Annotated in this window: 48 protein-coding genes and 1 pseudogene (1 of these 49 running past the window's edge); 28 read left to right on the top strand and 21 right to left on the bottom strand. The window is 56.0% G+C overall.

What is annotated here, in order from left to right; all coding sequences use genetic code 11:
• The 3 genes in view from AC2FJC_RS19495 to nqrF are tightly spaced (at most 10 nt apart) and all read left to right on the top strand, a layout consistent with a single transcriptional unit that may run on beyond the window.
• A protein-coding gene (locus tag AC2FJC_RS19495) for an NADH:ubiquinone reductase (Na(+)-transporting) subunit D (protein ID WP_058277140.1) crosses the window boundary here: on the top strand, positions 1-84 show its final stretch. It extends 570 nt beyond the left edge of the window; only the last 84 of its 654 coding nucleotides appear in the window; the start codon falls outside the window, past its left edge; the stop codon is at positions 82-84.
• On the top strand, positions 84-692 hold the full coding sequence (gene nqrE, locus AC2FJC_RS19490; protein WP_058272100.1) for an NADH:ubiquinone reductase (Na(+)-transporting) subunit E: 609 nt from the start codon (positions 84-86) through the stop codon (positions 690-692). Before AC2FJC_RS19495 ends, nqrE begins: the two co-directional genes overlap by 1 nt.
• A gap of 10 nt (positions 693-702) precedes the next feature.
• A complete protein-coding gene (gene nqrF, locus AC2FJC_RS19485; protein WP_058277141.1) occupies positions 703-1,926 on the top strand; it encodes an NADH:ubiquinone reductase (Na(+)-transporting) subunit F in 1,224 nt (407 codons plus the stop codon).
• Positions 1,927-1,969: 43 nt separating this feature from the next.
• Here nqrF and tviB read toward each other — a convergent pair whose 3' ends face one another.
• The 3 genes from tviB to AC2FJC_RS19470 all read right to left on the bottom strand — a co-directional run bounded on the left by tviB (position 1,970) and on the right by AC2FJC_RS19470 (position 4,889).
• Positions 1,970-3,253, bottom strand: a complete 1,284-nt coding sequence (gene tviB, locus AC2FJC_RS19480) for a Vi polysaccharide biosynthesis UDP-N-acetylglucosamine C-6 dehydrogenase TviB (protein WP_496740926.1) — start codon at positions 3,251-3,253, stop codon at positions 1,970-1,972.
• Between the two features lie 12 nt (positions 3,254-3,265).
• Positions 3,266-4,279 carry an NAD-dependent epimerase/dehydratase family protein gene (locus AC2FJC_RS19475; RefSeq protein WP_496740924.1) on the bottom strand — a complete coding sequence of 338 codons (1,014 nt, stop codon included), beginning with the start codon at positions 4,277-4,279 and terminating at the stop codon, positions 3,266-3,268.
• Positions 4,280-4,364: 85 nt separating this feature from the next.
• Positions 4,365-4,889, bottom strand: a complete 525-nt coding sequence (locus tag AC2FJC_RS19470; RefSeq protein WP_496740922.1) for a CBS domain-containing protein — start codon at positions 4,887-4,889, stop codon at positions 4,365-4,367.
• A gap of 121 nt (positions 4,890-5,010) precedes the next feature.
• Between AC2FJC_RS19470 and AC2FJC_RS19465 the strand changes: the two genes are divergently transcribed.
• The 7 genes and pseudogenes from AC2FJC_RS19465 (at position 5,011) to AC2FJC_RS19435 (ending at position 12,384) form a co-directional block, all read left to right on the top strand.
• Positions 5,011-5,196 carry a hypothetical protein gene (locus tag AC2FJC_RS19465; protein ID WP_108859706.1) on the top strand — a complete coding sequence of 62 codons (186 nt, stop codon included), beginning with the start codon at positions 5,011-5,013 and terminating at the stop codon, positions 5,194-5,196.
• Positions 5,197-5,263: 67 nt separating this feature from the next.
• On the top strand, positions 5,264-6,289 hold the full coding sequence (locus AC2FJC_RS19460) for an FAD:protein FMN transferase (protein WP_496740920.1): 1,026 nt from the start codon (positions 5,264-5,266) through the stop codon (positions 6,287-6,289).
• A 15-nt stretch (positions 6,290-6,304) separates the two neighbouring features.
• On the top strand, positions 6,305-6,541 hold the full coding sequence (gene nqrM / locus AC2FJC_RS19455; RefSeq protein WP_058277146.1) for a (Na+)-NQR maturation NqrM: 237 nt from the start codon (positions 6,305-6,307) through the stop codon (positions 6,539-6,541).
• A gap of 75 nt (positions 6,542-6,616) precedes the next feature.
• Positions 6,617-8,298, top strand: a pseudogene (locus tag AC2FJC_RS19450) (sulfatase-like hydrolase/transferase).
• A gap of 94 nt (positions 8,299-8,392) precedes the next feature.
• On the top strand, positions 8,393-9,910 hold the full coding sequence (gene gpmI / locus AC2FJC_RS19445; protein WP_496740918.1) for a 2,3-bisphosphoglycerate-independent phosphoglycerate mutase: 1,518 nt from the start codon (positions 8,393-8,395) through the stop codon (positions 9,908-9,910).
• Positions 9,907-11,037 (top strand): murein hydrolase activator EnvC family protein, encoded by a 1,131-nt coding sequence (locus tag AC2FJC_RS19440; RefSeq protein ID WP_496726920.1) that lies wholly within the window; start codon positions 9,907-9,909, stop codon positions 11,035-11,037. Before gpmI ends, AC2FJC_RS19440 begins: the two co-directional genes overlap by 4 nt.
• A 6-nt stretch (positions 11,038-11,043) precedes the next feature.
• Complete coding sequence (locus AC2FJC_RS19435) at positions 11,044-12,384, top strand: S41 family peptidase (protein ID WP_496740916.1); 1,341 nt, start codon at positions 11,044-11,046, stop codon at positions 12,382-12,384.
• Positions 12,385-12,432: 48 nt separating this feature from the next.
• Here the strand turns inward: AC2FJC_RS19435 and AC2FJC_RS19430 are convergent, their stop codons facing one another.
• The 3 genes from AC2FJC_RS19430 to AC2FJC_RS19420 form a co-directional block, all read right to left on the bottom strand.
• Positions 12,433-13,959 (bottom strand): MFS transporter, encoded by a 1,527-nt coding sequence (locus AC2FJC_RS19430; protein WP_496740914.1) that lies wholly within the window; start codon positions 13,957-13,959, stop codon positions 12,433-12,435.
• A gap of 90 nt (positions 13,960-14,049) precedes the next feature.
• On the bottom strand, positions 14,050-14,409 hold the full coding sequence (locus tag AC2FJC_RS19425; protein ID WP_496740912.1) for a hypothetical protein: 360 nt from the start codon (positions 14,407-14,409) through the stop codon (positions 14,050-14,052).
• An 11-nt stretch (positions 14,410-14,420) separates the two neighbouring features.
• Positions 14,421-15,182, bottom strand: coding sequence for a DUF6478 family protein (locus AC2FJC_RS19420; RefSeq protein ID WP_496740910.1), 762 nt, complete (start codon positions 15,180-15,182; stop codon positions 14,421-14,423).
• A 245-nt stretch (positions 15,183-15,427) separates the two neighbouring features.
• On the opposite strand from AC2FJC_RS19420, the gene AC2FJC_RS19415 reads away from it, so the two are divergent.
• Genes AC2FJC_RS19415 through AC2FJC_RS19400 form a run of 4 tightly spaced genes read left to right on the top strand, consistent with a single transcriptional unit; the run spans position 15,428 to position 21,679 of the window.
• Positions 15,428-18,526, top strand: coding sequence for an ABC transporter transmembrane domain-containing protein (locus tag AC2FJC_RS19415; protein WP_496740908.1), 3,099 nt, complete (start codon positions 15,428-15,430; stop codon positions 18,524-18,526).
• A complete protein-coding gene (locus AC2FJC_RS19410) occupies positions 18,519-19,415 on the top strand; it encodes a CPBP family intramembrane glutamic endopeptidase (protein WP_496740906.1) in 897 nt (298 codons plus the stop codon). Before AC2FJC_RS19415 ends, AC2FJC_RS19410 begins: the two co-directional genes overlap by 8 nt.
• 60 nt (positions 19,416-19,475) lie before the next feature.
• Positions 19,476-20,408, top strand: coding sequence for an acetyl-CoA carboxylase, carboxyltransferase subunit beta (gene accD / locus AC2FJC_RS19405; RefSeq protein ID WP_058272084.1), 933 nt, complete (start codon positions 19,476-19,478; stop codon positions 20,406-20,408).
• Positions 20,405-21,679: a bifunctional folylpolyglutamate synthase/dihydrofolate synthase gene (locus AC2FJC_RS19400; protein WP_496740904.1), complete on the top strand. Its 1,275-nt coding sequence runs from the start codon at positions 20,405-20,407 to the stop codon at positions 21,677-21,679. Before accD ends, AC2FJC_RS19400 begins: the two co-directional genes overlap by 4 nt.
• 78 nt (positions 21,680-21,757) lie before the next feature.
• Here the strand turns inward: AC2FJC_RS19400 and zapE are convergent, their stop codons facing one another.
• A complete protein-coding gene (zapE, locus tag AC2FJC_RS19395) occupies positions 21,758-22,816 on the bottom strand; it encodes a cell division protein ZapE (RefSeq protein ID WP_109311192.1) in 1,059 nt (352 codons plus the stop codon).
• A 146-nt stretch (positions 22,817-22,962) separates the two neighbouring features.
• Here zapE and AC2FJC_RS19390 point away from each other — a divergent pair, with 146 nt between their 5' ends.
• Positions 22,963-24,201 carry an MFS transporter gene (locus tag AC2FJC_RS19390; protein ID WP_496740901.1) on the top strand — a complete coding sequence of 413 codons (1,239 nt, stop codon included), beginning with the start codon at positions 22,963-22,965 and terminating at the stop codon, positions 24,199-24,201.
• A gap of 1 nt (position 24,202) precedes the next feature.
• Here AC2FJC_RS19390 and AC2FJC_RS19385 read toward each other — a convergent pair whose 3' ends face one another.
• The 5 genes from AC2FJC_RS19385 to AC2FJC_RS19365 form a co-directional block, all read right to left on the bottom strand.
• Complete coding sequence (locus tag AC2FJC_RS19385; protein ID WP_108859718.1) at positions 24,203-24,823, bottom strand: HAD family hydrolase; 621 nt, start codon at positions 24,821-24,823, stop codon at positions 24,203-24,205.
• A gap of 143 nt (positions 24,824-24,966) precedes the next feature.
• On the bottom strand, positions 24,967-25,422 hold the full coding sequence (locus AC2FJC_RS19380) for a YaiI/YqxD family protein (protein ID WP_058272080.1): 456 nt from the start codon (positions 25,420-25,422) through the stop codon (positions 24,967-24,969).
• Positions 25,419-26,876, bottom strand: a complete 1,458-nt coding sequence (gene sthA, locus AC2FJC_RS19375; RefSeq protein ID WP_496740899.1) for a Si-specific NAD(P)(+) transhydrogenase — start codon at positions 26,874-26,876, stop codon at positions 25,419-25,421. Before sthA ends, AC2FJC_RS19380 begins: the two co-directional genes overlap by 4 nt.
• 3 nt (positions 26,877-26,879) lie before the next feature.
• Entirely contained in the window at positions 26,880-27,713 is an 834-nt protein-coding gene (gene fghA / locus AC2FJC_RS19370) for an S-formylglutathione hydrolase (RefSeq protein ID WP_496726933.1), read from the bottom strand.
• A 101-nt stretch (positions 27,714-27,814) separates the two neighbouring features.
• Positions 27,815-28,744 carry an AEC family transporter gene (locus tag AC2FJC_RS19365; protein WP_496740897.1) on the bottom strand — a complete coding sequence of 310 codons (930 nt, stop codon included), beginning with the start codon at positions 28,742-28,744 and terminating at the stop codon, positions 27,815-27,817.
• A 207-nt stretch (positions 28,745-28,951) separates the two neighbouring features.
• Between AC2FJC_RS19365 and AC2FJC_RS19360 the strand changes: the two genes are divergently transcribed.
• Positions 28,952-29,569 carry a TetR/AcrR family transcriptional regulator gene (locus AC2FJC_RS19360; protein ID WP_496697795.1) on the top strand — a complete coding sequence of 206 codons (618 nt, stop codon included), beginning with the start codon at positions 28,952-28,954 and terminating at the stop codon, positions 29,567-29,569.
• Positions 29,570-29,639: 70 nt separating this feature from the next.
• Here AC2FJC_RS19360 and AC2FJC_RS19355 read toward each other — a convergent pair whose 3' ends face one another.
• Genes AC2FJC_RS19355 through AC2FJC_RS19345 form a run of 3 tightly spaced genes read right to left on the bottom strand, consistent with a single transcriptional unit; the run spans position 29,640 to position 37,071 of the window.
• Complete coding sequence (locus AC2FJC_RS19355; protein WP_496740895.1) at positions 29,640-31,010, bottom strand: HlyD family type I secretion periplasmic adaptor subunit; 1,371 nt, start codon at positions 31,008-31,010, stop codon at positions 29,640-29,642.
• Positions 31,007-32,764: a type I secretion system permease/ATPase gene (locus AC2FJC_RS19350; protein WP_496740893.1), complete on the bottom strand. Its 1,758-nt coding sequence runs from the start codon at positions 32,762-32,764 to the stop codon at positions 31,007-31,009. Before AC2FJC_RS19350 ends, AC2FJC_RS19355 begins: the two co-directional genes overlap by 4 nt.
• Positions 32,765-32,823: 59 nt before the next feature.
• Positions 32,824-37,071: a beta strand repeat-containing protein gene (locus tag AC2FJC_RS19345; RefSeq protein ID WP_496740891.1), complete on the bottom strand. Its 4,248-nt coding sequence runs from the start codon at positions 37,069-37,071 to the stop codon at positions 32,824-32,826.
• Positions 37,072-37,416: 345 nt separating this feature from the next.
• On the opposite strand from AC2FJC_RS19345, the gene AC2FJC_RS19340 reads away from it, so the two are divergent.
• The 7 genes from AC2FJC_RS19340 to AC2FJC_RS19310 all read left to right on the top strand — a co-directional run bounded on the left by AC2FJC_RS19340 (position 37,417) and on the right by AC2FJC_RS19310 (position 45,155).
• Positions 37,417-38,337, top strand: a complete 921-nt coding sequence (locus AC2FJC_RS19340; protein ID WP_496740889.1) for a LysR family transcriptional regulator — start codon at positions 37,417-37,419, stop codon at positions 38,335-38,337.
• A 227-nt stretch (positions 38,338-38,564) separates the two neighbouring features.
• On the top strand, positions 38,565-40,148 hold the full coding sequence (locus AC2FJC_RS19335; protein ID WP_496740887.1) for an ABC transporter substrate-binding protein: 1,584 nt from the start codon (positions 38,565-38,567) through the stop codon (positions 40,146-40,148).
• A 68-nt stretch (positions 40,149-40,216) separates the two neighbouring features.
• Positions 40,217-41,311, top strand: a complete 1,095-nt coding sequence (locus AC2FJC_RS19330; protein WP_496740885.1) for a M24 family metallopeptidase — start codon at positions 40,217-40,219, stop codon at positions 41,309-41,311.
• Complete coding sequence (locus AC2FJC_RS19325; protein ID WP_472725036.1) at positions 41,311-42,318, top strand: ABC transporter permease subunit; 1,008 nt, start codon at positions 41,311-41,313, stop codon at positions 42,316-42,318. The genes AC2FJC_RS19330 and AC2FJC_RS19325 overlap by 1 nt, the downstream gene beginning before the upstream one ends.
• Positions 42,315-43,220 (top strand): ABC transporter permease subunit, encoded by a 906-nt coding sequence (locus AC2FJC_RS19320; RefSeq protein ID WP_082637042.1) that lies wholly within the window; start codon positions 42,315-42,317, stop codon positions 43,218-43,220. The genes AC2FJC_RS19325 and AC2FJC_RS19320 overlap by 4 nt, the downstream gene beginning before the upstream one ends.
• Before the next feature lie 4 nt (positions 43,221-43,224).
• Complete coding sequence (locus AC2FJC_RS19315; RefSeq protein WP_058277169.1) at positions 43,225-44,202, top strand: ABC transporter ATP-binding protein; 978 nt, start codon at positions 43,225-43,227, stop codon at positions 44,200-44,202.
• Entirely contained in the window at positions 44,199-45,155 is a 957-nt protein-coding gene (locus AC2FJC_RS19310; protein WP_496740882.1) for an ABC transporter ATP-binding protein, read from the top strand. The genes AC2FJC_RS19315 and AC2FJC_RS19310 overlap by 4 nt, the downstream gene beginning before the upstream one ends.
• Positions 45,156-45,167: 12 nt before the next feature.
• On the opposite strand, the gene AC2FJC_RS19305 is transcribed toward AC2FJC_RS19310, so the two are convergent.
• Positions 45,168-45,848, bottom strand: coding sequence for a GntR family transcriptional regulator (locus tag AC2FJC_RS19305; RefSeq protein WP_496740881.1), 681 nt, complete (start codon positions 45,846-45,848; stop codon positions 45,168-45,170).
• A 150-nt stretch (positions 45,849-45,998) separates the two neighbouring features.
• Between AC2FJC_RS19305 and AC2FJC_RS19300 the strand changes: the two genes are divergently transcribed.
• The 3 genes from AC2FJC_RS19300 to phnY all read left to right on the top strand — a co-directional run bounded on the left by AC2FJC_RS19300 (position 45,999) and on the right by phnY (position 48,868).
• Positions 45,999-47,018 carry a GlxA family transcriptional regulator gene (locus AC2FJC_RS19300; RefSeq protein ID WP_496740880.1) on the top strand — a complete coding sequence of 340 codons (1,020 nt, stop codon included), beginning with the start codon at positions 45,999-46,001 and terminating at the stop codon, positions 47,016-47,018.
• Between the two features lie 156 nt (positions 47,019-47,174).
• Entirely contained in the window at positions 47,175-47,405 is a 231-nt protein-coding gene (locus tag AC2FJC_RS19295; protein ID WP_496740879.1) for a hypothetical protein, read from the top strand.
• 14 nt (positions 47,406-47,419) lie between these two features.
• Positions 47,420-48,868, top strand: a complete 1,449-nt coding sequence (gene phnY, locus AC2FJC_RS19290; RefSeq protein ID WP_496740877.1) for a phosphonoacetaldehyde dehydrogenase — start codon at positions 47,420-47,422, stop codon at positions 48,866-48,868.
• Positions 48,869-48,924: 56 nt separating this feature from the next.
• On the opposite strand, the gene AC2FJC_RS19285 is transcribed toward phnY, so the two are convergent.
• On the bottom strand, positions 48,925-49,767 hold the full coding sequence (locus tag AC2FJC_RS19285) for a fumarylacetoacetate hydrolase family protein (RefSeq protein WP_496740875.1): 843 nt from the start codon (positions 49,765-49,767) through the stop codon (positions 48,925-48,927).
• Between the two features lie 278 nt (positions 49,768-50,045).
• Between AC2FJC_RS19285 and AC2FJC_RS19280 the strand changes: the two genes are divergently transcribed.
• Together AC2FJC_RS19280 and AC2FJC_RS19275 are read left to right on the top strand one after the other, a co-directional pair.
• Positions 50,046-50,648: a GNAT family N-acetyltransferase gene (locus AC2FJC_RS19280; protein ID WP_496740873.1), complete on the top strand. Its 603-nt coding sequence runs from the start codon at positions 50,046-50,048 to the stop codon at positions 50,646-50,648.
• 94 nt (positions 50,649-50,742) lie between these two features.
• A complete protein-coding gene (locus tag AC2FJC_RS19275; protein ID WP_496740871.1) occupies positions 50,743-52,512 on the top strand; it encodes an adenylate/guanylate cyclase domain-containing protein in 1,770 nt (589 codons plus the stop codon).
• Positions 52,513-52,567: 55 nt separating this feature from the next.
• Here the strand turns inward: AC2FJC_RS19275 and AC2FJC_RS19270 are convergent, their stop codons facing one another.
• From AC2FJC_RS19270 to AC2FJC_RS19255, 4 genes are all read right to left on the bottom strand, one after another.
• Positions 52,568-53,413: a hypothetical protein gene (locus AC2FJC_RS19270; RefSeq protein ID WP_496740869.1), complete on the bottom strand. Its 846-nt coding sequence runs from the start codon at positions 53,411-53,413 to the stop codon at positions 52,568-52,570.
• Positions 53,414-53,562: 149 nt separating this feature from the next.
• On the bottom strand, positions 53,563-54,858 hold the full coding sequence (locus AC2FJC_RS19265; RefSeq protein WP_496740867.1) for a gluzincin family metallopeptidase: 1,296 nt from the start codon (positions 54,856-54,858) through the stop codon (positions 53,563-53,565).
• Complete coding sequence (locus tag AC2FJC_RS19260; RefSeq protein WP_496740865.1) at positions 54,845-56,203, bottom strand: TfuA-like protein; 1,359 nt, start codon at positions 56,201-56,203, stop codon at positions 54,845-54,847. Before AC2FJC_RS19260 ends, AC2FJC_RS19265 begins: the two co-directional genes overlap by 14 nt.
• Positions 56,200-57,405 carry a YcaO-like family protein gene (locus AC2FJC_RS19255; protein WP_496740863.1) on the bottom strand — a complete coding sequence of 402 codons (1,206 nt, stop codon included), beginning with the start codon at positions 57,403-57,405 and terminating at the stop codon, positions 56,200-56,202. Before AC2FJC_RS19255 ends, AC2FJC_RS19260 begins: the two co-directional genes overlap by 4 nt.
• Between the last annotated feature and the right edge of the window lie 266 nt (positions 57,406-57,671).

The following is a 57,671-nucleotide window of genomic DNA, read 5'->3' as shown; positions in this document are numbered from 1 at the left end:
CTGATCATCTGGGCCTTCCGCACATGGAAGCCGAACCAGGTCGAAGAACGTGAATACAAAATTCAGCAGGTAGAGGCCCACTGATGGAAGGTCTGATTTCACTGGCCGTGAAGGCCATCTTTGTTGAAAACCTCGCGCTCAGCTTCTTCCTCGGGATGTGTACATTCATCGCCGTATCCAAGAAGATCTCGACCGCGCTGGGTCTGGGCATCTCGGTCATGGTCGTTCAGGCGATCACCGTTCCCACGAACAACCTGCTGCTCAGTTATCTGCTGAAGCCCGGTGCGTTGGCCTGGGCGGGTTTCCCTGATGTGGACCTGACCTTCCTTGGTCTGATCTCCTACATTGGCGTGATCGCGGCGATGGTGCAGATCCTTGAGATGGTTCTGGATAAGTACTTCCCGCCGCTTTACAACGCGCTGGGGATCTTCCTGCCGCTTATCACAGTGAACTGCGCCATTCTGGGGGGATCGCTGTTTATGGTCGAGCGTGACTATAACTTTGCCGAAGCAGCCACTTATGGTGTGTCTTCGGGCTTTGGCTGGGCACTGGCGATCACCGCTATGGCGGGTGTTCGTGAAAAGCTGAAGTACTCGGATATTCCGGATGGCTTGCAGGGCCTTGGCATCACTTTCATCACCGCGGGACTGATGGCGATGGCCTTCATGTCTTTCTCGGGCGTGAAGCTGTAAGGAGGGACGAATGGAAACTTTTAGCCTGGGCGTCGTCCTTTTCACCCTGATCGTTGTCGCTTTGGTGGCCCTCATCATGGCCGCTCGCTCGAAACTGGTATCGACTGGCGATGTGAACATCACAATCAACGGCGAAAAAACCATTTCCGTTCCCGCAGGTGGCAAATTGCTGCAGACACTGGCGGCCGAAAAACTGTTTGTGCCTTCTGCCTGCGGCGGTGGTGGCACCTGTGCGCAGTGCCGCGTGCGTGTTCATTCAGGTGGCGGTTCGATCCTGCCGACTGAAGAAAGCCATATCACCAAGCGCGAAGCCTCTTGCGGCGACCGCCTGTCCTGTCAGGTTGCGGTCAAGCAGGACATGAACATCGAAGTTCCCGAAGAGGTCTTTGGTGTCAAGAAATGGGAATGCACAGTTCGCTCGAACGAAAACGTGGCAACCTTCATCAAAGCGCTGACCCTGGATTTGCCCGAGGGCGAGGACGTAAATTTCCGCGCTGGCGGATACATCCAGATCGAAGCCCCTGCGCATGCGTTGAAATACACTGATTTCGACGTGGAAGAGGAATACCGCGAAGATTGGGACCGCTTCAATCTGTGGCAGTATGAATCGGTTGTGAACGAACCGATCGAGCGCGCATATTCAATGGCCAACTACCCGGATGAAAAAGGCATGATCATGCTGAACGTCCGCGTTGCCTCGCCACCTCCCGGTTCCGAAGGTATCCCAGCAGGTCAGATGTCGTCTTACATCTTCAACCTGAAACCGGGTGACAAGGTCACCATCTCGGGCCCGTTTGGCGAGTTCTTTGCCCGCGACACCCAGAAAGAGATGGTCTTTATCGGCGGTGGCGCCGGTATGGCGCCCATGCGCAGCCACATCTTCGACCAGCTCAAGCGTCTGGAAAATCGCGACCGCAAAATCAGCTTCTGGTACGGCGCACGGTCCAAGAAAGAGATGTTCTTTGTCGAGGATTTCGACACTCTGGCCGAGGAATTCGACAACTTCGAATGGCATGTTGCCCTGTCGGATGCGCAGCCAGAGGACGATTGGAAAGGCTACACCGGCTTTATCCACAATGTTCTGTTCGAAGAATATCTCAAAAACCACCCTGCGCCTGAGGACTGTGAGTTCTATATGTGTGGCCCACCAATCATGAATCAGTCGGTCATCAACATGCTGCTGGATCTGGGCGTGGACCGCGAAGACATCATGCTCGACGATTTCGGCGGGTAAGAAACAAAGAACCGGCGCTTATAGCGCCGGTTTTCTTTTGTGCTCAAAGGCGAAGGTCGCTGGCCTCTATCGGTAGGACCGACTTAACGTCGAAGACCACGCTTGTGTCTTTTCCATACGCTCTGATTTGCGCGGGTTTGACATCTAGGAATTCCTGATGTGCGACGGCTAAAACGACGCCGTCATAGGCGCGTTCATTGGGGGCGGCGACAAGGGAAATTCCATACTCGGCCAACGCTTCCGCGGCATCGGCGTGCGGGTCGTGCACATCGACCTCAATACCGTAATCCTTAAGTTCGCCTATGATATCGACGACCCTTGTGTTGCGCAGATCCGGGCAGTTTTCCTTGAATGTCAGCCCCATGACCAGCACGCGCGCCGATCCTACGTCAATCCCGACGCGGGCCATCCGCTTTACCAGTTGCGACACGACATAGCCGCCCATGCTGTCGTTCAGGCGTCGCCCAGCCAGAATGATCTGTGGATGATGGCCGACCGCCTCTGCCTTATGTGTCAGGTAATAAGGATCGACGCCGATGCAGTGTCCGCCGACCAGGCCAGGACGGAAGGGCAAAAAATTCCACTTGGTGCCAGCTGCGCGCAAAACGGCATCAGTATCAATGCCCAGGCGTCCAAAAATCATCGCCAATTCATTGACCAGCGCGATGTTCAGGTCGCGTTGGGTGTTTTCGATAACCTTCGCGGCTTCGGCTACGCGAATGCTTTCCGCCTTGTGTGTACCTGCCGCGATAATCCGGCCATAAAGCGCATCTACCAAATCGGCAACTTCGGGTGTCGAGCCCGAGGTCACCTTGCAAATGTCTGAGATGCGATGACCCTTATCACCGGGATTGATCCGTTCCGGGCTGTATCCGACAAAGAAATCCCTGTTGAATTTCAGCCCGGAGGCCCGTTCGAGCACTGGCACACAGTCTTCCTCGGTCGCGCCGGGATAGACCGTGGACTCGTAGATCACCAGGTCACCTTTTTTCAGAATTTGCCCGACCGTCTTGGACGCACTCAGTAAGGGCGACAAATCCGGTTGTTTGCCCGCCGTGATTGGCGTTGGAACCGTCACGATAAAGGTATCACATCCCGCCAGATCGGAAGGTACCGAAGTAAAGGTCAAACCTGTCGCAGCGCCCAGATCATTGGGGGCAACTTCCTGAGTGCTATCCCGCCCCGCGCGCAACGCGTCAATGCGTTTGGCATTGATATCAAACCCAATGACCGGGCCCACCCCGGCAAACGCCACTGCGAGTGGCAGGCCGACATAACCCAGGCCAATGACGGCAATTTTACGGGAATTGGGGTCTGCTTCGAGCATGCGGCACTCAGTTCATTTTCCGTGATAGTCGCGGAACCATTCCACGAATTGGGCAATCCCGACCTTGAAATCGGTTTGTGGGCGATACCCGGTTAATCGCTGCAACAGATTGGTATCGGCCCAAGTGGCCGGGACATCGCCCATCTGTATGGGCATATAGTTTCTGATTGCTTTCTTGCCGACAGCTTCTTCGATCGCCTCTACAAAATCCAACAGGCGCACTTTGTCGCCGTTACCAATATTAACCACGCGCCAAGGCGCCACGGGCGAAAGGCTGTCGCCTTCTTCGATGTCATCTGCGCTGTCGGGGCGCGCGGGCGGGCTGTCGATCAACAGCCGGATTCCGTGGACAAGATCATCCACATTGGTAAAATCGCGATACATGTCGCCATGATTGTAGATGTCGATCGGACGGTCATCCAGAATGGCATCCACAAACTTGTACAGTGCCAGGTCAGGGCGCCCCCAGGTCCCATAGACAGTGAAGAACCTAAACATCGTCGTGGGCAAGTTCCAAAGATGCGCATAGGAATGCCCCATGGCCTCATTGGCCTTTTTGGTCGCCGAATAGATGGTCAGAGGCGTGTCGGCCTTTTCAAGCTCGGTAAAGGGCATAACCTCATTCGCGCCATAGACCGACGATGTTGAGGCCATCAAAAGATGTTCAACATTATGTTCGCGTGCAACTTCCATCACGTTGAACGTGCCGACAATGTTCGAGTCGATATAGCTGCGCGGATCTTCCAGGCTGTATCGCACACCAGCCTGACCGGCGAGGTGCACGATTACATCGGGCTGAAATTCATCCCCGACCTGTTTGAGCTTTTCGTGATTTTCAAGCACATCCTCAGTGGCCGAAAAACCGGGGTTCTGAAGCAGCATCTGATGCCGACGGTTTTTCAACGCGACATCATAATAGTCGGTCATCCCGTCATAGCCGTGCACCTGGAACCCTTCCGCAAGCAACACTCTTGCCAGATGGAACCCGATGAATCCCGCTGTACCTGTTACCAGAACGCGTTTCATTTTTCCCTCGACCTGTAACCGAACCAATTTTGGCATCAGAGATACCGTCGGTCAGCCAAGGTCAAGGGGTTTTCTGCCGGACCGGTCAGCCAACAATCATTTGTTTCATGCGCAAGGCTTCATATTCCAGCTCTTTCAGCCGGAAATGGACCACATCACCAATCGTGATCACGCCGCTCAACTTGCCGTCGCTCAGAACCGGCATGTGGCGGAAACGCCCTTCGGTCATGGTTTTGAGCACATCATTCAGGAAATCGTCCGGGGAACATGTCTTGACCTCGCGGGTCATCAGATCCTCGACGGATTGCGGCAGGGTCTGGCCGGGCGTGTCGGCCATGCGTCGAACGATATCGCGTTCGGACAGAATTCCCTGAAGGGTCCCGTTCTGATCGGTCACAACAACTGCACCAATCCGCTTTTCCCTTAGTGTATTCACGACCGAATGGATCGTGTCATTTGGGCGCACCGCAAATACAGCATCCCCTTTGCCCGAAAGCAATTTCGCCACTGTCGTCTGAGTGTGCGAAAGATTGGATTCAACCGATTGGCTGTGCGTGCTTGTATCGGTCTTGTCGCCGCGGGTAGGGGGCTGATATGAGGTTGGGGCCATTGGCAATCTCCTCTTATTTTTGAGATGGCTTCCCTTACACCTTACCGCAGCAATGCGGTCTGTATAGGGTGCAAATGCCCAAACCGGGGAAAACTGCCGCTAAACAAGGATATCCAGCCTGTTGTCTGACCTGTACCTTACCCCGCCCGTCGCAGTGCTGATTTTTTTTGCCGTGGTCGTATGCGGGCATAACTTTAGAATGGCCTGGAAACAGCAGGCTGTTGGCTGGCAAAAGAAAGCTTGGCTATTTGGTGTACCTGCCGGCATCGGGCTGCTTATGTTGGGCTTCCTGCCGCTAAAGCTGTGAAGTCGGTTTGACTCTGTAAAGGGCCGCTGGCATATGCCGGGCACGGTTTTCCTCTGGAGGTCTCTCGATGCGCCTTTTGCCTGTTCTGGCTGTTGCAACACTTGTTTCCGGATGTCTCTTTGACAAAGAACCCGAGGTTGTGCGCCTGTCCGGTGAGACCATGGGAACCACATTCAACATCACCGCTATCGGCACGGATGTGGATGAGGCAGCATTGGGCTCTGCCGTCGAAGAGACGTTGGCAGACGTGAACGCCAAGATGTCCAACTGGGACCCCAATTCCGAGGTTTCGACATTTTCGGCGTCGACTAGCACTGACCCAACCGTGATTTCTGAAGAATTCGCCTTGGTCATCGATGCCGCGAATAATGTGCACGAAAAGTCCGGCGGCACATTTGACGTCACGCTTGGTCCGCTGATCGAGCTGTGGGGCTTTGGCCCGCGCAAGCCGGAAGATCCTGTCCCATCTGACGCTGAGATTCAGGCGGCTTTGGACAGCGTCGGTCAAGACCGCCTGCTAACACTGGATAGCGAAAGCGGAACACTGGCCAAATCAGATGCTGGCGTGGGCATCAACCTGTCTGCAATCGCAAAAGGATACGGCATCGACGCCGTGGCTGCGACGCTACGCGACGCTGGGATCGAAAACTATATGGTCGAGATCGGCGGCGATCTGGTCACCATGGGCCAGAACGACAAGGGTGAGGCTTGGCGGATCGGGATCGAAAAACCCGAAGCGGGGGCCCAAAACCTGCAGTTGGTAGTTCAGTTGGACGATCTGGGCATGGCCACGTCGGGCGACTACAAGAATTTCTTTGAACAGGACGGCGTGCGGTATTCGCATATCATCGACCCAACAACAGGTCGTCCGATAACACACCGCACGACCTCGGTCACGGTTCTGGCTGAAAATGCGATGATGGCGGATGCCTGGGCGACGGCAATGCTGGCGCTGGGTCAGGATAAAGGCCTGGAACTGGCCGAAGAACATAAACTTGCCGTGTATTTCATCTCGCGGGATGTGACAGGCGGCGACGATGCCTATATTACGGTTCACAGTACTGCGTTCAAAGACGCACTGGGCACCAACTGACAGGTAGGAACCGGGATGAGCACCTTTATCATAGCCTTTTTTCTGCTTTTGATCATCGTGGTTGGCATGTCGCTGGGTGTCATGCTGATGGGCAAGACGATCAAAGGCAGCTGTGGTGGTCTGAACGCAATCTCGGGCGCGGACAAGTGTGTGGTCTGCCAAAAGGATGTCGACCCGGACTCGCCCCTGCGTGATCAATTGCAGTGTAAACGTGCCAAAAAGATGCTTGAGCAGATGGAGCGTCAGGCTTAAGCGCAGATTGCGCTTCGCTATAGTGATGGTAATGGCTAAATAGACCCCTGAGGTAACTTGGGGGAGGGTGCGCGTTTGGCCAAAGCCAAAAACATCCTGTTTATCATGTTCGATCAGCTGCGCTGGGATTACCTCAGCTGTTACGGGCATCCGTGTTTGCATACCCCCAAAATTGACTGGCTGGCTGCTAACGGAGTCCGCTTTGATAGGGCCTTATCCAGTCGCCGATTTGCGGCAGCTCGCGCATGTCGACATATACCGGCCGCTACGTGCATTCACACGGCGCCTCATGGAATGGCATTCCACTGAAAGTTGGTGAAATCACGATGGGGGATCACCTCCGCAAGGCAGGCATGGACTGCTGGTTGGTTGGCAAGACCCATATGCGCGCAGATGCGGAAGGCATGGAGCGGCTGGGATTGGAGCCTAACAGTCTGATCGGCGCGCGCGTCGCGGAATGCGGGTTTGATGTGTATGAACGCGATGACGGTATGCTGCCCGAAGGACCTGACGGGTTTTATGATCCGGATGGCGCAAAGGAATTCAATAAGCATCTGGATGCATAAGGGTATGAGAGTGACAACCCTTGGCACGACTTTGCTAATTCGGGGCTGGATGAGGACGGCAATGTCCTGTCGGGCTGGTTTTTGAAGAACTCAACCGAGGCGGCCAATATAGCGGAAGAGGACAGCGAAACCCCTTATCTGACCGGACGAGGCATCGAATTCATGGATACCCATGATGGCCCGTGGTGCTGTCATCTGAGCTTTATCAAGCCGCATTGGCCATACATCGTGCCGGAACCTTATGCCTCGATGTACGGGCCGGAACATGTTCTGCCGGTCGTGCGCTCCGACACGGAACGTCAGAATGCGCATCCGGTGCTCAAGGCATTCATGGATACTAAAGTCGGGCAGACATTCTCGCGGCAGGATGTACGTGATGCGGTGATCCCGGCCTATATGGGGCTGATCAAACAGGCCGATGACCAGATGGGGCGACTGTTTGACTGGATGGAGAAAACTGGCCGGATGGAGGACACGATGATTGTGCGGACATCCGATCACGGCGATTTTCTGGGCGATCACTGGATGGGCGAGAAAACGTTCTTTCAGGACGCATCAACCAAGGTGCCACTGATCATCTATGACCCGTCACCCGAAGCAGATGGAACGCGTGGCACTGTCAGCGATGCACTGGTTGAATCCATCGACCTTGCTCCGACATTTGTAGATGTGGCGGGCGGTGAGATCGCCGGGCATATCCTTGAGGGGCATTCCTTGCTTCCGATCCTACATGGGCAGCAGAACGAAACACCCCGCGATGTGGTGATTTGTGAGTACGACTACTCTGCATCACCAATTGCAGACATGCTGAATGCCTCTGTCCGGGACGCAGTTATGTTCATGGCAGCCAACAAAAAGTGGAAGCTGATCCACTGCGAAGGCGGTCATCGGCCTATCCTGTTTGATCTGGAAAATGACCCTAACGAGCTTGTCGATCTGGGGAACAGTGCCGATCACGCCGATGTTGTTGCCACAATGTACGACCACCTGTTCGTTTGGACACGCCGCCAGTCGCAGCGCACGACCCGGTCGGAACAGCAGCTGATTGAGATGCGGAGCAAAAGCCGGGGCAGGGGGATCATGGTCGGGGTCTATGATGAAAAAGATGCGCCGCTGGACCTGACCGTCAAGTATCGCGGTCGCACGGCGCGTCCGTATACGGAATTGATAAACAAGGGTTGGGCGGCCTAAGTATTAAATCTGCACGACCGCGCACAAAATAAGGTTCAATTGCCCGAGGGCAGGCGATACAAGACCGACCAGAGCAGAAATCCGGAGAGCCGCAATGACCGCCCCCAAACCTGTCGTCCTGTGCATTCTTGATGGTTGGGGCCTGTCCGAAGACACACGGTCTAACGCGCCGTATCTTGCAAACACGCCGACCTTTGATGCGATCATGACCAATGGGCCGCACGCGACCATAGTTACACATGGCCCTGATGCCGGCTTGCCCAGCGGCCAGATGGGCAATTCCGAGGTTGGCCACACCAATATTGGCGCGGGCCGTGTTGTTGCGATGGATCTGGGGCAGATCGACCTGGCAATTGAAGACGGCAGCTTTTTCGACAGTGCCGCATTGCAGACCTTCATCGCAAAGGTGAAGGCAGCGGGTGGAACGGCGCATCTAATGGGTTTGGTCTCGGACGGTGGTGTCCACGGTCATTTGAACCACATCGTCGCTGCTGCCAAGGCGATCACCGATGCGGGCGTTCCGGTGGCGTTGCACGCCATGACGGACGGGCGCGACGTCGCTCCGAAATCGGCATTCACCTACCTATCGGAACTTGAAGATCGTTTGCCCGACGGGGCGCGTATCGTCACGGTTTGCGGTCGGTATTTTGCAATGGATCGGGACAATCGCTGGGAACGCGTCAGCGAGGCTTATGATGCGATGGTCAAAGGCCAGGGTCGGGCTGCCACAACCGCGCATGGCGCTGTGGATCACGCATATAACCAGTCTGAAACCGATGAGTTCATCTCTCCCACTGTTCTGGAAGGTTACGACGGCATTCAGGATGGTGACGGGGTTTTCTGTTTGAATTTCCGAGCGGACCGCGCCCGTGAAATCTTGCGTGCGATTGGCGAACCGGGCTTTTCGGACTTCGATACGGGCCCGCGCCCGCAGCTTTCCGCCCTGTTGGGAATGGTCGAGTATTCCGACGGTCACAATGCCTATATGACAACCGTGTTCCCCAAGCGGAAAATCGTGAACACTTTGGGTGAGTGGGTTGCCAAGAAAGGGTTGCGCCAGTTCCGTCTGGCCGAGACCGAAAAATACCCTCATGTCACGTTCTTCCTCAATGGTGGCAAGGAAACGCCCGAGGAAGGCGAAGACCGGTATATGCCAAAATCGCCCAAAGTGGCCACCTATGACCTGCAGCCCGAGATGTCTTCGGCCGAAGTGACGGCGAAATTTGTCGAGGCGATCGAGGCGGACTATGACCTGATCGTCACGAATTATGCCAACCCGGACATGGTTGGTCACACCGGCGATCTGCAAGCCGCAATCAAGGCATGTGAGGCCGTCGATCAAGGCTTGTCGCAGGTTGTCGCGGCGCTGAACAAGGTCGGTGGCGCTATGATCGTCACTGCGGATCACGGCAATTGCGAGGTCATGGTTGACCCCGAAACCGGCGGGCCGCACACCGCGCATACTCTGAACCCGGTTCCCGTGGCGCTGGTCGGTGGACCAAAAGATGCATCGCTACGAAACGGCCGCCTTTCCGATCTAGCCCCGACGCTGCTGGACCTGATGGGTCTTGAGCAACCGCCCGAGATGACGGGGCAGAGCCTGCTGTCATGAGGATGCGCGCGCTTATCTTTGCGATATGTCTTGCGTCGCCTGCCAGCGCGCAGAATGATCCGTCCACAGCAGCCTTGAATGCGGCGCGCATGCTGGAACAGGCCTCGATCAACCTGACTGAAGCCGACGGTGCCCGCGACCGCGTGCGTGCCCTGACCGAAACTATCCAGGCTTATGAGGCCGGGCTTTCAGCGATGCGGGACGGGTTGCGCATAGCAGCGACCCGCGAGGCACAGCTGACAGCAGAATTGCGGTCGCGGGAACAGGAGGTCGCGCAGCTGCTGGGTGTATTGCAGACCATTGAGACCACGGCACCACCCGTTCTGATGCTGCACCCGTCCGGGCCCCTTGGTTCCGCGCGGGCAGGCATGATGCTGTCCGAAGTTACTCCCGGACTGAACGCGCGCGCGCAGGCACTGGCCCATGATCTGCAAGAGGTCCAGACCCTTCGGAAACTTCAGCAAAGTGCTGCAGACACTCTGGTCGAAGGGCTAACCGGTGTGCAAAACGCGCGCACCAGCCTAAGCGAGGCCATCGCTGACCGCACGGATTTGCCCCGTCGCTTTGTCGAAGATCCGGTGCGCACCGCCATCCTGATCTCATCAACCGAGACGCTGGATGGGTTTGCCAGCGGATTGTCCGAAATCCCGGAAGGCGAAATTGCTGAAACAGACGCGGATGTCTCTGACCGCAAGGGGCGGATTGAATTGCCGACCCAAGGTGTTGTTTTGCACCGCGCGGATGAGACTGACGCGGCTGGTGTGACGCGCCCCGGTGTGGTTTTGGCCACCCGTCCTCGGGCAATTGTTACAGCGCCAACCGCGGCAACGATCCGGTATCGTGGACCATTGCTGGAGCTCGGGAACGTCATGATCCTCGAGCCGCAACCGGGCTTGTTGTTCGTGTTCGCCGGGCTGCAAGACGTTTACGGAGACATGGGCGAGGTCATCCCCGAAGGCACTCCGGTAGGTTTGATGCCGGGTGAATCGCCCGAAATCGGCGCAATTTTGTCAACAAGCGGTGATGGCACTGGAACTGACCGATCAGAAACGCTCTATATAGAGGTAAGACAGAATAACAGCCCCGTGGACCCGGAATCATGGTTTCGGACCGACAAGGATGGATAAACGAGTATGAAGAAATTTCTGATGGCCGGTCTGGCCGGAACCGTGGCAGGTGTAATCGCAACTACACAAATCGCTGGTCCTTTGCTGGCGCAAGAAGCTGACCGCAAGGCCAGCGTGTACGAGCAATTGGATCTGTTTGGCGATATTTTCGAACGTATCCGCGCCCAGTATGTCGAAGACGTCGAGCCGGAAGAGCTGATCGAAGCGGCCATTGACGGCATGCTCACGTCACTTGACCCGCATTCCAGCTACCTTTCACCCGATGATGCCGAGCAGATGCGCGTGCAGACACGTGGCGAATTCGGTGGATTGGGCATCGAGGTCACGCAAGAGGAAGGCTATGTCAAAGTTGTCTCGCCGATCGACGATACCCCGGCAGATGAGGCGGGGATCGAAGCGGGTGATTTCATCACGCATGTCGATGGCGAAAGCATCCTTGGCCTGACATTGGACAAAGCCGTCGATCTGATGCGTGGCCCGGTCGGGTCGGAAATCGTGATCACCGTCGTCCGTGAGGGCGAGCAAGAGCCGTTTGATATCACCATCATCCGGGACACCATCAAACTGACAGCCGTGCGTGCCCGGACTGAAGGCACCAGCGTTGTCCTGCGCGTCACCACCTTCAACGATCAGACATTCCCGAACCTGCAGGAAGGCCTGAATGAGCAGATCGAAGAAGCCGGTGGTCTGGACAAGGTCAATGGTGTTGTCCTTGACCTGCGGAACAATCCCGGCGGGCTGCTGACCCAGGCGATCAAAGTTTCGGACGCATTCCTGAACGAAGGCGAGATCGTGTCCACGCGTGGTCGCGACCCAAGCGATGGTGAGCGATTCAATGCCACGCTGGGTGATTTGGCCGAAGGCAAGCCGATCGTTGTACTGATCAATGGTGGTTCGGCATCAGCTTCGGAAATCGTAGCTGGCGCGTTGCAAGATCACCGTCGTGCGATCGTTGTCGGCACCAAGAGCTTTGGCAAAGGATCGGTGCAAACGGTCATGCCGCTGCGTGGCGATGGTGCAATGCGTCTGACGACCTCGCGCTACTACACGCCCTCGGGCCGGTCAATTCAGGCACTTGGCGTCAGCCCCGACATCATCGTTGAACAACCGCGCCCTGCGCCGGATGCCGAGGAAGAGGAAGCCAACGCCCGCACGCGGTCCGAAGCTGATCTGCGCGGCAGCCTGAACAATGACAGCCTGAGCGAAGATGAAATCCGCCAAATCGAAGAAGATCGCGCCAAAGCCGAAGCCACGGCTGAATTGCGGGAAGAGGATTATCAGCTGGCCTACGCCATCGACATCCTCAAAGGTTTGTCGGCGTTCAACCCCAACGGACCGTCTCAGTAGAACAAACAGGGCCGCCGATACCGGCGGCCCTTTCTGCAAAGGCCGGGATCAGACCTCAACCTTGTGCAGTTTCTCTTCATCAAGCATCATCGCCAGAACAATGCCTATCGAGACTGAGATGGCCGCGAAAACAAAGGCCATATTCATACCTGCATCAAATGCGGCGCCGATGGCAGATTTGACCTTTTCAGCCTCTTCCGAGCTTAGTTTTTCCATAACAGCGCGGGCTGCACCGGTCGTAAGCGTTCCACCGTTGATCGCCTTTTGATCGGTTGCAGACATGTTGATCCCATCCGCAACCAGCTGTTTGCTGAGGCTGGACAGGCTGACGACATACATAATTGCGGTCGCGAAGGCGACGGATATGGCACCATATACCAGATGGGTCATAAAGCTCAGCCCGCCAACAAGGCCAGCGCGTTCAGGTTTGACGGCGCACACGGCTGCAGTGCCTGACGGCCCAACCGTCAACGTTGCGCCCAGCCCGATCATGGCCATGCCGGGCAAAATCTGAAAATAGCCCAGCCCCGCCGGCAAGATGATAATGCTGAGAGCGCCAGTCGTTGCGATTAAATACCCCCAGAACAGCAGGCGCTTTGGCCCGAAATCGTTATAAAGAGTACCCGAAACAATCGAACCGACGGCCAGCAGGAGTGTCAGCGGGGCAAGCCCAATCGCCGACTCAAACACCGGCCAACCAAGGACCTTTTGCATGTATTGAGGGAAGTATAGCAGCCCGACAAAGGCCGCCGACACGTTGAACATGTTCAGTCCCAGCGTGATCCGAAACTCGCGGTTCTGCATCATTTGTGGCAGCAAGAGAGGCTCTTTCACGCGCTTTTCGACTTGCGGGAAAAAGAAGAACAGCGCGGCGCTGACGAAAAACAACATCAGCAGCGGGACAGACGTCCAGCCCCAGTCCGCACCGACGTCCAGCCCGTAAAGCAGTAAAAGAACAGCAAGCGAGAGAATGCCCATCCCGGCAAAGTCAATATGTTCGCCCTTTTTATGCTGGGTTTCACGTTCCATAAGGATCAAGGCCGTAACCATCGAAATGGTCGAGAACACAACGTTTGCTAGAAAGAAAAACCGCCAATCCCCAAAGCTGACTGCGGAACCGCTGATAAGCGGTCCAAAGACGTTGCCGCTGGTCACGCCGGCCAGGATCATACCCATGATCATGGCGCGGTGTTCAGGGCGCGAGACTTTGGTTGCGCCAAAAGCCAATGTGCAAGGCCAGACGCAGCCGGAACCAATCCCCTGCAATGCGCGAGCCACAATCAGAAAGTCGAGACTGGGAGAGACAAAGCACATGACGGACGCAAACAGAAAGATTGCCAGCCCAATGATCATCATCTTGCGGTGCCCAAACATGTCCCCCATGCGCCCCCCGGCGACCATAGTCATGGCAAAAAACAAGGCGTAGATGTTCAGAACCCACTGGGTGCTGGTAATATCAGCGTCAAAACTGTTTTCGATGGCGGGGACAAGAATAAGAGCGCCGGTAAAGTCGATACCGATCCCAAACCCTGTCACCATCAGAGCGATGACCTTGACGATACTGCTGCGGTCCATTTTCGCACCCGGGTTGCTTCGGATGACTTTTATGATGCACGGATTCCGCCTGAAAGATAGACAAAGGCTTGGAAACGAAGAAAACCCGGATCAGTCCGAAGGTGCCTGAGACCGTCTAAACGCCCGTTTCAACAAGTCGAGCTCCGCCCGCAACAAAGCGATTTCGGTTCGCAAATCATCCGCGGCTGATGCCCCCGCAATGATTGTGAATTCACCGATTTTCTGTGTTGTGTTTGCATCGGCTATTACAAAGCAATGAACCCCGTCGGCAATCGCGGTTGATGGCACCGGCACACTCAGCTCCCAACCACCATCGGTGGCGGTCATGTGCACACCCTCCAGCGCCTGGCCCATGTAACGGACTTCGACATGCGGTTCAGTGTCGGCCTGCAGGTACCCGCGCCAGATGCCGTTTTCGAACAGGGTTGGGGTCAAGGTTGGTTGTGTCATGGCCAATGCTCTCACATGTCGGCGCGGTGGTGGCGGCAAAGGGTCAGGTCCCGCAGAACTATGCGGTTCATAGCCGGATTGGTCAGAACCAGGTCCAGCCAAATCTTGTCTATTCGCCGTTCGTTCAGCGGCAAATTGGCAAGGTCGAAATCTAGAACATTCGAACTTGTCGACAAATCCAGAGACCGTGGAACGGAATCGGTGTTTGGGCCGTGCTGAATATTCAGTCGTGCGGTCACGTCCAGCGGACGTTCTGTTTCAATTTGGGTGTCGACCCGCATCAGGTGCTGCCGCGTCAATCCTTGCACTGCCTCAGGCGGCAAATCCAGCGACACAGAAAGGAATGACCCCGCAAAGCCAAACACTTCGACGCCAAGTCCAAAAGCGGCCAGGTCCTTTTCGTCCATGTTTCGTGCCTGTCGCACACTGATCTCGGATAGAGCGCAGTCATGGAATATCTTTACCTGTTGATCCAACTCGACCTTACGCGGGATTGAGGCGAGACCGGGCCGAGGCAAGGGACCCCGCCACAAATCAGGTCGCCAGCACCAGTCAGTGCCCAGCGGCTTGGGAAATTGCTTTGATCCAATCTGGGGCAGCGTCAGTCTTTCGTTTGCTTCCCGTAGCAAACGGTCCAATTGCGCACGCAGTTTGCGCGCCTCGTCGCGCTGTTGACGCAATTGGGGGTTCGTGGCCCCGGCCGCGTCTTGAACGGCCCGTTGCCAGCGCGCAATAGTTTTGCGGTGTAGATATCGCTCCAGAAGTTTGCCCATGATCCCATCGTCTGAACTTGACCTTCTTTAGTCAAAGACAACGGCGAGGATAAGGCCGAATTGGTGAAATCCGCATAAAACTATCCGACACTAACGTGGTTGTGACTGGGCGGTTTTGATTGTGTCTGCTAAGGCCGCCATCGCCGTTCTTGCAATCATCCAGGACTGTGCGTACCGTCCGGCACCTGATTGCTTTGGATTATCCGAAAAACTGCGTACTAAATTCTTTGAGGCAAGGCCGGGGCATGGAACCCACACTATTCTCGTTTATCTGGAAACACTCGAAAAAGCAGCAGCTTGTGCTGTTGTTTCTGACGGTATTGTCATTTCCGTTTCTCTACGCCTCGCTTGAGCTGCCAAAGCAGATCATCAACGACGCAATTGGTGCGCCCAGCGATAGCGTGACGCTTTTTGGGTTCACCTTCACGCAGGTCCAATATCTGCTGATCCTCTGTTTTGCATTTTTGGCCACTGTAATCGCCAGCGGCTTGATGAAGATGCGCATCAACACGATGAAGGGCATATTGGCCGAACGTATGTTGCGCCGCCTGCGGTTCACGCTGATTCACCGCGCGATGCGATTTCCGAAATCGTATTTTGCCACCACCAGCCAAGGTGAACTTGTTTCAATGATCACCTCCGAGGCCGAACCGATGGGCGGCCTGATGGGTGATGCGATTGCCCAGCCGGTGTTCCAGTTTGGTCAGATGATGACCATTGTCACCTTTCTGTTCATGCAAAGCGTTTGGTTCGGTCTGGCCAGCATCGCGTTGATTCCGTTGCAGGCATGGCTGATCCCAAAACTGCAGCGCCAGATCAACCTGCTGAACAAGGAACGAATTCAGCAGGTCCGCCACCTCAGCTCGGAAATTGGCGAAAGCGCGGCGGGCATCAGCGATCTACGGGCCAATGGTGGCTGGCGTTATCGTTTGGCGCAGTTCAGTCACCGGTTAGGGACCTTGTTCGAGATCCGGTTCAAGATCTACAACAAGAAGTTCTTTATGAAGTTCCTCAACAATCTGATCACGCAGATGACGCCGTTCCTGTTCTATTCGGTCGGTGGCTATCTGGCGATCACGGGTGAGGTGACAGTGGGCGCGTTGGTCGCGGCGCTTGGGGCATACAAGGACCTCAGTGGCCCATGGAAAGATTTGCTGACCTATTACAACCAGGTTCAGGATATGTCTTTGCGCTGGGAAATCGTCATTGAACGCTTTGCCCCGGACAACATGATCCCTGAAGAGCTATTTGTGGGTGAGCCAGAGTCTATTCCGCATCTCAGCGGCGATATCGAATTGCGCAATGTTACAGTGCGCGATGATGACGGGAAAACCATCCTTGAAGATATCGACCTGACCATCCCCAGGGGTGCGCGCGTTGCGATTCAGTCGTCAAGCGCCGCCGAACGCGGCGCGTTGGCGCAACTGCTGACACGAGAGCTTTTGCCGATACAGGGCAGCGTCACAATTGCGGGCCATGATCTGCTAAAAGTGCATCAGACTGTGATAGCGGCGCGAATTGGCTATGCCTATTCGCGGCCCTATCTGTTCGACGGGACCTTGGGCGACAACCTTTTGATGCCTTTGAGAACCCATCCACAACACGAACCCGACGCGAAGAAGGCCCCAAGCCGGTGGCAGATCGAAGCGGTGCGGGCCGGAAACCCTCCGGATTCCCTGTTGGATGAGTGGATTGATCCCGGCCTCGCAGGCTTGGAAGACATCGAGGATATCCGCAACTGGTGGTTCCAGCTGGTCGAGGCGATGGGCATTGATGAGTTCATGTTCCGCCGGACATTACGTACCCAGTTCGATCCAGAACAGCATTCTGCCCTGGCGCGTGATATCGTAAATCTGCGTGACACGGTCGCGCAAAGGTTGGAAGAAAAAGACCTGGCGCGGTATGTCTATCGGTTCGAACCGGACCGTTTTAACCCGGCTGTTCCACTGGGGGGCAACCTGCTGTTTGCCGCTCCGTCGCGCGATATCTCACCGGATATTCTGGCGGGCGATGATCGGTTCATGTGGATGCTGCGCCATCACGATCTGGATGATGACGCAATGAGCATTGCAAGCGCGGTGCTGGAAACACTGCACCAGACGTTTGGGCGGGACGGGGCAGATCACCCGCTGTTCCTTCGTCTGGGTATGGCCAAGGATATGTTCCACCGCCTGCTTGATATCGAGGATAGGCGCAAAGCCAAAGGGGATGAAGCAATCAGCGAGGGCGAGCGTGCCTTGTTGCTGACCGTTCCGTTCCTGCTGACCGCGGAACAGATCGGGCCTGATTTTCCGGACGAGTACAAAGATAAGATCTTGGCCATCCGAAGGGGACAAGCGGAACAGCTGCGTGCCTCGATGGATGGGATGTTCGTTCCGGTCACGCCGGATGCATATATTGAACGCATGACTGTCATGGAAAATGCCCTGTTCGGGCGGGTTTCTTTGATGGCCGGGGCGCACACAGATGAAATCGAAGATGTCGTCGCCGAAGCCATGAACGAAGCTGGCCTGCGCCGCCGGGCGGCAGCCATTATCTATGACCTGCCCTCGGGTCTGGGTGGGAATAATCTGCCGACGGTATTTCAGGAACGCGCCGCATTCTCGCGCGCTGGAATCAAGCGTCCTGATGTGTTGATCCTGGACAAAGCTCTGGCCAGCCATGATTCCGAGAGCAGGCTGAGAACCCGGCTGAAACTGCGGGAATTGTTGCCGGATTCCATCATGATCTTCATGGAGGATTACTTTGCCCATCCCGAAGCCTATGATCTGTTCGTCGAGATCAAGGATGGTCGAATTGACGGCGTCTCGCGGACCCGCCCAGAAGAAGAGGCCAGCTCAACGGATGACCTGAGCCGTAAGCTCAAGATTATCTCGTCGACCGAGCTGTTTTCCGGCATTGACGGTCGCAACCAGCGCCTTCTGGCGTTTTCGGCGCAATGGTACGATGCCGCAGCCGGGCAGATCATCTTTTCCGAAGGGCAAACGCCAGATGCCGCTTATCTGTGTATTTCGGGCGAAGCCGACCTGATCTGGAATGAAGGGAACGGAACCGCGCGTACGATCTCGGTCATCGAGCCGGGGCGTCTGATCGGAGACTTGTCGATCATCACGGGTGAAATTCGGCAATTTGATTTGGTCGCGGTCAAGAATTGTTCGTTCCTGCGCATTGGGGCCGAGGAATTGCGCGCGGTTATTGAAAGTGACGCAGGTGTTGCGATGCAGCTGCTGCAGACGGTTGCCGGCTATCTGACTACGATTTCCCAAAGGCTGAACGCCGCCAATGCAACCTCATTGATCTTCGACGATGACGCGCCGAACCGGGATGTGGCCGACAATGCCTGACGCCCACCCCGGCAGATACATAGCGCATGAACGGCTGGTTGCACCTTCGCGCGCACGGCCAGAGCTGTGGCGCCTGCTGGTCGGGCTGACCATTGTTGGCGTGGTTGGCATCCTGCTGAATTTTCTACTTTTTGGATTGGTTGCGGGCCTTGGATCCGTCGAATGGGCCCAAGGTTTGCTGACCGGCGCATCCCCGGTTGCACTTTTGGTGCTACTGGCAAGCTTTGGCTTCATCACATTGGGCGTGTCCATCGCTGCAAAACGCCTACAACATCGAACCCTAAGCTCAATCTGTGGCCCATGGCGCGAGGGCATTAGGCAATTCTGGAGTGTTTTTAAGGCATTGCTGATCGTTGGGGTCGTCGTGGCCATCTTGCCGCCATATGGCATGGGCGCAACGCTGACGCAAAATTTGGCACTGTCGACCTGGCTGTTGTTTCTGCCTTTCTCTCTTTTGGCAGTGCTGATTCAGACAAGCGCTGAAGAGGTTCTGTTTCGGGGGTACATACAACAATGTCTTGCGGCACGATTCCGATCACCGGTTGTTTGGTTAGGCATTCCGTCAATCTTGTTTGCGATCGGTCACTATGCCCCCGGCGTAGCCGGAGACAACGCGCTATTGGTCGCCGTTTGGTCCGGGATGTTCGGCCTGATGGCGGCGGATCTAACGGCCAGGTCAGGGACGCTGGGACCCGCTATCGCATTGCATCTGTTCAATAATATGGTCGCGTTGCTGTTTGTTTCCTTACCCGATGGCTTAAGTGGTCTGGCATTGTATCTGCTTCCTTACGACATGTCGGATACCGGGGCGCTGCGGCAATGGCTGTATGTGGATTTTGCTGTGATGATCGTCAGTTGGCTAACAGCGCGGGTTGCGCTCAGGCGTTGATTGCATTTCTTTCCGTAGCGTCTTATTTGACGTCAAAGCAGCACAAGCCAAGGTTCCGATATGAACTGGATTACAAACTACGTCCGCCCACGGATCAACTCGATCTTCTCGCGCCGAGAAGTGCCGGAGAATCTTTGGCACAAATGCGATGAATGCGGAACCATGCTGTTTCACCGCGAGTTGGCAGAAAACCAGAATGTCTGCACCCAGTGCGATCATCACATGGCGATCACTCCGCGCGAGCGGTTCGATCATCTGTTCGATGGTGGGATCTTTACCGAGGTCGAGGTTCCCGCGCCCAAAGACGATCCGCTGCAGTTCCGCGATCAGAAAAAGTACCCCGACCGGATGAAAGCAGCCCAAAAGAAAACGGGCGAGAAAGAGGCGATGTTGGTCGCCCTTGGTGAAATTGGCCGAACCCCGATTGTGGCAGCTGCGCAGGACTTTTCGTTCATGGGCGGATCCATGGGCATGTATGTCGGCAACGCGATCATCGCGGCCGCGCAAGAGGCGGTGAAGCTAAAGCGCCCGCTGATCCTGTTTTCGGCCGCTGGCGGCGCGCGGATGCAGGAAGGTATCCTGAGTCTGATGCAGATGCCCCGCACAACCGTGGCAGTAGAAATGCTGAAAGAGGCAAATCTGCCCTACATCGTAGTGCTGACTCACCCAACGACAGGTGGTGTGACGGCTTCATACGCGATGCTGGGTGATGTCCATATCTCAGAGCCCAATGCGCTGATTTGTTTTGCCGGTCCACGCGTGATTGAACAGACGATCCGGGAAAAGCTGCCCGAAGGCTTCCAACGCGCGGAATACCTGTTGGATCACGGCATGTTGGACCGTGTGACCAAGCGGACCGAAATGCGCGATGAGTTGATCACCATCACGCGGATGTTGATGAACCAGCCTCCGGCGGTCAAAGGCGATCTGCCTGCGCCCGAATCCGAAGATGCAGTGGCAGAAGCCCCGGCTGAAGACGCGGAAGAGAAATGACCCCTCAGACATCGGACGTCATCCTGGAAAGGATGATGGCGCTGCATCCCAAGATCATTGACCTGACCTTGGATCGTGTCTGGCGTCTGCTGGCCGCGCTGGACAATCCGCAAAACAAACTGCCGCCGGTGATCCACATCGCGGGAACCAACGGCAAGGGCTCGACCCAGGCCATGATCCGAGCGGGGCTGGAAGGGGCAGGGCTGACCGCCCATGCCTATACCTCGCCCCACCTGGCCCGGTTTCATGAGCGTATTCGTCTGGCGGGTGAACTCATTTCCGAACCGGATCTGACGGCGGTTCTGGACGAATGTTATGCCGCCAACGGTGGCGAGAACATCACGTATTTTGAGATCACGACCTGCGCGGCCCTGCTGGCTTTTGCCCGGTCCAAGGCGGACTACACGTTGCTTGAGGTCGGGTTGGGTGGCCGGTTGGATGCGACCAATGTCATTCACGACCCGGCGGTAACGGTTATCACGCCGGTTTCAATCGACCATGAGCAATTTCTCGGCGATACCTTGGGCAAGATCGCAGCGGAAAAGGCCGGCATCATCAAGCCCGGTGTTCCCTGCATCGTTGGCCCGCAAAAGGATGAGGCGCTGGAGGTCATTGAATACACTGCCGCGCGTCTGGGTGCACCTTTGTTGGTTCATGGCCAACACTGGCACGTCACCGAAGAAAACGGGCGGCTCGTCTATCAGGACGAAACTGGCCTGCGCGATCTGCCGTTGCCAAATCTGTTGGGCGCACATCAGTATCAAAATGCCGGTGCCGCGCTAGCGGTCTTGCGTTATCTGGATCTTGGGGAAGACGCCTATGAGGCTGCGGTTACCAAGGCTGAATGGCCAGCCCGTATGCAGCGATTAAAAACCGGCCCGCTGGTCGAACAGGCCCCCGAGGCCGAACTGTGGTTGGATGGCGGTCACAACGCCGCCGCAGGTTTGGCATTGGCCGATCTACTGGCGAAGCTGCCTGCACGTCCAACCCATATGATCTGTGGGATGTTGAACACAAAGGACGTCACCGGGTATCTGGCTCCGCTTGCTGTGCAGGCGCAAAGCCTGACTGCAGTCTCTATCCCGGGCGAGGCCAATACGCTGAGCGCTGACGAGACCGCTGAAGCCGCCGCTCAGGTTAGGCTAGCGGCGTCCACTGCCAATAGTGTGGCCGAGGCCCTGAAAAAAATTACTGAAGATGACCCGCAGGTGCGGGTTCTGATCTGTGGATCACTATACCTGGCCGGTAATATTCTGCGCGAGAACGGCTGAAAAAAGGCGCATCCGCACAGCTTCATCTGGCCAAAAATATCCCGGGGTGTCGCGCAAAGCGCGGCGGGGGCAGCGCCCCTATTGCCCCCAATCCTGATCCTGCATTTCGCGCAGGCGCGACGCGGTACGCTCAAACTCAAACGTGCCTTCACCTTCGACATACAGCATCTCGGGTTCTGCCGCAGCTGAACAGATCAAGCGGACTTTTCCCTCATACAGTGCATCGATCAACGTTACGAACCGTTTGGCTTCGTTAAAATTATTGCGCGACAGGCGCGGGATGTCCTCAAGGACCAGAACTTTGACCTCTTCCGCGATGGCAAGATAATCTGCCGGGCCCAGCATCCTTCCACAAAGGTCGTAAAAACTGGCCCGCGCCACGCCATTTCGAAAGGCGGGCAGTTCTACCGCACGACCGTTGACCTGCAGGATCAGCGGGTCCGCCGCCCCCCCGGCCAGGTCATTCCAGACGCTGCGAATGCTCGCGCGTGCTTCGGGGCCTATGGGCGTAAAATAAACAGGCGCGCCTTCCAGTCGGTTTTGGCGATAATCCGTGGGTGAGATTAGCTCCCACACCTCAAGCTGTTCTTTGATATGTGCAATGAAGGGCAAAAATAGCTGACGGTTTAGCCCGTCCTTGTACAGGTCATCCGGATGGCGGTTCGATGTCGTCACGACCACGGTGCCACCTTCATGTAGCAGATCGAACAGACGACCAACAATCATCGCGTCCGTGATATCGGTGATTTGCATTTCGTCAAATGCCAGTACGCGCGCGGACTTGATCACCGAGGCGGCCACCGGAGCCAACGCGTCTTCAACTCCATCCTTACGGGCCTTGTGCATGCCTGCGTGGATTTCCTGCATAAAGGCGTGAAAATGCACTCGGCGGGCGGGGATGTCTGCCAAAGAGTCGACGAACATATCCATCAGCATGGATTTTCCGCGCCCGACTCCGCCCCACAGATATAAACCCTTGGGCGGCGGCGGGGCTTTTCGAAAGAACCCCCGTTTCACAGGTTCGGCCAATGCCGCCCGGATACGTTCGAAATGAGGAAGAACGGCCTCTTGAGCGTCGTCTCTGGTCAGGGTGCCGTCGGCCACCTGCGTGTCATAAAGCGATATCAAACCCGTCATGTTTTGAGGCATAGCGCCCGGTTTGCCCATTGAAAAGCAGCCATTTCTCGGACGCATCAATTTTGCTGATCCGTGACCGCAAAACTCCTGAATTGACGCACAACCTAAACGCGGTAACGTCTGGTTCTTGAACGCCCGAGGACCTAATGCCCCAACACACACGCTTGCTGAACCCCATCCTGATCGTCGGATGTATCATCATCACCGTCAGTTTTGCCGTGCGCGCATCGTTTGGCGTGTTTCAGATCCCCATCGCAGATGAATTCGGCTGGCTGCGCTCGGACTTCTCGATGGCAATCGCAATTCAGAATTTGGCCTGGGGCATTGGGCAGCCGGTTTTCGGGGCCATCGCCGAAAAGGTCGGCGACAGGCGCGCAATTATTCTAGGGGCTCTGACCTACGCGGCGGGTATGGTTCTGTCGGCCTGGTCCGTCACTCCGTTCGAGCACCAAATGTACGCATGGCTTGTGGGGTTCGGTATCGCGGGAACAGGATTTGGCGTGGTGCTTGCCGTGGTGGCGCGGGCATCGTCGGACGAAAACCGCTCTATGTCACTTGCGATTATCACAGCTGCTGGCAGTTTCGGTCAGGTTCTGGGGGCGCCTACAGCCGAATGGATGCTGAGCTTTGTGCCTTGGCAGCAGGTGTTCATTGTATTCGCTGCAGCGATCTTGGCACTGGTGCTGACACTGCCGTTCATGCGCGCCCCTCAGGCCGCCAGCAAGGCAGAGATCGAAAAAAGCATGAGTCAGATCCTGACCAGGGCTTTCCGCGATCCATCCTATACGCTGATCTTTCTGGGCTTTTTCAGCTGCGGTTATCAGCTTGGCTTCATCACCGCACATTTCCCCGCTTTCGTGACAGAGATGTGCGGTCCCATACAACCCGGTGGCGTACTGCATTCGATTGGCATCACAACCACATCAGCACTGGGGGCCGTGTCAATTTCATTGATTGGCCTGGCAAATATTGCGGGTACACTGATGGCCGGTTGGGCAGGGAACCATTTCCCCAAAAAATACCTGCTGGCCGGAGTCTATACCGCGCGAACACTCGCCGCGGCGGCCTTCATCGTGTTCCCGATCACACCGCTGTCGGTCATCGTGTTTTCACTGGTCATGGGGTCGCTATGGCTTGCCACGGTACCGCTGACCTCGGGGCTGGTCGCGCATCTCTACGGATTGCGTTATATGGGAACGCTGTATGGGATCATCTTTTTCAGCCACCAGGTCGGCAGTTTCTTGGGCGTCTGGTTGGGCGGGCGCATGTATGACCAGTACGGCGACTACACTATGGTCTGGTGGATCGGAGTCGCGATTGGGGCGTTCAGTGCCATCGTCCACCTTCCCATTCGCGAAAACCGCCCAACGCCCGTCACCGCCTGAGCTACAGCGCCTCTTCGACCGTCAGTAGACCTTCTTGCAGCAGTCGGTCCGCCCAACCCTGTGGGCCGGTAAAGTGGTGCGTCTGCCATCCACGGGCGCGCGCCGTTTCGATATTTTCGAGTCGGTCGTCGGTGAACAAAAGCGCCTCGGGCGGTAGTCCACAATCCGCTTCGACCATTTCATAGATCGGAACATGCGGTTTGACGGTCTGCATCCGTCCCGACACGTATTGTTTGTCGAACTCGTTGAGGAACGGGTAAACCGTCGTCGCATAGTCGAAATTTTGCACCCCGAAATTGGTCAATGCAAAAACCGGCACGCCTTTGGCCCGCAAGGCCCGTTGCAGACGGATCGAGTGGGGGATCTCGGGCGCGGCAAGTTCGATCCACTTGTCGTGCCACATGCGGATTTCATCCCGCCATTCCGGGTATTTCTCGGCCCAATCATAGATTGTGTCAGTGAAGTGATGACCCTGGTCAACCAGGTCGTTCATCCCGTGCAGGTCAACTTCCGAGAACATGGCACGACGGCGCTCTTCCCCGATGACCTGGTCGTAATAGCGTTCGGGTTGCCATTCGATCAGAACGTTCCCGATGTCAAAAACAACAGCTTTCACCGACATGTTCGTACCTTTTTGCGCAGCCCTTGGTTGGTGTAACTGAACCAAGCGGGGCGTCATTGTTCAAGGCACAACCGCAGCGCGCAGCGCTGCCCGGCCCAATTGTCAAAGACGCATCTTTGATGCGTCGCTGGCAAGCGGGAGGATTAGCCCCGCTGCGCAGCCCTCAATTCCCGTTCCAGGGCGTCCAAAAACCGGGATCGATCAGCTTTGCCAAAGGGTTTTCCGCCGCCGCCCGCGCCTAGTGGGTTGGATGCGCGCAAGTCGGCCATCAAATCACGCATGGCCAGTTGCTGGCCGATATTGGCCGCGGTAAAGGCTTCGCCGTTAGGTCGCAGAACCCGAGCACCGGCCTCGACACATTTTGCGGCCAGCGGGATATCGGAGGTCACCACAACATCCCCTGCGCCGCATCGTTCGGCAATCCATTTGTCTGCCTCATCCGCGCCCTCGGACACGATGACCACCTGCACCAATGGGTTTGCAGACGGCCGCAAGCCACCGTTTGACACCAGTGCCATCGGAACTTTGTGCCGGGTTGCAACCCGTTCAGCCTCGGCTTTCACGGGGCAGGCATCGCCATCGATATAGAGCGTCGTCACGCTTTCCCGGCCTTCTTCTCGGCCTTTTCAGCGGGTTTCTTGCGCACTTTGAACTCGTCCGGGATTGGCATCCGGTTGAATGCATCCAAACCGGCGATCTTGTAGGCCTCGGCCAGGGTTGGATAGTTGAACGTATTCTGCACGAAGTAATCCACCGTGCCCTTCAGATTTAGGACTGCCTGCGCGATATGGATTAACTCGGTCGCACCTTCGCCCACGATCTGCACCCCCAGCACCCGGCGGGTTTTCAGTGAAAACAGCATCTTCAGCATGCCATGTTCCAACCCCATGATATGCCCGCGCGAAGTCTCCCGGAACCGCGCCACGCCGACTTCGTATGGGATGCCGCGTTCCTGCAGTTCCTCTTCGGACATGCCGCAAGTTGAGATCTCAGGGACCGAATAAATGCCGTAAGGATACCAGGGACTTTCCGGCAGGGTAGGGGTTTCCAGCGCGTGACATGCAGCCACACGGCCCTGTTGCAGCGAGGTTGAGGCCAATGATGGGTGCCCAATCACATCGCCAGTCGCGTATATATGTGGTACGGCAGTTTGATACGTTTTGCGATCCACGTCGATCCGATTGCGATGATCAGTTTCCAGGCCAACGGCCTGCAGGTTCAATGCCGATGTCGCCCCCATGCGCCCGGCGGCGAACAACAACATTTCGGCACGCACGTGGCGGCCATTCTCGAGCGTGACTTCGACATGGCCGCCAGCGTCTTCTATCTTTTGAACGGCTGAACCCAGACGTAGGTCCACGCCATTTTCGCGGATTTGATGGGTGAAATCATGGATCAAGCGGGTGTCGATGAAATCCAGGAAGGTCTCGCGCGGTTCGATCAACGTCACCCGAACATCCAAAGCCGAGAACATGGTGGCGTATTCCACACCAATCACTCCGGCACCTATCACCACCAGCGAGCGCGGGATCTCTGCCATCTCAAGAAAGTCGTCACCATCCACTACGGTCTTGCCGTTGAATGGCACATAATCCGGGCGATAGGTTTTTGTTCCGGTTGCGATCAGGAACTTGGCTGCTGTCAGTCGCGTGGTCTCACCTGCATCAGTGGCAACTTCCACCTCGTGCGGCCCAACGAACCTGGCCAATCCGTTCAAGGTCTCCACATGGTTGCGGTTGAACTGGTGCTCCAACACGTCAACTTCGTGATCCAGCGTCATATGAAGACGTGCCTTAAGGTCTTCGGCCCGGATCTGATCTTTGACCCGGTACGAGCGGCCGTAGAAGCTGCGCTCGCGCCAGCCCGACAAGTTCAGAACCGTTTCGCGCAGGGTCTTTGACGGGATCGTACCGGTGTGGACGGACACGCCGCCGAACCGATCCTTACGATCAATCACCAAAACGCGCCGTTTCAGCTTGCCCGCCTGAATCGCGGCCGACCGACCCGAGGGGCCGGACCCGATGATGATCAGGTCATAGTCGTATTGGCTCATGCCTCAGTCTCCGTACAGTGCCTCGGCGTGGAAGGTGATGTGGTCTTCCATGAAGGTCGACACGAAGAAGTACGAATGATCGTAGCCCGGTTGCAGGCGGAAGATTGCCTGCTGACGACGTTCGGCAATCGCCTGCGCCAAAGTTTCGGGGCGCAGCAAGTCGATGAATTGGTCACTGGCACCAGTGTCGATCAGGATAGGGCCATCAAAGCCGATTTCTTTCATCATGACCGAGGCATCGTGTTTGACCCATGCCGTCTCATCGTCGCCAAGGTAGGCGCTTAATTGCTTACGACCCCAATCCGCACCCGTCGGGTTCGATATGGGTGCGAAGGCGGAGACAGACCGGAAGCGACCCGGCAGGTTCATCGCGAGCGTCAGCGCCCCGTGACCTCCCATCGAATGTCCGGTTATTGCCTGACGCTCCGCATCGATCGCGAAGTTTTCGATCAGCAAAGCAGGCAATTCTTCGGCCACGTAATCCCACATGTTAAAATGCGGCGCCCAAGGTTGCTGCGTGGCGTTCAGATAGAACCCGGCGCCCTGGCCCAGATCATAATCCTCGTGATCCGCGACACCCTCACCGCGCGGGGAGGTGTCCGGGAAGACAACCGCGATGCCTTGCTCGGCCGCCCAAGCCTGAGCACCTGCTTTGGTCATCGCGTTTTCATGGGTGCAGGTCAGGCCTGACAGATACCACAAAATCGGAACCGGGCCGTCCTTGGCCTCGGCTGGCAGGAACAGGCCAAAGGTCATGTCGCATTGGCAGGCAGTCGAGGCGTGGCGGTAGACGCCCTGAACGCCTCCGAAACATGCATTTTCCGAAAGGGTTTCCATTTGGTTTTGTCCTTACGTTGGGTTTGCGACATGGCTATCCTTCCACGCTCGATACGTAAAGGCTGAGCGGCTTTGATGTGCCATTTTTCACAAGGCCTAGATCAGGGCGTTCCAACCCAGGCGATGACCAATGGCACCGACAGAATGCTGGCCGCTGTGGACAAAAGTATCGCAGCAGATGCACGGTGCGGCGCCACCCTGTAATGGGCGGCCAGCATATAGACGTTACCCGCCACCGGCAGTGCCGCGGCGGCGATGGCGACGGAAGCAGGAAACGCAGCCACGGGCAAAACCCAAAGCAACACAACGGCGACACAAGCAGGGTGGACAACCAATTTACAAAAGCTCAGCCAGCCTGCAATGTGAACGCGTTCCGCGGATTTGCTGGCCAGAGAAGCTCCGATCGCGAACAGGGCACCCGGTGTGGCTGCCCCGCCCAGAATTGTCAGGAAATCATTCAATGGGACAGGAACGGGGATCTGCAAGGCGGACCAAAGCAATCCTGCTGAGATCGAAACAATCATTGGATTCTTGATCAACCCAATCCCGATCAGGCGGAAGGTTGCAGGCGTCAACCGTCCGTCGCGCCCACCATTTATCAGGAAGACGATCAGGGATGAAAACACCACAAGATCTACCGTCAGAACCAGCATAACCGGGCCAATCGCGGCTTCGGTAAACAGCAGCGCCAGCATGGGCAGGCCCAGAAAACCGACATTGCCGATGGCCGCGCATTGTGCCTCTACCGCTGCGGTCGGGATATCAAGCCGGCGTATCCATGCGACAACCGTCGCCAAGACGTACACAGCGGCGGTTCCGATCAAGTATCCAACGACTAGCCTTGCATTGAAAATGTCCGCAAAGGGCAGGGTGGCGGCAAAGCGAAACAGCATGGCCGACAGCGCAAAATAGAAAACGAATTTCGTCAGGTACGCCGTTGCTTCTTCAGAAAAAAATCGACTGCGCCCGGCCCAGTACCCCAAGCCGATGATCGCAAAAAAGGGCAGTGTGCGCAGAAAGATATCGACCATGTGCAACGTGGTAGCACGTAACACACAGGCTGCAAGATGTGACGGGCCAATTATAGGGTTTTGGGGACGCGCGTTGTAAAATAACTTAACTGGTCAATCGAAAACCTAACGTCATCTGTGTTGCCAGATGCCTGCTAATTGTGCGATTTGTTGTATCTGAACTGAACGGTTTATACATTTGTCACCCAATCGACCGAAGGAGAGTACATGACCGAAGCAGCCGTCATTCTGCGAACAGGCCGAAAATTTGATCAGGTCCTGCGCGGAGCCCGAGAGGTTTTCATGGCGGATGGTTTCGAAGGTGCAAGCGTCGACGACATCGCGCGCGCTGCGGGGGTGTCGAAGGCGACGCTCTACAGTTATTTCCCGGACAAACGCCTGCTGTTCATGGAAGTGGCGCAGGTCGAGTGCAGGCGAATGGCCGAAAACGTCGTGGCGATGGTCGACGACTGCAAGCCAGCGCGCGAAGTTCTGACTATCGCGGCGACGGAACTGACGACTTTTTTAGTCTCGGACTTCTCGCAACAGATGTTCCGCATCTGCATCGCCGAGCGTGACCGGTTCCCCGAGCTGGGCCAAACATTTTATGAGGCCGGGCCGCAGAACGGTCAGCGCCAGATGGTCGAGTATCTGGAAAAGGCAGTCAACAAGGGTGAGCTCGCCATCGACAACCTGCAATTGGCAGCCGAACAGTTCAGTGAACTATGCAAGGTTCGGATTTGGACCCGCGCTGCCATCGGTGTTCAAAAGAGCTTTTCCAAAGCAGAGTTGGATGCAATTGCGACGCAGGCCGTTGATATGTTCATGGCGCGATACGGCGTCTAACCTGCTGCATTTAATCACAAGAAAGATGTGAACGACCCGCACCCGGCAAGCCGGATGCGGGCAAAACAAGTCACTCGATAAAAGTCTTGGCCAGCCGGTCACTGATTGGCTGTGACAGATAGCTGATTACTGCGCGCTCGCCGGTTTTCACGAACAGATCTGCGGGCATTCCTGGCAACAGATCCAGTGCGGCGACTTCGATGGGTTGATCGGGATCCAGTTTCACCCGGGCTTTGTAATAAGGCTCGCCGGTGCGGTCGTCCTCCAGCGCGTCGGCTGAGATGTCAAAAATCCGGCCACTGGCTTCGGGCACATCGGTCTGCGTAAAGGCAGACAGGCGAATGCGCGTTGCCTGACCGATCTGCAGCTTGTCGATATCGGCGGTTTTGATCCGCGCTTCGACGATCAGGGCCTGATTGGCGGGAACAATATCCATGATAGACTCTCCGGGGCGAATGACGCCGCCGGTTGTCGATACTGCCAGATTGACGACCCGCCCGCTGGCAGGGGCCAGGACCTGTGTTCGTTTCAACCGTTCCGATGCCCCTGAATATTGTGACCGGATCAGATCAAGCTGAGCATCCACAACGGCAAGCTCTCCTGCGATCACCTCGTCGCGCAGCTTTTGTTGGCTGAGCAGGGACAACTGCAACTCTTGCACCTGATCCTGGGCCTGCGCGATCTGGGTGCGCAACGACGCATCGACACCGCCCAGACGTTCCAATTCGATCTGGCGCGCGCTGACCCGTGTGACGGCCACAAGTCCTTTGTCTAGCAAGGATTTCAAATTGGACAGTTCAATCTGAGTGATGTCGATCTGGTTTTGGGTCGAGAGGCGTTGTTCGTTCAGGCCGACGATCTGATTGCGCAGCCCCTGAATGCGTTGCGCGTTGATTTGAGCCTCGGTCCGGCGGGCGCGGGCTTCGGCGTCAAATAGTTGTTTCTGCGTCAGGTAGGGCGACAACCAATGCAGCCGCTGCATTCCATCGCTGAACCCGGCCAAGGCGGTTGGTTCGTCAAACCTGTTCGTGCCGTTGATCTGCGCCAGCAAGCGGGCGCGTCGGACCGACAATTCGCCCAATTGGCTGCCCAGGATACTCAGATCTACATCGATATCCGAGCTATCAAGTCGCACAAGGGGCTGACCTGCCTGAACAAATTCACCGTCCGTGACAAGGATCGAGTCAATGATGCCACCATCCAGATGTTCGACCGTCTTGCGGTTCCCCTCCACCACAAATGATGCTGGCGCGACGACCGCCCCGTCCAGTTTCGAGGCGAAAGCCCAATAGGCGCTGCCGCCCATGAAGGCCATCAGGGTAAACAATCCGAACAGGACATAGCGTTTGATCTCAGAGGTCTCGGTTGTGATGTCCAAGACTTGCACATCGTGGGCAGCAAGTGCGTTCTGAGATTGTGAGCGTTTCATCAACTGGGTCATTGGGCAACTCCGCTGATCTGAGTTTCATTGGCAGGGGCCGCGTCGGGTTTTTTCGCCGCGGATTGGGTAGGGTTGTCCAGAACGTTCCGGCGATTGACCTTCAGAACGTCCTCTTTGTCTCCGAACTGAGATTGGGCACCGTTTCGCAGGACCATTACCTTGTTGGCGGCCTGCAGTGTTGCCGGACGATGGGTCATGACGATGGCAATTGCACCGCGGGCCCGCGCCGACATGATCGCATCGCGCAGGGCCTGTTCACCTTCGGCATCCAGGTCCGAATTTGGCTCGTCCAAAATCAACACAAACGGATCGCAATAAAGCGCCCGGGCCAGTGCCAGCCGCTGACGTTGACCACCTGACAAAAAGAACCCCCGACCGATGCGCGTTTCATATCCATCGGGAAGGGCGCTGATCATTTCGTGCACACCGGCCTCGCGGGCGGCACGCAGCACTTCGGCATCATCTATGGCGACAGAGAAGCGCCCGATGTTTTCACGGATCGTGCCGTCGAACAGCGCTACATCCTGTGGAAGATAGCCAATCTGCTTGCCTAGATCCTCGTGGTTCCATTTGGACATCGGGCTTCCATCCAGCAGAACTTCACCCCGCTGTGGGTGCCAGATACCAGCCATCATCTTGCCCAGAGTGGTCTTGCCCGAGCCGCTATGCCCAATCACCGCCAGCACATCTCCGGGCGCAAGACCAAAGTCGATCTGGCGGAGCGAGGCGTTGACGGCGCGCGGAGGCCCTGCCTGCGCAATCTTGACGTCCAGAGATTTGAACGCGCGCGGCAGGTGCAGATTGGGTGGGGCTTCGGCAAACTCTTCAGTCAGTTTTGTCAGCTTGGAATACGATCCGCGCGCGGCCAGAAAGCTGCGCCATTGACCGATCAATTGGTCAATTGGAGCCAGTGCACGGGCCAGCACGATGGTTGCCGCGATCATGACGCCAGCGGTGGATTCTCCGGTGATGGCCAGTGCCGCGCCAAGTCCCAGAATGGCCGACTGCAAACCCATCCGAACGGTCTTGGACACGACAGAAAAGCTGGCAACCCGGTCAGCGGCGCGGGTTTTGTGTAGATGGGCTTCAGCCTGAAGCGACGTCCAACGCCGCACCAAATCGGATTTCATGCCAAGTGCCTGAACCAGCTCGGCGTTCTTGTCACTGGTGCCGAACAACGCATCGGAACGACCGCGTGCTTGCGAAGCCGACCGCATCGGCTCCCGGGCGCGCGAGTTGTTGATCAGAGCCATGATCGTCAGCATGACGGCCCCGGCCAGACCAAGCAGACCCAGATAGGGGTGAAGGGCATAAAGGACCAACAGATAGAGCGGGATCCACGGCGCGTCGGAAAACGCGGTCAGCGTGGTTCCCGAGATGAATTCACGAAAGCCGTTCACGTCTTCGACAAGGTTTTCGCCAGCCTCGGCTTCGCCATGGACACGGCGGCGCATCGCCGCACCGAGGACCGGCGCGCCAACGTTCAGCTCAAAGCGGGCGGCCAGACGTCCCAAAATGCGCATCCGCATCAGGTCAAGGCAGGCGACGACAACAAAAACACCAGCCAGCAATGCAGACAGCGCGATCAAAGTGTCGACATTCTGACTGGTCAGGACCCGGTCATAGACCTGCAGCATATAAAGCGGACCAGCCAGCATCAGCAGGTTCAGAAACAAGCTGAAGAAGGCAACTGCGACAAAACCGTTGCGCAGCGACCCCCAGGCGGTTTTTACGGGATTGGTTTGCTGGGACATCAGGGAACCCTTTCCGGTTTGACAAACGGGGCGACCTGGGCCGCCCCGCTGTTGATTGGTTAAACGATGAAGTCGTTTTCGGTCAGGTCAGCGGCATCGACACCGGTCAGACGGATCGAGCCTGCGTCGCCGAAGCTGATGACGGCGTCGTCACCATCCTGAACGGTACTCGGACCGCCGTCGAAGTCAGAGCCCAGATCTCCGATCTGAATTCTGTCCACGCCCGTTTCAAAGTCCGAGATGGTATCGTCACCAAAGGTGCCCTGGAACAGGAAGGTGTCAGCGCCTTCGCCGCCAATCAGGACGTCATTGCCGCCCTCACCGTTTAGCAAGTCGTCGCCATCCGCGCCGTTCAGAACGTTCTCCAGATCGCTGCCGACGATTACGTCACCATCATTGGAGCCGATGACATTCTCGATCGAGACCAGCACGTCGGTTTCAACCTGATTGTCGATCACGTCCAGCCCGACAACACCGGTGCCACCTGTATCCACGTTACCCAGCGTCGCGCCCGCATCCACCAACGTGTCCTGCACAACCGGGCCGTTTTCTCCCGCTGGCGCATTGTGCAGATGGATTGCCGAGAGGACACCGGAGTTCGGCGTGGCAAGGTCGGCTTCGTTCAGGCCCACTACGCTCAGCTCGCTCGAGTAGGTGACTTCGCCGGTTGCAAGGTTCTGAGTGATGACGACGGTTGCGTTGCCGGAGGCCTCGCTGTCCGATGTCGGCCCAGGCTCTTGCGCCGCGTCTAGACCGCCGCTCAGCGTGACGGTGCGGATCCCGTTCTCGGTCACGTCGCCGTCGACCAGAAGCTGCCCGCGAATTTCCCCACCAGGGAAGTCGGCGGTGTGGATGTTGTAGTACAGGTTGCCCAGAACGGCCTCTTCTACAAACCAACCTCCATCCGGGATATTCGCCCCGAACTGGTCCGGTGCCACAACAGCAGCATCCACGATCGAGACATTAAAGCCGGTATCGCGTGTGGCCGTGCCGTTGCCGTTGGCTTCCAGACGAACTTCGACTGCGACATCCAGGTCCGAGAAGTCGGCTGTATCGATGCCTTCTCCACCGTCGATGAAGTCATTGCCCAGACCACCGGTCAGCACATTGTCTGCATCGCCTGCGATCAAAACATCATCACCTGCGCCACCGTTGATGTCACCGTTGGTGGTGCCCAGATCGACAAAGATGTCATTGCCATCGCCCAGCAGGACGTTGCCGTTGATCACACCTTCGTCGTCGTTGACGATGGTAACGTCACCAGCATCCGATGCATCGATCGCGTTGACCGTTCCGCGGATTTCGCCCTCGTTCAGGACCGCACCCAGAAGGTTCAGACCCCCATCAATACGGATACCAGCTGCGGCGCCCGACTGCTCGGACCCGGCAATGAGACCTTCGTTGATGACAACCCCGGCAAAGGACGCTTCGTTCTGCCCCGTGAACAGGCGCAGACCATCGCCGACTTGATTACCCTCGGTGACATCGCCGTTACCCTGGAAGATTCCTTGGTTTACGATGGTTGCCGAGACGATATCGCCATCAACATCACCGGTTTGCAGCGATACGGCAGAACCGTTGGCGCCATCATTGACGCTGACCGTACCAGTGTTGGTGAAGCTATAGTTGTCAGCGGTTCCATCGGCATAAACTGCGCCGTTGCGCTGATTGCCCGCACCGACAATCTGGCCTTCGTTGATGACCTCAAGACCTTCGCCATCGATGTTCAGCGCGCGGCTTTCAGAAGCGACAATACCTGAGTTCACGAACGAACCACCTGAGTGGTCACCGGTGCCAAAGTATACACCGTTCTGGATGCCGGTAATGAAGCCCTGATTTTCCAGCGTACCTTGGAAATTCACGCCATTGACGACACGAAGGCCAGCAACTGTGCCGTTGGCACCGCTGGAGGAGACATTTCCGGTGTTTAGAATGGTCGCATCAGTGGTGCCGGTGTTGCCGACATTGCCGATACGAATGCCATCACCGGCAAGCGACGTAGCCGCATCAGCGTTTCCGCGCCCGGTGATCTCACCGGAGTTTTCCAGCGTGAAGGTGTTAGCACCGTCTGCCGCACCCCCGATTTCCACACCAAACCCGGAACCCTGGTTGTCTTCACCAGCGTCAATCCGACCAGAGTTGATAACCGAGAAATCATCGGCAGTACCATCGGCATAGACCGTCCCATTGCGCTGATCCCCGGTACCGAAAATGAACCCAGAGTTCTCAACGGTCAGGCCGATGCCATCAATGTTCAGAGCGCGACTGCCAGAAGACACGTTGCTCCCGTTGATGAACGAACCACCTGTGTGATCGCCATTGCCAAAGTAGACACCGTTGCGCAATCCGGAGATGCCGCCGAGGTTAATAAATTCACCCTGAAAGTTCACTCCGTCGACAACACGGACGCCAGCGACGGTGCCATTGTTCCCTTCTGACGAAATGATGGTGATATTGCCGATTGATCCGTCGACGGTACCGGTGTTGCCAACGTTACCGATGCGGATACCGTCACCGGCCAGCGACGAGGCTGCATCAGCATTTCCGCGCCCTGTGATAACGCCGACATTGCCCAGCACAAAGGTGTTTGCCCCGTCTTCTGCGCCACCGACTTCAACTCCGATGCCTGAACCCTGATTGCCCTCACCTGCGTCAATCAGACCGGAGTTCTGTACAGAGAAGTCATCCGCGGTTCCGTCAGCATAAACCGTCCCGTTGCGCTGATCGCTGGTGCCGAGGATCTCACCCTGGTTGGAAACCTCAAGACCGATACCATCAATGTTGAGTGCGCGGCTGTCAGATGACACAACACCGCCTGCTTCGTTCACAAAGCTACCACCTGTGTGATCCGCGTTGCCAAAGTAGACACCATTTTGAACACCCGAGATCGTGCCCGAGTTGGTGAATTCACCCTGAAAACCGACACCATCTACAAAGCGCACACCGGCTACAGTGCCATTGGCACCCTCCGAGCTCACCTCGCCGCGGTTGGTAATGTTCACCTCAGCAACGCCTTCATTGCCGGGGTTGCCGATGCGAATACCGTCGCCCGCCAGGCCTGTGCCTGCCGCGCCGTTGCCGCGACCCTGGATAACGCCGTCGTTTTCCAGCGAGAATGTGTTGGCGCCGTCGGCGGCCCCACCAATTTCTGCTGCGAAACCCGAGCCCTGGTTGTGCTCACCCGCGTCGATTGTGCCATTGGCCAGATTGCGGACCGAAAAGTCATCTGCGGTGCCGTCGGCATAAACGGTGCCGTTGCGCTGGTCGTCGGTTCCCAGAATGTCGCCGCCGTTGATCAGGTTGACACCCAAGCCGTCGATGTTCACTGCGCGGCTGCCGGATTGGATGGTGCCAAAGTTCAGCACGTCCAGGTCGTGTTCGCCTTCGCCGATATACAGACCATTGCGCGGACCTTCGATCACACCGGTCGAGGTGTTCAGGATCTCGCCTTCGGCATTTACGCCATCGGCGATGCGGATACCGGCGGCTGTGCCCTGGTTGCTTTCGGTCGAGATCAGGCCGCTGTTGATGATTTCGGTTTCCAGCGTGGCGCCTTCGGCACCGTCATCAATGCGGATGCCGTCCCCGGCCAGCCCGGTATTGGCCGCACCTTGGCCACGGCCCTGAATCGTAGCACCAAAGCCGTTGAAGATGTCAGTTTCCACACGGTCGCCGACCTCGTCGCCGATTTGCAACGAGATACCAGCGCCCTGGTTGCCTTCGCCGGCGTCAATCGTGCCGCCCACAAAGTTCGAGATCGAAATGTCTTCGGCGGTGCTGTTGGTATAGATCGTGCCATTGCGCTGATTGCCGGTGCCGATGATGTCGCCAAAGTTGCGCACATCAATGCCTTGGCCCTGAATGTCTACTGCACGGCTGTCCGAACTGATCACACCGCCGCGGAAGTTATCCAGACCGCCAGAGCTTTGAGAGCCCGCAAACTGCACACCGTTGAACTCGCCCGCAATCTCACCAAAGTTGCGAACGCTTGCGCTGCCGGTGACCTGAACGCCTGTGGCCAATGCGTCAGGGCCGTTGTTCGCCTCAATCAAGCCCGAGCGGAAGTTGAATACGTCAACATCCTGCCCCTGCGCCTGAACAGCGGCGACGGCGTTGTTGGTGATGATCTCGCCAAAGTTCAGCAGGCGCGAGAAGTCATTTGCCAGAACAAAGGCTGGAGTGTCGTCGACGACGGTACTTTGAAAGAAGTTATTGAAAAGGGTTTGGCCGGCACGGTTGGTCTCTTGGGCTATGGTAGACGTGGTCAAGAGCTGAGCGCGCAGGCTTGTCAGCATTTGGGACAGCATGGGGTACTCCGTCAAAAATTGTTACGTTTGGCGGTCCGCCCGGTGTTTCGGACATTCCACGTAGCAAAGGGGTAGACGGCACCCCGAGTAAGCTGAAATTCATCGTGCAAATCGGTTGTATAACCAATGCTAATAATCACGGTTTTCGTGAGCGTCTGGGAAGTTCAACTTATATAAATCAACACGTTACGTCACAATTGTCCCGCATGACGTTCTATTCGAATGCGCTGGTTAACAGTTTTGTCAGCGAAATTGATCTGTATTTCATGCACCTTTCCCCGCTTTACGGTAGAGAAGGGAACGGTCCAGTGCCGTCTTTTGTATGACCGCAGAGAGATTGGGCGGATGAATTTCAGAGATTTGGAATACGTGCTTGCCATCGCGAAGCATGGCAAGTTCAGCCAGGCGGCGGTTGCGTGCAACGTTTCGCAACCTGCTCTGTCGAACCAGATCAAGAAGCTGGAACAGGAACTGGGTGTTGAACTGTTTCTGCGGCTGAATAGCGAAGTGCGGCCAACCGCGTTTGGTCAGAGCATCCTGAGTGTCGCTGAATCCATTCTGTCGGACGCACAGAAGATCCGCGATTCCGCCACCCAATTTCGCGACCCCGAGGCCGTTGCATATCGGATTGGCATGACGCCAACGCTTGCACCGTACCTGACGCAGTATTTTTCAGAGCTGTTCAGCGATATTTTTCCGCGTATGCGAGTGACAATGATTGAGGATCTTCCACAGAACATGTTGCAGATGGTTGAAGACCATCAGCTGGACATGGCGCTGGTGGCTCAGGTCAACAACAGTGACGCTTTGGCTTTCACGTCGATTTGGTCCGAACCCCTGTTTCTGGCCATGCGCGAGGGGCATCCGCTGTGTATGCTTCCTTCAATAGCACCTGAGGGCGTTCCCGCGCATGACTTTATCCGGCTTCCTCACAGTTTCGGCTATGAGCTTGAGGACCGTTTGCCCAAAGCTGATCCTGCGATCCGGGTCGCAAAGCGGTTTGATCTGAGCGCGCTGAGGTTTGAAACGATCTGTCGGCACATCTGTCATTCTGATGATTGTACAATTGTGTCGGCCCTGGCTGCCGAGCAATTCAAGCGGGACAAATGGCCCTTGTGTTTTGTTCCGTTTGAGGGCCCAGGAAACCTACGCAACCTTGGGGCCGCGACCCGCCCGGGATGCCCCAGAAACCCCGTGCTGAACCGTGTCGGTGCATATATTCAGGACCGGCCACCGGTTGGTGTGACCCCAACATTCTCGCAATAAATACCCGTCGATCCTTTTGATCATGCAACGCAATGATGCGGGGCAGTCTTTCGGCTGCTTCCTTTGCATTTGGTTAAGCTGTGCAAGAGCTATCAAAGTGAGTTGACAATGGATTTTGTATTTTGGATACATTGGGCACAGATTTCGCGGCGATGAGAGTCGTCAGAAATTGCTTGGTCAACAAAAGCAACGCGAAAGCCGATTGAAAATTTTTCTGGGAGACAATCATGAAACTTAAATTTTTGGCTGCAACAGCGGCAGTTGCCCTGTCCAGCGCAGCCGCTCAGGCAAATACGCTTGTTTATTGTTCAGAAGGCTCACCCGAAGGGTTTGACCCGGCGCTTTTTACGGCCGGAACCACCTTTGACGCCTCATCGCACCCGATCTACAACCGCCTGCTGGAATTCGAAACCGGCACAACCAACGTTATCCCCGGTCTGGCCGAAAGCGTCGAAGCCAGTGATGATGGCCTGGAGTACACATTCAAGCTGCGTCAGGGTGTGAAGTTCCATTCGAATGACGAGTTCACGCCGACCCGCGATTTCAATGCGGATGACGTGATCTTCTCATTCATGCGCCAAAAGGATGACAGCCATCCCTATAATCAGGTGTCAGGCGGTACGTGGGAATACTTCAAGGGTATGGGTATGCCCGATCTGGTCGAGTCCATTGAAAAGGTCGACGACTACACCGTCAAATTCACTCTGACCAAGCCTGAGGCGCCGTTTGTTGCCAACATGGCGATGGACTTCGCTTCGATCCTGTCTGCAGAATATGCAGATGCGATGATGGAAGCCGGGACGCCTGAAAAGCTGAACACCGCGCCCATCGGTACTGGCCCATTCTCGTTCTTGGCGTACCAGAAAGATGCCGTGATCCGCTATGCCCAGAATGCCGACTACTGGAAGGCTCCTGCGGATGTTGAGAACCTGATCTTTGCGATCACTCCGGACGCATCCGTGCGTTATCAGAAGCTGAAGGCTGGCGAATGCCACATCATGCCGTATCCCAACCCGGCCGACATTCAGGCAATGCAGGATGATGCTGACATCAACATGATGGAGCAAGAGGGTCTGAACGTCGGTTATCTGGCCTACAACACCACGATGGCGCCGTTTGATAACCCGAATGTCCGCAAGGCGCTGAATATGGCGATCGACAAGAACGCGATCATCGACGTGGTGTTCCAGGGCTCGGGTCAGGTTGCCAAAAACCCGATCCCGCCAACAATGTGGGGCTACAACGACGCAATCACCGACGATGCCTATGATCCGGAAGCGGCCAAGGCGATGCTGGAAGCCGAAGGTGTTTCCGACCTGTCGATGAAGGTATGGGCAATGCCGGTACAGCGTCCGTACAACCCGAATGCGCGCCGTATGGCCGAACTGATCCAGGCGGATTTCGCGAAGGTTGGCGTGGACGTCGAGATCGTGTCCTACGAATGGGGCGAGTATCTGTCGCGTTCGAAAGATCTGGACCGTGACGGTGCTGTTCTGCTGGGTTGGACCGGTGACAATGGCGACCCAGACAACTTCCTGGCGGTCCTGCTGGGTTGTGACGGTCGCGAAGCGTCGAACCGAGCACAATGGTGCCATGAGCCGTTCGAAGATCTGATCCTGAAGGCCAAACAGTCCACGGATCAGGCTGAACGCACCAAGCTGTATGAAGATGCCCAGGTCATCTTCAAAGAGCAGGCCCCGTGGGCAACCATTGCGCACTCGGTCGTGTATATGCCGATGAGCAATAAGGTTCAGGGCTATAAAGTGCACCCGCTGGGCGGCCACATCTTCTACGGTGTGAGCGTCGAATAAACCACCACTCAACGACCGGAGCTGCCCAATTGGCGGCTCCGGTTTTCTTTATTGGGAGGTCGGCGCGAATGCCGGATTTGTCCGAGTACCAACAACTGGCAAAGGGCATGTCAGTAGATGCCGTGGCACTGGTGCCCGGCCCGAATTTTACCCGAGCTTTGGGAAAACCCTTTATGAGCCACGAGCGGCCCTTTGTGGTCGTGATCCCGGCCATGGGTGAACCAGCCGCGATTGTGCCGAACCTGGAATTGGGCTCATGGGCGCTGGTCGGATTTGACGGCGCTGTCTTCGACTGGCGCGACCAGACGGGCTATGACGACGCCTTCGCGGCGCTGGCTGAACACATGCCGCTGCGATCTCTCGCGGTCGAAGGGCAGGTGATGCGGGTCTTTGTCTCCAAGGCCTTTACCCGTGCCTTGCCTGAGCTGCGGATCGTGGACGCGGAACGCGAGATATCCGGTCTACGCATCATCAAGACAGACAATGACATTGCAGCGCTGCAAACGGCGATTGATATCTCGGAACGAGCGCTGGAGCGGGTCATTGCGGATGTTCGCGTTGGCCAAACAGAAGTACAGATTGAACAAGCCTTGATCCAGGCGCTGTTCGCAGAAGGGGCTGCGTCGCTGGCCTTTTCACCTATCGTGACAGCCGGAGGAAACTCGGCTCAACCGCATGGTAAAGCGCGCGCGGATTATCAGATCAAAGCAGGCGACGCGCTGCTGTTCGATTTCGGCGCACGTAAACACGGGTTTGCCGCGGACATCACGCGTACCTTTTTCGTCGCCGAAGCCTCGGATGAAGGCAGGGCGGTCTACGACACCGTTCTGCGGGCCAATCTAGTCGGCTTCGAAGCTTGCAAACCAGGAGCAACCGCCCACGATATCGACGATGCGGTGACCAGCGTGCTCGAGGCCTCGCCCTATGCTGATCGTATCCGCACCAAGACCGGTCATGGGCTGGGCCGCGATGTGCACGAAGCGCCCTACATCATGCGTGGCAACGGCCAGATCATGCACGCGGGCATGGTTTGGACAAACGAGCCGGGCCTCTATGACCTGGACAATTTCGGCGTTCGGATCGAAGATGACGTACTGGTGACCAAAGACGGTTGCCGGTCGTTGACCAGCTTTCCCAAAGAACTAACAATCATAGGGCGCTGATGTTTGGCTATTTCCTTACCCGCCTCGGCATGTTCGTTCCGACATTTCTGGGCGTAACACTGATCTCGTTCATGTTCATTCGGGTGCTTCCAGGCGATCCGATCATCGTCATGGCCGGTGAACGCGGAATGTCCGAAGAACGCTATCAGGAGATGGTCGAGAAGCTGGGCTTCGACAAACCTGTTCTGCAGCAATACTGGGACTATCTGGTTGGCGTGTTGCATGGTGATCTGGGCGAGAGCTTTGTCACTAAGAAGCCGGTTTGGGACGAATTCTTTGCCCTGTTTCCGGCCACGCTGGAATTGTCGATCTGCGCCATGATTTTTGCAGTAGCTTTGGGGCTGCCTGCGGGCGTTATTGCCGCTGTGAATCGGGGCAAATTTTTCGACCGGGCGCTGATGTCGTCCGCGCTGATCGGGTATTCCATGCCGATCTTCTGGTGGGCGCTGTTGTTGATCATCGTGTTTTCCGGCAACCTTGGTTGGACGCCTGTCTCAGGCCGGATCGACCTGCTGTACTACTTTCCAAGTGTCACAGGCTTCATGTTGATCGACAGTCTGCTGTCCGGGCAGGAGGGGGCGTTTGGATCGGCTGTACGCCATCTAATTCTGCCGACCATCGTTTTGGGCACGATCCCTTTGGCCGTAATTGCACGCCAGACCCGTTCGGCCATGTTGGAAGTGTTGGGTGAGGATTACATCCGCACGGCCCGCGCCAAGGGCCTCGCCCCTGCGCGGATCAATGGGCTGCATGCGCTGCGCAATGCGCTGATCCCGGTGATTACAGTGATCGGCCTGTCGGTCGGCACTTTGCTGGCCGGAGCGATCCTGACCGAGACAATCTTTAGCTGGCCAGGCATCGGCAAGTGGATGGTCGATAGCATTTTCCGCCGCGACTACCCGGTGGTGCAGGGCGGCCTGTTGATGATCGCCGTGATCGTCATGCTGGTGAACTTGCTGGTCGATGTCCTTTACGGCGTCATCAACCCCAAAATCCGGAGGCGATGATGGCTGAATTGTCCGCGACCCCACCAAAAACCGAAGACCGCCCCAGCGCCCTGCGAGAGTTCTGGTATTACTTCAGCGAAAACCGCGGCGCGGTGATGGGCCTTTGGGTCTTTGCCGCTTTTGTCTTCTGCGCGGCCTTTGCACCTTTGTTGGCGCCTTACGACCCGACAGAACAGTTCCGCAATCACATTCTGCAACCTCCTGCGTGGCAAGAAGGCGGCAGTTGGGCCTTCCCGTTGGGCACCGATCCGCTGGGACGGGATATGCTGTCGCGGCTGATCATGGGCTCGCGCTATTCTTTCTTTGTCGGCATCGTGGTGGTCTGTGTCGCCGTGACTGGCGGGGTGATTGTCGGCCTGCTGTCGGGTTTTGCGCCAAAATGGGTCGATACAATGATCATGCGGGTGATGGATATCATCCTGTCCTTTCCCTCACTACTGCTTGCGCTGGTTCTGGTTGCCATCCTTGGTCCCTCGTTGACCAACGCGATGATCGCCATCGCCATTGTGTTTCAACCGCATTACGTGCGTTTGACCCGGGCATCTGTGTTGGCAGAGCGGCAAAAGGATTATGTGACCTCTGCCCGCGTTGCCGGTGCCAGCAAGGCCCGGCTCATGTTCAAGACCGTGCTGCCAAATTGTCTGGCCCCGATCATCGTTCAGGCCGCACTGTCGTTCTCGACCGCCATTCTGGATGCCGCAGCCCTTGGTTTTCTGGGCATGGGAGCGCAGCCGCCCACGCCGGAATGGGGCACCATGCTGGCCGAAGCGCGTGAGTTTATTCTGCGTGCGTGGTGGGTGGTGACGTTCCCCGGTCTGGCCATCCTAGTCACGGTGCTGGCCATCAACCTGATGGGCGACGGTCTGCGCGACGCGCTGGACCCTAAGCTAAAGCGGAGCTGACGACATGAGCCTGTTGGATATCCGAAACCTCACCGTCGAATTCGCAACCGCCTCGGGTCAGTTCCGGGCTGTGGATGGTGTTGATCTGTCTGTCGACAAGGGCGAGTTGATGGCCATTGTCGGCGAAAGCGGCTCAGGCAAATCCGTGTCGATGCTGGCGCTGATGGGATTGCTGCCATGGACCGCTACAATCACCGCAGATCAACTGAGTTTCGAAGGCATTGACCTGACCAAAATCTCGGCCCGTGACCGTCGCAAGATCATCGGCAAAGACATTGCCATGATTTTTCAGGAACCGATGTCATCGCTGAATCCTTGCTTTACGGTTGGCTTCCAGATCAAGGAAGCCTTGCGCATCCACCTGGGCCTGAACCGAAAGGACCGCCACCAACGCGCTATTGAACTGTTTGATCAGGTCGGAATCCCCGCACCCGAAAGCCGACTGAACACGTTTCCGCATCAGATGTCCGGCGGCATGAACCAGAGGGTGATGATTGCGATGGCCATCGCCTGCAAACCCAAGCTGTTGATTGCGGACGAGCCGACAACAGCACTGGACGTGACAATTCAGGCGCAAATCCTTGATCTGTTGGTTCGCCTTCGGGACGAACAGGGCATGGGTTTGGTCCTTATCACTCATGATATGGGTGTTGTCGCCGAGACCGCCGAGCGGGTTCAAGTCCAATATGCTGGCCAAAAGGTCGAGGAGCAGGCAGTCAAAGACCTGTTCCGCACCCCGCGTCACCCCTACACAACTGCGTTGCTCAACGCGCTTCCGGAGCGGGCGACGTCTAAGATGCTACCGACCATTCCCGGCGTCGTTCCAGGGCAGTTTGACCGGCCAAAAGGATGTCTGTTCAGCCCCAGATGCCAATATGCAGATGATCTGTGCCGATCGTTGCCCCCAACCCCGCACAGTGCGGAATTCGGCAAGGCGCGCTGCCATTACGTTGAAAAAATTACAACCGGAGAGCTGGCATGACCGCCCCCATCGTTCATGCCAGTGATTTGGCCAGGTTCTACACCGTAAAAGGCGGGTTGTTGTCGAAGGCCGCAACGGTCAAGGCCTTGTCTGGCGTGGACTTCGAACTGCGGCCGGGCAAAACGCTGGCAATCGTGGGGGAGTCTGGTTGTGGGAAGTCCACCCTCGCAAGGGTGGTGACGATGATCGAAGAACCGACCTCGGGTAGTCTGACCATCGATGGTGTTGAAATATCTCCATCGAAATGGGCCCAGATGCGTGAAACTGTGCAGATTGTGTTTCAGGATCCCTACGGCTCGCTCAACCCGCGCCAACGGATCGGTCAAATCCTGCAAGAGCCATTGATAATTAACCGCCGCGAGATGTCCGCAGCCGACCGCGAGGCGCGCGCGCGTGAAATGATCGACCTCGTGGGGCTGCGGCCCGAACATTACGATCGCTACCCACACATGTTCTCGGGCGGGCAGCGTCAGCGGATTGCGATTGCCCGCGCCTTGATGCTGAACCCCAAGGTGCTGGTGCTGGATGAGCCGGTTTCAGCACTGGACGTCTCGATCCAGTCGCAAATTCTGAACCTGCTGGTCGAATTGCAGGAACGTCTGAACCTTGCCTATCTGTTCATTTCGCATGATTTGTCGGTGGTAAAGCACTTTGCCGACGACGTAATTGTCATGTATCTGGGCCGCGCGGTTGAAAAAGCTCCGAAAGAAAAGCTGTTTGCTGCCCCTCGACATCCTTATTCCAAAGCTCTTTTGTCGACGACGCCCCGCGCAGATCCCGACGCGCGCAAGGATCGGATCAAACTGGAAGGCGAGCTTCCGTCCCCGATGAATATCCCCAAAGGCTGTGCCTTTGCACAACGGTGCTGGCTTGCAACCGAAGAATGCCGCGCCGCGCCGCCAGAACTGAGCGGGTCAGACCACAAAGTGGCGTGCCTGCATCCTCTGGGGTAAGAAAGCTGACATTCAGTCGGTGTCACCTTTCCGTGTCTTGATAACCATCGCCAACAACTGATCCTTGGTCCGTTGAATATGCTTGGTCAGTAGTTCACCTGCGGCATCAACCTGACGTTTGCGTGCCAGCGACAAAAGCTGTCGGTGGTCTTGCTTGGCGGGCTCGCGCTGTTCCATGACGCTCAGATGCATACGGACATAGCGGTCCGATTGCAGATTGACCCTTTGCAGGATCTCATTGGTCAACCCACGATCAGCAGCCGCATAAAGGGCTTTGTGGTATTCATAATTCAGGCTGCCCCACCGCCCGACATTGTAAGCTTCGTAAGACCTTTCCATGTCATCGAGCAGCTTCTCGCACCTGGCGAAATCAGCTTCCGTCATCTGCGGAATGGACCTTTTAAACAGGTCGACCTCCAAAAGAACCCGAAGGTCGAAAATCTCGCCAATTTCCGAAAGCGAATGCGAAGTCACCGATGCACCTCGGTTGTTTGTCAGCTGCACAAGGCCTTCGGCATCCAGCCGTTTCAGAGCTTCTCGGATGGGCATGCGCGAAACATCATAATCCTCGGCAAGGGCCTCTTGCCGGATGGTTTCACCTTCGGCCATCTCTCCGCTTAGGATACGTTCCCGCAGATCATTTGTGATGACTTCTGGAAGACTTTGACGTGCGATCGCGCGAGTTCTGGGCATAAGAGTGGTCTCGGTCGGTGTAAGTTGTATCCAAAATACAAAATGAGCGTTCGATTTCCAAGGGTCTTACATCTATTGATAACTTATAGTTGCTCGAGCGTTTCAGCAGGCCAGCGACGATGCGGTATTCGAACGCGAAGGAGGGGTATAGTGGACAGCCAACGTTTCCTGCCCAAGGGGGCGATTTCCGTCGACGTTCCCTATGATGGACCACCCAAGGCCTTTCATTTCCTGTTGCTGCCTAATACCACGATGTTGGCGTTTAGCGCTGCGATTGAACCCTTGCGTATTTCAAACCAACTGGCACGAAAGCAATTGTTCGAATGGTACGTCTTGTCTGCAGACGGTGCACCGGTCACGTGTTCGAACGGAATCCGCATTCAAGCTGACCAACCCATGCACGATCTGGAGCAGGGGGCCTATACTTTCGTATGTTCCGGCACTGAGCCGATGGCCTCGTTTGATACCCCGGTTCTGAATTGGATCCGTCGGCAAAAGGCGCATGGATGCGATTTTGGTGGTATCTGCACCGGGGCCTTTGCCTTGGCCAAGGCCGGCCTGATCGGCGACAAGAAGTTCACCGTTCATTGGGAAAACCGCCCCGGGTTTTGCGAGTATTTTCCGACAATGACGCCAACCCAGAGCCTGTACGAAATTGACGGCAAGCTGCGCACTTGCGGGGGAGGGCACGCCAGCACCGATATGATGCTGGAAGTGATTGAGGAATTGTTCGGCAACGCCCTGGCCATCAACGTGTCCGAGATGTGTTTGCACCGACGCGTCGGTGAAAGTGGCAGCAATCAAGTTTCGCCCGTCTCGGCCCTTTTGGGGACACGCAACGCCAAGCTGGTCGAAGCTGTCCAGATCATGCGAGACAACATTGAATCGCCGCTTAGCCTCGAAGAGGTGGCGGATCAGGCGTCACTGTCCAGACGCCATATGGAACGGCTGTTCCAGCAGCACACCAAGATGTCGCCCGGCCAGTATTACAACAACCTCAGGCTAGATCGTGCCTTCGCCCTATTGAATGAAACCGACCTCAGCGTATCCGAGATTGCCTTTGCATCTGGGTTTTCCAGCACGGACAGGCTTTCGGTTCATTTCCGAGGCCGGTACAAGGTTTCGCCGCATAGCTTCCGCAGATCGTGGTCGCACGAAAGTGGCAGCTAAGACCATTGGTGTGACTTGGATATCGAAGTGCATTCCAGCTCTGGACTGACACAGTGGATTGCTCTGGCTTTCGACCCAACGCGGAAATTTTGCAATTCTGTGATCTATAGTTGGCACTAGAACGGGCGCACTTAACCCAAGGCTACGAAGACGATGATGCAAATCCAGATCACAGCCCATCCGCGGGTCTATTCAATCCTGAATGTACCGGTTGAGAATACCTTCGCGGGTACTTCCCCGAACTGTCATGATCTGGCCGCGCTGGCGGCCGACTTACGCTGCCACGATGGATTGACCGATCGGGGTATTCCCTTCATCGTCAGTCGCGTGATCGACACTCTGCATTTTGAAGCACTTCTTTTTGCTACTACAGCGACGGCCCATTAATCATGGACGATATCATGAACACTTCCGGAATCCGCAATGAAGGCATGCGAATTGGCGGCGAGATTGTCTTTACCGATGCTAAAATCTCGGTCCACTATCCCTATACGAACGAGATTATTGGTACCGTCCCTGCCGGCACTTCTGAACATGCACGCAAAGCCTTTGAGATCGCCGCGAATTACGCGCCCACACTGACCCGTTATGAGCGCAGCGAAATTTTACGGCGCGCTGGCGTGTTGATTGGTGAAAAGCGCGAATACCTCGCAAAATGGCTGACGCTTGAGCTTGGCATCTGCCATCAGCACTCGATCTATGAAACCAAGCGCGCGCAGGACGTTTTTCAGTTCGCTGCCTCCGGGGCCCTTAAGGATGATGGTGAGGTGTTCTCGTGCGATCTGACCCACAACGGCAAGGCGCGCAAGATTTTCACCAAACGCGAGCCGGTCAGGACCATCAGCGCAATTACACCGTTCAATCATCCTCTGAACATGGTCAGCCACAAGATTGCGCCGTCCATTGCCACCAATAACTGCATGGTGTGCAAACCGACCGAGCTGACCCCTCTGACTGCCCTGACGCTGGCGGACATACTGTACGAGGCAGGGCTGCCGCCCGAAATGTTTCAGGTCGTGACTGGCTGGCCGCAGGACATAGGCGATGAGATGATCACCAATGAAAACATCGACATAATCACCTTCACGGGCGGTGTGCCGGTGGGCAAGATGATCGCGTCCAAGGCGGGTTACAAACGGCAGGCTCTGGAGTTGGGCGGCAACGATCCTCTGATCGTGCTGAATGATCTGAATGACGCCGATCTGGACAAGGCCGCAAGCATAGCTGTGGCCGGGGCCACAGGGAATTCGGGGCAACGCTGCACCGCGATCAAACGTATTCTGGTTCAGGAAAGCGTGGCAGATAGATTTGTGCCACTTGTTCTGGAAAAGGCCAAAGCGATCCGGTTTGGCGACCCTCAGGACCCGGAAACGCAATTGGGTTGCGTTATCCATGCACAAGCCGCCGAGTTGTTCGAAAACCGTGTACTGAAGGCTGCGCAAGAGGGCGCAGAAATCCTCTATCACCCGGGCCGTGTCGGTGCACTGTTGCCGCCGATCGTCATCGACAAGGTGCCCCATGGCAGCGAATTGGTAATGGAGGAGACATTTGGCCCAATCGTGCCAATCGTTCGTGTTCCAGATGACGATGCGCAAGTCATGCAGATCTCAAACGGAACCGCATTTGGTTTGTCGGCGGGCGTTTGCACTAACGATCTGAACCGGGCGATTTCCTACATCAACGGTTTGAACGTCGGCACGTGCAACATCTGGGAACAGCCCGGCTACCGGATCGAAATGTCCCCCTTTGGCGGCATCAAGGACAGCGGCAACGGCGTCAAGGAAGGCGTGATCGAGGCGATGAAATTCTTCACCAACGTCAAAACCTATTCACTGCCATGGCCCGAGTGACTTTTCGGCCATCTGTCTGTTGCAGGGAAATTGTGGCAATTGCACAAACAGGTGGTTCAGCCCTGCACAACGTTCTGCCGTTGCACGCCTAAGCCTTTGATGCCCAACTCCATCCTGTCGCCAGGTTTTAGATAGGTGGGCGGGTTTTGCCCCATGCCCACACCCGGAGGCGTGCCAGTCGAAATCACATCTCCCGGCTGTAGCGACATGAACTGCGACAGATGAGAGATTAAAGTCGCCACGCTGAAATGCATCGTACTGGTCGAACCATCCTGAAACCGTTGCCCGCTTACCTCAAGATACATCTGCAGATCCTGCGGATTGGGCACCTCATCCCGTGTCACAAGCCATGGACCTATAGGACCGAACGTATCGGCGGATTTGCCTTTGACCCACTGGCCGGAACGGTGAAGTTGGAAATCGCGCTCTGATATGTCGTTGATGACGCAATAGCCGGCGACATGGTTCAAGGCTTCGGATTCCGAGACGTATTTGGCCTCTTTCCCGATCACCACGCCCAGTTCCACCTCCCAATCGGTTTTGACAGACCCGCGTGGAATTTCGACCGTGTCGTTGGGGCCAATGATGGCTGACGTCGCCTTGAAAAAAACCACCGGTTCCTGCGGCAATTCCATCCCACTTTCGGCCGCGTGATCGGCGTAGTTCAGACCTATGCAGACGAACTTGCCAACCTGACCAACGCAAGCGCCAATCCGCGGATGGCCGTCCACCAGCGGCAGGCTTGCTGTATCCAACCTGCGCAATCGGTCCAGGGCCTCATCGCCAAGCGACTCGCCTGTGAGATCGCCAAACACACCCGACAAATCACGAATTGCGCCCTTGGCATCCAGAAGACCGGGCTTTTCCGCGCCCTTGGGACCGAACCGCAGTAATTTCATTGATAGTGTTCCCTTTACTCAGAGCGTCCGCGGCCATCAATAGCCAACAGGGGTGCGGATGGGAAATTCCGTTGTATTTGACCGGACAGCACACTTATCGACCCCCTGCACCAAAAACTCAAATCTTGTGGTGAATTAAACAGAGGACAGAGTTTCTGTAATCTCATTTCGTAATTTATAATTTTTTGTGCTAGTGTCCGAGCAGATTTTACTGATTTCTTTCAAAGGTACTATTTATCGTGAGCAACAATTCACAAAACACGTTCAGGTTGCGCCCAATGGAAAGGGCAGATCTGGATTCCGTTCTGAGTTGGTTTCAGGACGTTGAAGACCTTGCGCGTTTCGATCGTACAACGCGCGTGCCACTCAATACATCGCATGCCGAAGAATTTTGGAGAGATTCATGTACGTCTTCCGATGCCAGCCGCAAATGTTGGTTTGTCGTCGAGTCCTCCGCAGGTGAGGCCGTTGGGCTGGCCGGGCTTGAGTCTATCTCGAACATCAATCGCGATGCAGTGGTTGCAGTTTTCGTCAACAAAGCAATGCGTAGATCCGGCGTCGGGCTTCGAGCATCCGCTTTGGTGCTGGACCTGGCATTTCGACAGCTGGGGCTGAACCGCATAACGTCTTATTATCGTGAGGACAATCATCACAGCCGTGATCTTGTTGCCAAGATAGGATTCCAGATTGAAGGGACGATGCGTCAAGCGTGGTTCGCTGAAGGTGAGTTTCAAGATATGGTTGTTGTGGGCATTCTGAAATCCGAGTGGATGGTTCGCCGAAACGTTTTGGCACAGGAACTGGATGCGAATACGATCGTGACTTTGGGGCCGAATGATTGCGCCGCCTGGTCATGGCCGCCTCAGATCGCTGAGGTGTGATCAGTTCCGATCAAAACTGCTTCGGTCGTCAAAAACGTTTTTTGATATATGTTGGTTACGGGTCCGCTATGAATCCGAAAAAAGAGTAACACTTGTGAGTACGACAATTTCTGACATTCCAATTACTCAACGGCTTGGCGCAGTATTGTTCGCTGATGTCGTAGGATACTCCCGGCTCATGAGCGAGAATGAGCTGGATACCTATAATGAATTGAAAGCATTGATTTCTTTGCTTGAAGCCTCGTGCGCAAAGTACAACGGTCGGGTGGTAGAGGTACGTGGGGACGGGATTTTGGCCCTGTTCGAAACTGCCACCAGCGCAGTGGAATTCGGGGTCGAATTGCATCAAATCGCAAGCGATCAGAATAAGACCCGCGCGCAGGATCAGCGAATCAAGTTCCGGGCCGGGATTCACCTTGGTGAGATTCTGATAGACGAGCGGGGCATTCATGGTGACAACGTCAATATCGCGGCCCGGTTGCAAGAAATAGCCGAGCCTGAGCGGGTCTATGTCAGCTCTGCCGTGTATGATCAGGTCTGCAATCGCCTGCGCTTTGGGTACGAGTTTCTGGGGCCAAAACAGCTCAAGAATATCATGAATCCTGTCTCGACCTACTGCGTCCGCAGCGAAGTGGCCGGCGCGACCATGGCCGGCACGATGCGCCCGGATTTGAAAGGGGACATATTCGAACGGCCGGATACGCCGTCGGTGGCCGTTCTGCCTTTCAGCAGCTCTGGCGGCGATGAGTCCGACAGCTGGATCGCCGAAGGTCTGACGGACGACATCATCATGAATCTGTCCAAGTTCCGGAACCTTTTTATCATCGCCCGGAACTCGTCATTTTTCTTCAGGACACAGTCGATGCCTCCGAAAGAGGCGGCGCAAAAGCTGAATGTCCGCTATGTCGCGCGCGGCAGTGTACGTCGGTCAGCCAGTCGGATCAGGATTTCCGCCGAGTTGATTAATGCCAACACCGAGCGCACAATCTGGGGCGAACGGTTTGATCGCAAGATTGACGATATTTTCGACATTCTTGATGAGGTCACGGAGTGCATTGTGGCGGCCACTGCGGTGATGATCGAGTCGCATGAAAAACAGCGCATGATTCAGGCGATTCCAAACGATCTTGAGGCCTATGGTTCGGTCCTTCAAGGTCAGCACCACATCTTCAAATATACCCGAAACGACAACCGCAAGGCACAGAATTTCTATCAATCAGCCCTTGAACGGGACGAAGGATATGCCCGTGCTGCAGCAGCGCTGTCGCGAACTCTAAATATCGACTGGCGTTATTCCTGGGCCGAAGAGCCGTCACAATCCCTGGAAAAGGCGCTGATGTTGGCGCAGCGCGCGATTGAGCTGGACCCGACCGACGCGCGTGGTTTCGGCGAATTGGGCTATGTGCACCTGTACCGCAAAGAGCATGACGCAGCCATCCAATCCTATCAGAGGGCGCTGGCGTTAAACCCAAATGACGCAGATATGCATTCTGACTTTGCCGATGCTCTGGCCCATTCGGGCGATAACGAGACGGCCATAACGCATCTTCAGCAAGCAATGCGTCTAAATCCCTATTTCCCGGATCAATACCTTTGGCACTTGGGCGGAGCGTATTACAACCTCAGACGCTATGAGGATGTAATTGAGACAGTCAACAAGATGAACAATCCGACTGAAGGGCAGCGTATGCTGGCCGCCAGCTATGCTCAGCTGGGTCAAACGGACATGGCCCGCCTCATAAGGGAAAAGCACCGCGAGGCGCATCCGAACTTTTCGCTGGCCCGGTGGACAACCGTTCAACCGGATCGGCTAGAAGAAGACACGCAGCACTTTGTGGAAGGTCTGAAAAAGGCCGGGTTCTAAAATGCAAAGGGGCACCGCGTTCCGGTGCCCCTGAGCTTACTTTCGAAAACTGGATTTAGTCGCCGCCGCGTACCTTTGCGCCGCTGACCTTGGCACCGCTCACCTTCGCGCCACTGACTTTGGCACCGCTGACCTTGGCCCCACTTACTTTCGCACCGCTTATCGCCGGGCTGTCAAAACCGAAATAGATGTCCAGCAGGACCTGCTCGAACTGGCCGGTCATCACATCCATACGAAATGTGAAGTCAGCCTTGTCGTAGTCCCAGACTCGCATATCATTGGAAAACTGATAATCCGCCGAAGCAACACCAGAAAGCGTCGGACTTACTGGCGCACGAGAACCCTGACCTACAGGCGCATTCGCTTCGGTTGCTGAATCACCTTCACCATGTACCAGGAAAATAGTGGGTTCGGGCAGTTCATAGTACGTGCCTTCATATGCGAAGCCGTAGATCCTGGCGAGTTGGGCATCGTCATCCAGCTGTTCCGCAAGATGATTGTTGTTGCCGCGCCGTTTTCTGCGCCTGCCGACTTGCTCGAACTGTTGTTGCCCAAGATCAAATCTGCCTGTTTGCTCCCAAAACGGTTTTTGGGGATCGAACTGCGTGCCCTTCCGCACTCTGATCAACGTCCCGCGTTTAACCTGTGTTTTGTTAAACCAGGAGCTGTCCGTATCGTCCGCCACGGTGTAAATGCCGTTTTGATCCAAATTGGCCTGATTTTTCACCAATACGCGGTCACGCGGCTTCAATGTCACGCCGTCGACTGAGGCCCCCTTCAAAGGAGGTTGCATATTTGCGGTGGTGGCTGCTTTTACTTTGGTTTGTGACTGGATTTTTATATCTTCAATAATTCGACCAAACAACAACACTTCTGAAAAACTGAGCAAGGATTCAGCCATATCTCTCTCTCCCAATTACGGGATCGACGAAGCCAGAACCCTCATCTCCCCCTCAAAATAAGCTCGAAAAATATTCGAGCAAATGCGTTCCAATAAACTTCTTCCGATTGCATGCCACAAAACCGCTTAAAAATAAAGGATTTTACAGGTCATTCCGGCACCTGCGTGCGAACCGAGGCCGAGTGGCTCTCTTCTTCGGGATCGGGCAGACGCGGACCGGCAGACATCAGACCAATATCTCGCATGCGGAAGTTGCCTTCGATGATGTCGCGAAAAGCACCGCCAGTGATTTCCTGGTCGACCGCCAGCAGGGCCTTTTCAACACCGAAATAGCTGAGCATATCCGCATCCAGTCGATCCCATGTGTCGGCCAGATAGGTTCCCAGAAAATCGCGCGCCTCAAGCAAAGCGATCCGGAAACCTTCGGGGTTTTCGGCATAACGGGTATCGAACACACCCTGCATCACCTCGCTGTAATCCGGAGAGTCTTCCAACTGATCCGACAGATGTTCTTCTTCGGGTGAGATCAGGCCATGCAGCAGCAGGCGTTCGTGATAAATGTCTACGAAAACGTCGAACATCGCTCCGGTCAACGGTTCGGAAAGATCGTGTTCGCTGATCCATCCGGCCGCAAACTCTGACATGGACCGTGTGTTGGCGGCAATTCGGATTTGCGCGTTTTCCCCGAGTTCTGCAAACCGGTTCAGACGATTGAATGTGTAAAGGTTGCCCCGCGTGTTTTTTAACAGAGTGTCAACTACAGAACCAAAATGTAGCGACGCAAGAAGGGCGACCATATCGGCAGCTGACTCGTGAAACCCATAATATTCACCCGACGCATCCCCATCTGACGGCATACCAATGACGCTATAGATAATGGCATGTCCAATTTCATGGGAGACAACGTCAAAGTTCAGGCTGTATGGCCGGTAATCATCTCCATGTTCGTGCGTGCCGCCTGTTTCCAGAAACCCCCAGCCAATATGTGCGTTATCCAGACTGGGTAGCAGGGATAATTCAAGCCGGTCGAAATCGCGCGCGAAATGCCACGGGATTGGGCGATCAAAATACCCTTGCCACACATCCATTGTAAAATGGGCCGACCCGAACAAATGCGCTGCTTCAAATGCGGGGTCGGATGGGGCGATATGAAAGAAATTCCCGAACTCATCGGGCATTGCGGGCGGCTGAATGTACCCGTCCCATGGCGGCAGATACATACCCGGTCCATTCGGACCTGGAACGATGGCACCGTAAGGTGTGGTTTTTCCAACAGGGTTGACGGTGTACATGCGCGGACCGGAAGGCCCTGGCCCAATGCTGCCTTGCGGAGCCGAAATTTCGACAAGCTCCGGTTGCGCGCCAGGTTCCAGAAAAGGCGATTGCGGATACAGCAGGAACCGTGTGCCGGGTTCTTCGTCGCTTACAGTCTCATGTGTGTTCATCAATCGACCCTTCGTGCCGGGCGGAGGTCACCTTGCTTTTTGGGACGTCCGCACAGGCACTCCTGTGGCAAAACAAATACTCTGCTTCGATCAACTCACCCAGTTCCGCGCGCCCGGATAGGCCAAGCGAGGTTGCGTAGCTGTCCAGGTTATCCGGCACGTCCTGGTCAAGGCGCGTTTCAAAATACCAAACGACCATACGCAGACGATCCGCGCCCGAGAGGTGCCCATTCACAATCGCAGCTTTTTCCTTGGCGGTCGCCCGTTCCCGTAGATCGGTATACTTTCCGGTTCGTTTCAGTTCGGCCAGCAATGGCCCATCCAACTGGGTCAAACGCGCGGCGACCGTCGCATCGATCCGAGCGGCATCCGCCAGTATGTCCTCGTATTCCGCAAGGTTCAGATCATTGGCGGCCAGCCATTCCATCAAATGCGCTTTTTGAGACAATCCAGCTTTGGCCCTATGGTCCGTCATCTGCCGGATCAGGGCGTCACGATCAGGATGCCGATCCTGTTCGGCGGCTTCTTCCTGTGCCATCACGCTCAGCACTGAGCGGTTGCGTAATTCGGTGAAAAGTTCCGGGTCCAACCTCAACTCGTCGATCACCGCGTGGTTCTTTGCCTCGTTGGTGTCGATGCGGTTGCGCAACTGTTTCCACACCAATGTTGGTTCGGTCCGCGTTGCGGGATTTGGGGGTAGGGTGCTCTGCGACAGGCAATCCGCCATAAGGGCCAGCATCGCGCGGGCGTCATTTGCTTTCGCATCAATTTGGCCGTCGGGCAGCCAATCCAAAAAGGCCGCTATTCCGGGTAGATCGCTTAACTCTTTGCCGATGTTTTGCCAGATACGGTGCCGATAATGTCTGGATTTCGCATGCTCTAAGATAGTGGCGACGCTTTCAGAAGGCAAAATCCCCTGAGCCTGCGCCTGTTTGACTGTGGCTCGGATAGATACCATCGGTGTACTAAGCGGTTGAAAACCCAGCTCTGCCGGGCTGTGCAGAACCGCGACCTCATCGTCATCCTGCAAAACGCCGCTGAGGTAGTCCTCAAAGATCCCGCCGACACCGATCATTCCAAAATCGGCAAGTTCCGCTGCACGCAGGGCACCCATGCTGGCGCTGCCAAATACCGGTATCCCTTGTTCCATCGCCCACAAGATTTCCTTGTGCCAAACCGAGGGCACACCTTCGAAGAACCCATCTATGATCCCAATGGCGTGCGGTTGATCCTTGGCTGCGCGATAGACATCACCCTGCTGAACAGGGGGCAGGATCGCAGCATTCAACTGTGCGGTGACTTCGTGTGCTGGCAGGGTAGGGCCCACAAATACGACAACGTTCATGCGGTTTCCTGCCTGATCTGCAGCGCTCTTAGGCCCGGTAAGTAATCCGCGTCGTCGTGCGGCGCTTCCAAGCCCGGTATGACCGCCCGAACAACCGAAAGATCATATTCAGGCCGAGACAAGTCCACGATCACCACCTGAGAAACCCCGACGGCCTCTAACCTGATTAACAGCAAAGCCAGGTCATCCTCGAATGTCTTGGTTGAATGCGTCGGGCAGTCCTGAAAATTCCCTGTCGGAGGGGCGCGATCGATCAGATCCCGCACATATCTACACCGATCCGTTTGCGCCTGATCAGTGAATTCTGCCGGATCCAGATCATCGCGCGCGCCCGAGATATAGGCCAGCCGGGTCTGAGCAGCCTCTGTCACCGCGCGCAGCAACGCGATTGCACGATCCGGATGACATCCGTCGCCGATGCCGATGTGACCAGGCTGCCCGCCAGCCTCGCAGATCACGCAGCGAAAACTGGCAATTCCGATATCCGACGTGGTGTTCCACAGCCCGATCTCCAGATTTGCGGTGGTGATTTTTTCAATGGCCGCCTGACATCGCTGATCATCGACAGTGTCGGGATCAATACGCACGGTCGTGGATTGATGAGACCACAGCGTCGTTGCATCGCGCTCAATCAATTCGCAAATCGCATGACAACTCGCTTCGGCGACATTGTTGCCCGAAGCCAAACCATTCGTTGTTCTGGGAAATGCGCGTTGTCCAGCGAGTGGAGGCGTGGTGTAGTCAGTGTCCACCATCTCAAGCGGAACCCAGCAGGTGTGTTGGCTCTTCAAATCCCGGCCTTCGACCCATAACATGTTGCCGTTGGGGTCAAATTGCGCGCCGGTGACCTTAGGCAATCGCTCCACCTCCACAACGGTCGCGTCATCAGCCAAATCGGTAAATCTGGCAAGCCGTTGTGGAAGTCGTACACGTTCGGCATGCCAGGATTCGATCGCTTCCATAACGCCTGAAGCTTGCGCTGCCTGCAGCGACAGCCCCTTACCAAGTGACACCGCGACCGATCGGGAATTGGGGCGAGCGACCATAACAGTCGGTAAACCAATCCGATCCAGGCCGGTCAAATTTGCGATCCGAGTTATGCCCATTTCCCGAAGAAATGGTTGCACAATTCTTAAGGTGTGCTCGGGGTCGCGCAAACGGTGCGTGTCATGCACGTAGGTCTTTTGTGAATTACCGGTCATTTCATCGACCTTGCCAAAACAAACGTGCGGGTTCGCACAATATAACAAACTATACGCAAATAGGATGGTAGATGAATTCGCGTGGGTCAACCTTGCTGGTTTCTAGTAGTTATGTTCGAAACGTACAGGTGAATACTTACATCATTTTATTTAACATAAGATCAATTATGCGAATCCTCCACCCCCGTTGGGCACATTCTAAACTGGGTTGCGACAATTCCCCTATCTTGCTGAAAAGCAAGGAGAACAGAAATTGGCCCACACGG

It is taken from the genome of Ruegeria sp. CDSB117, from assembly GCF_059611005.1.
Note: the sequence above shows the minus strand (reverse complement) of the source record. Positions and strands in the feature narration are given on the sequence as shown.

Bases quoted from the DNA above. Each gene is read 5' to 3' on its own strand.
- AC2FJC_RS19340 (WP_496740889.1), top strand. From the start codon at position 37,417: ATGAATTTCAGAGATTTGGAATACGTGCTTGCCATCGCGAAGCATGGC.
- AC2FJC_RS19430 (WP_496740914.1), bottom strand. From the start codon at position 13,959: ATGGACCGCAGCAGTATCGTCAAGGTCATCGCTCTGATGGTGACAGGG.
- AC2FJC_RS19470 (WP_496740922.1), bottom strand. From the start codon at position 4,889: ATGGCCCCAACCTCATATCAGCCCCCTACCCGCGGCGACAAGACCGAT.
- tviB (WP_496740926.1), bottom strand. From the start codon at position 3,253: ATGCTCGAAGCAGACCCCAATTCCCGTAAAATTGCCGTCATTGGCCTG.
- AC2FJC_RS19315 (WP_058277169.1), top strand. From the start codon at position 43,225: ATGAGCCTGTTGGATATCCGAAACCTCACCGTCGAATTCGCAACCGCC.
- AC2FJC_RS19320 (WP_082637042.1), top strand. From the start codon at position 42,315: ATGATGGCTGAATTGTCCGCGACCCCACCAAAAACCGAAGACCGCCCC.
- AC2FJC_RS19390 (WP_496740901.1), top strand. From the start codon at position 22,963: ATGCCCCAACACACACGCTTGCTGAACCCCATCCTGATCGTCGGATGT.
- accD (WP_058272084.1), top strand. From the start codon at position 19,476: ATGAACTGGATTACAAACTACGTCCGCCCACGGATCAACTCGATCTTC.
- AC2FJC_RS19325 (WP_472725036.1), top strand. From the start codon at position 41,311: ATGTTTGGCTATTTCCTTACCCGCCTCGGCATGTTCGTTCCGACATTT.
- AC2FJC_RS19365 (WP_496740897.1), bottom strand. From the start codon at position 28,744: ATGGTCGATATCTTTCTGCGCACACTGCCCTTTTTTGCGATCATCGGC.
- AC2FJC_RS19400 (WP_496740904.1), top strand. From the start codon at position 20,405: ATGACCCCTCAGACATCGGACGTCATCCTGGAAAGGATGATGGCGCTG.
- AC2FJC_RS19305 (WP_496740881.1), bottom strand. From the start codon at position 45,848: ATGCCCAGAACTCGCGCGATCGCACGTCAAAGTCTTCCAGAAGTCATC.
- AC2FJC_RS19350 (WP_496740893.1), bottom strand. From the start codon at position 32,764: ATGTCCCAGCAAACCAATCCCGTAAAAACCGCCTGGGGGTCGCTGCGC.
- AC2FJC_RS19360 (WP_496697795.1), top strand. From the start codon at position 28,952: ATGACCGAAGCAGCCGTCATTCTGCGAACAGGCCGAAAATTTGATCAG.
- AC2FJC_RS19415 (WP_496740908.1), top strand. From the start codon at position 15,428: ATGGAACCCACACTATTCTCGTTTATCTGGAAACACTCGAAAAAGCAG.
- AC2FJC_RS19435 (WP_496740916.1), top strand. From the start codon at position 11,044: ATGAAGAAATTTCTGATGGCCGGTCTGGCCGGAACCGTGGCAGGTGTA.
- AC2FJC_RS19420 (WP_496740910.1), bottom strand. From the start codon at position 15,182: ATGGGCAAACTTCTGGAGCGATATCTACACCGCAAAACTATTGCGCGC.
- AC2FJC_RS19285 (WP_496740875.1), bottom strand. From the start codon at position 49,767: ATGAAATTACTGCGGTTCGGTCCCAAGGGCGCGGAAAAGCCCGGTCTT.
- phnY (WP_496740877.1), top strand. From the start codon at position 47,420: ATGAACACTTCCGGAATCCGCAATGAAGGCATGCGAATTGGCGGCGAG.
- AC2FJC_RS19335 (WP_496740887.1), top strand. From the start codon at position 38,565: ATGAAACTTAAATTTTTGGCTGCAACAGCGGCAGTTGCCCTGTCCAGC.
- AC2FJC_RS19425 (WP_496740912.1), bottom strand. From the start codon at position 14,409: ATGACACAACCAACCTTGACCCCAACCCTGTTCGAAAACGGCATCTGG.
- nqrF (WP_058277141.1), top strand. From the start codon at position 703: ATGGAAACTTTTAGCCTGGGCGTCGTCCTTTTCACCCTGATCGTTGTC.
- AC2FJC_RS19280 (WP_496740873.1), top strand. From the start codon at position 50,046: ATGGAAAGGGCAGATCTGGATTCCGTTCTGAGTTGGTTTCAGGACGTT.
- AC2FJC_RS19475 (WP_496740924.1), bottom strand. From the start codon at position 4,279: ATGAAACGCGTTCTGGTAACAGGTACAGCGGGATTCATCGGGTTCCAT.
- AC2FJC_RS19270 (WP_496740869.1), bottom strand. From the start codon at position 53,413: ATGGCTGAATCCTTGCTCAGTTTTTCAGAAGTGTTGTTGTTTGGTCGA.
- AC2FJC_RS19255 (WP_496740863.1), bottom strand. From the start codon at position 57,405: ATGACCGGTAATTCACAAAAGACCTACGTGCATGACACGCACCGTTTG.
- AC2FJC_RS19355 (WP_496740895.1), bottom strand. From the start codon at position 31,010: ATGACCCAGTTGATGAAACGCTCACAATCTCAGAACGCACTTGCTGCC.
- sthA (WP_496740899.1), bottom strand. From the start codon at position 26,876: ATGAGCCAATACGACTATGACCTGATCATCATCGGGTCCGGCCCCTCG.
- nqrE (WP_058272100.1), top strand. From the start codon at position 84: ATGGAAGGTCTGATTTCACTGGCCGTGAAGGCCATCTTTGTTGAAAAC.
- gpmI (WP_496740918.1), top strand. From the start codon at position 8,393: ATGACCGCCCCCAAACCTGTCGTCCTGTGCATTCTTGATGGTTGGGGC.
- AC2FJC_RS19345 (WP_496740891.1), bottom strand. From the start codon at position 37,071: ATGCTGTCCCAAATGCTGACAAGCCTGCGCGCTCAGCTCTTGACCACG.
- AC2FJC_RS19330 (WP_496740885.1), top strand. From the start codon at position 40,217: ATGCCGGATTTGTCCGAGTACCAACAACTGGCAAAGGGCATGTCAGTA.
- zapE (WP_109311192.1), bottom strand. From the start codon at position 22,816: ATGACGGGTTTGATATCGCTTTATGACACGCAGGTGGCCGACGGCACC.
- AC2FJC_RS19295 (WP_496740879.1), top strand. From the start codon at position 47,175: ATGCAAATCCAGATCACAGCCCATCCGCGGGTCTATTCAATCCTGAAT.
- AC2FJC_RS19310 (WP_496740882.1), top strand. From the start codon at position 44,199: ATGACCGCCCCCATCGTTCATGCCAGTGATTTGGCCAGGTTCTACACC.
- AC2FJC_RS19440 (WP_496726920.1), top strand. From the start codon at position 9,907: ATGAGGATGCGCGCGCTTATCTTTGCGATATGTCTTGCGTCGCCTGCC.
- AC2FJC_RS19410 (WP_496740906.1), top strand. From the start codon at position 18,519: ATGCCTGACGCCCACCCCGGCAGATACATAGCGCATGAACGGCTGGTT.
- AC2FJC_RS19460 (WP_496740920.1), top strand. From the start codon at position 5,264: ATGCGCCTTTTGCCTGTTCTGGCTGTTGCAACACTTGTTTCCGGATGT.
- AC2FJC_RS19265 (WP_496740867.1), bottom strand. From the start codon at position 54,858: ATGAACACACATGAGACTGTAAGCGACGAAGAACCCGGCACACGGTTC.
- AC2FJC_RS19260 (WP_496740865.1), bottom strand. From the start codon at position 56,203: ATGAACGTTGTCGTATTTGTGGGCCCTACCCTGCCAGCACACGAAGTC.
- AC2FJC_RS19385 (WP_108859718.1), bottom strand. From the start codon at position 24,823: ATGTCGGTGAAAGCTGTTGTTTTTGACATCGGGAACGTTCTGATCGAA.
- nqrM (WP_058277146.1), top strand. From the start codon at position 6,305: ATGAGCACCTTTATCATAGCCTTTTTTCTGCTTTTGATCATCGTGGTT.
- fghA (WP_496726933.1), bottom strand. From the start codon at position 27,713: ATGGAAACCCTTTCGGAAAATGCATGTTTCGGAGGCGTTCAGGGCGTC.